Annotated in this window: 55 protein-coding genes and 1 pseudogene (2 of these 56 running past the window's edge); 35 read left to right on the top strand and 21 right to left on the bottom strand. The window is 72.0% G+C overall.

All coding sequences use genetic code 11. The features are described from left to right. Both HCK04_RS13020 and HCK04_RS13015 read left to right on the top strand, forming a co-directional pair. Positions 1–61, top strand: the final stretch of a protein-coding gene (locus HCK04_RS13020; protein WP_205830165.1) for a phosphotransferase. Its footprint begins 1,070 nt before the window's first position; the window shows 61 of its 1,131 coding nt (coding positions 1,071–1,131); the start codon falls outside the window, past its left edge; it ends in the stop codon at positions 59–61. Between the two features lie 500 nt (positions 62–561). Beyond that, positions 562–996, top strand: a complete 435-nt coding sequence (locus HCK04_RS13015) for a hypothetical protein (protein ID WP_142647427.1) — start codon at positions 562–564, stop codon at positions 994–996. A gap of 41 nt (positions 997–1,037) precedes the next feature. On the opposite strand, the gene HCK04_RS13010 is transcribed toward HCK04_RS13015, so the two are convergent. Then, positions 1,038–1,370 (bottom strand): cupin domain-containing protein, encoded by a 333-nt coding sequence (locus tag HCK04_RS13010; protein ID WP_142647426.1) that lies wholly within the window; start codon positions 1,368–1,370, stop codon positions 1,038–1,040. A 258-nt stretch (positions 1,371–1,628) separates the two neighbouring features. Between HCK04_RS13010 and HCK04_RS13005 the strand changes: the two genes are divergently transcribed. From HCK04_RS13005 to HCK04_RS12990, 4 genes are all read left to right on the top strand, one after another. After that, positions 1,629–2,051, top strand: coding sequence for a YjdF family protein (locus HCK04_RS13005; protein ID WP_168065886.1), 423 nt, complete (start codon positions 1,629–1,631; stop codon positions 2,049–2,051). A gap of 115 nt (positions 2,052–2,166) precedes the next feature. Next, on the top strand, positions 2,167–3,156 hold the full coding sequence (gene moaA, locus HCK04_RS13000; protein WP_142647424.1) for a GTP 3',8-cyclase MoaA: 990 nt from the start codon (positions 2,167–2,169) through the stop codon (positions 3,154–3,156). A 21-nt stretch (positions 3,157–3,177) separates the two neighbouring features. Further along, positions 3,178–3,798, top strand: coding sequence for an NTP transferase domain-containing protein (locus HCK04_RS12995; RefSeq protein WP_142647423.1), 621 nt, complete (start codon positions 3,178–3,180; stop codon positions 3,796–3,798). 11 nt (positions 3,799–3,809) lie between these two features. Continuing rightward, positions 3,810–4,082 (top strand): DUF6457 domain-containing protein, encoded by a 273-nt coding sequence (locus HCK04_RS12990; RefSeq protein ID WP_142647422.1) that lies wholly within the window; start codon positions 3,810–3,812, stop codon positions 4,080–4,082. 290 nt (positions 4,083–4,372) lie between these two features. On the opposite strand, the gene HCK04_RS12985 is transcribed toward HCK04_RS12990, so the two are convergent. Next, positions 4,373–4,696: a DUF3099 domain-containing protein gene (locus tag HCK04_RS12985; RefSeq protein ID WP_244312568.1), complete on the bottom strand. Its 324-nt coding sequence runs from the start codon at positions 4,694–4,696 to the stop codon at positions 4,373–4,375. A gap of 85 nt (positions 4,697–4,781) precedes the next feature. Between HCK04_RS12985 and HCK04_RS12980 the strand changes: the two genes are divergently transcribed. From HCK04_RS12980 to HCK04_RS41035, 3 genes are all read left to right on the top strand, one after another. After that, a complete protein-coding gene (locus tag HCK04_RS12980; protein ID WP_142618849.1) occupies positions 4,782–4,997 on the top strand; it encodes a dodecin in 216 nt (71 codons plus the stop codon). A gap of 203 nt (positions 4,998–5,200) precedes the next feature. Beyond that, a complete protein-coding gene (locus HCK04_RS41040; RefSeq protein WP_185948965.1) occupies positions 5,201–5,362 on the top strand; it encodes a hypothetical protein in 162 nt (53 codons plus the stop codon). A 370-nt stretch (positions 5,363–5,732) separates the two neighbouring features. Continuing rightward, entirely contained in the window at positions 5,733–6,032 is a 300-nt protein-coding gene (locus HCK04_RS41035; protein WP_205830163.1) for an alcohol dehydrogenase catalytic domain-containing protein, read from the top strand. A gap of 103 nt (positions 6,033–6,135) precedes the next feature. Here the strand turns inward: HCK04_RS41035 and HCK04_RS42255 are convergent, their stop codons facing one another. Continuing rightward, positions 6,136–6,450: a hypothetical protein gene (locus HCK04_RS42255; RefSeq protein WP_240971352.1), complete on the bottom strand. Its 315-nt coding sequence runs from the start codon at positions 6,448–6,450 to the stop codon at positions 6,136–6,138. A 199-nt stretch (positions 6,451–6,649) separates the two neighbouring features. Here HCK04_RS42255 and HCK04_RS12965 point away from each other — a divergent pair, with 199 nt between their 5' ends. Continuing rightward, the gene (locus HCK04_RS12965) at positions 6,650–7,261 is read left to right on the top strand and encodes a CGNR zinc finger domain-containing protein (RefSeq protein WP_142647421.1); all 612 of its coding nucleotides are present in this window, start codon (positions 6,650–6,652) and stop codon (positions 7,259–7,261) included. A gap of 265 nt (positions 7,262–7,526) precedes the next feature. Here HCK04_RS12965 and HCK04_RS12960 read toward each other — a convergent pair whose 3' ends face one another. Together HCK04_RS12960 and HCK04_RS12955 are read right to left on the bottom strand one after the other, a co-directional pair. Then, positions 7,527–8,909, bottom strand: coding sequence for a metallopeptidase TldD-related protein (locus HCK04_RS12960; protein ID WP_142647420.1), 1,383 nt, complete (start codon positions 8,907–8,909; stop codon positions 7,527–7,529). Continuing rightward, positions 8,906–10,402 (bottom strand): TldD/PmbA family protein, encoded by a 1,497-nt coding sequence (locus HCK04_RS12955; protein ID WP_142647419.1) that lies wholly within the window; start codon positions 10,400–10,402, stop codon positions 8,906–8,908. The genes HCK04_RS12960 and HCK04_RS12955 overlap by 4 nt, the downstream gene beginning before the upstream one ends. Positions 10,403–10,479: 77 nt before the next feature. Between HCK04_RS12955 and fabG the strand changes: the two genes are divergently transcribed. The 3 genes from fabG to HCK04_RS41025 all read left to right on the top strand — a co-directional run bounded on the left by fabG (position 10,480) and on the right by HCK04_RS41025 (position 13,251). Continuing rightward, positions 10,480–11,184: a 3-oxoacyl-[acyl-carrier-protein] reductase gene (gene fabG / locus HCK04_RS12950; RefSeq protein ID WP_142647418.1), complete on the top strand. Its 705-nt coding sequence runs from the start codon at positions 10,480–10,482 to the stop codon at positions 11,182–11,184. 29 nt (positions 11,185–11,213) lie between these two features. After that, positions 11,214–11,978, top strand: a complete 765-nt coding sequence (gene fabI, locus HCK04_RS12945; protein WP_142647417.1) for an enoyl-ACP reductase FabI — start codon at positions 11,214–11,216, stop codon at positions 11,976–11,978. 235 nt (positions 11,979–12,213) lie between these two features. After that, the gene (locus HCK04_RS41025; protein ID WP_205830162.1) at positions 12,214–13,251 is read left to right on the top strand and encodes a helix-turn-helix domain-containing protein; all 1,038 of its coding nucleotides are present in this window, start codon (positions 12,214–12,216) and stop codon (positions 13,249–13,251) included. A 171-nt stretch (positions 13,252–13,422) separates the two neighbouring features. Here the strand turns inward: HCK04_RS41025 and HCK04_RS12935 are convergent, their stop codons facing one another. From HCK04_RS12935 to HCK04_RS12915, 5 genes are all read right to left on the bottom strand, one after another. Beyond that, on the bottom strand, positions 13,423–14,580 hold the full coding sequence (locus HCK04_RS12935) for an LLM class flavin-dependent oxidoreductase (RefSeq protein WP_142647416.1): 1,158 nt from the start codon (positions 14,578–14,580) through the stop codon (positions 13,423–13,425). Positions 14,581–14,591: 11 nt separating this feature from the next. Continuing rightward, positions 14,592–15,143 (bottom strand): NADPH-dependent FMN reductase, encoded by a 552-nt coding sequence (gene ssuE / locus HCK04_RS12930; protein ID WP_142647415.1) that lies wholly within the window; start codon positions 15,141–15,143, stop codon positions 14,592–14,594. A gap of 52 nt (positions 15,144–15,195) precedes the next feature. After that, positions 15,196–16,428, bottom strand: coding sequence for an SfnB family sulfur acquisition oxidoreductase (locus HCK04_RS12925; protein ID WP_142647414.1), 1,233 nt, complete (start codon positions 16,426–16,428; stop codon positions 15,196–15,198). Between the two features lie 3 nt (positions 16,429–16,431). Beyond that, positions 16,432–17,565, bottom strand: coding sequence for a dimethylsulfone monooxygenase SfnG (gene sfnG, locus HCK04_RS12920; protein WP_142647413.1), 1,134 nt, complete (start codon positions 17,563–17,565; stop codon positions 16,432–16,434). Between the two features lie 176 nt (positions 17,566–17,741). Beyond that, on the bottom strand, positions 17,742–18,668 hold the full coding sequence (locus HCK04_RS12915; protein ID WP_142647412.1) for a LysR family transcriptional regulator: 927 nt from the start codon (positions 18,666–18,668) through the stop codon (positions 17,742–17,744). Between the two features lie 149 nt (positions 18,669–18,817). Between HCK04_RS12915 and HCK04_RS44155 the strand changes: the two genes are divergently transcribed. After that, positions 18,818–20,041 (top strand): acyl-CoA dehydrogenase family protein, encoded by a 1,224-nt coding sequence (locus HCK04_RS44155; protein ID WP_221889907.1) that lies wholly within the window; start codon positions 18,818–18,820, stop codon positions 20,039–20,041. Between the two features lie 62 nt (positions 20,042–20,103). On the opposite strand, the gene HCK04_RS12905 is transcribed toward HCK04_RS44155, so the two are convergent. Next, on the bottom strand, positions 20,104–21,159 hold the full coding sequence (locus tag HCK04_RS12905) for a hypothetical protein (protein WP_142647411.1): 1,056 nt from the start codon (positions 21,157–21,159) through the stop codon (positions 20,104–20,106). A 151-nt stretch (positions 21,160–21,310) separates the two neighbouring features. Then, the gene (locus HCK04_RS12900; protein WP_142647410.1) at positions 21,311–22,249 is read right to left on the bottom strand and encodes an aldo/keto reductase; all 939 of its coding nucleotides are present in this window, start codon (positions 22,247–22,249) and stop codon (positions 21,311–21,313) included. Positions 22,250–22,284: 35 nt separating this feature from the next. Between HCK04_RS12900 and HCK04_RS12895 the strand changes: the two genes are divergently transcribed. The 6 genes from HCK04_RS12895 to mshC all read left to right on the top strand — a co-directional run bounded on the left by HCK04_RS12895 (position 22,285) and on the right by mshC (position 27,281). Further along, positions 22,285–23,103: an undecaprenyl-diphosphate phosphatase gene (locus HCK04_RS12895; RefSeq protein ID WP_142647409.1), complete on the top strand. Its 819-nt coding sequence runs from the start codon at positions 22,285–22,287 to the stop codon at positions 23,101–23,103. Further along, entirely contained in the window at positions 23,100–23,801 is a 702-nt protein-coding gene (locus HCK04_RS12890; protein WP_142647408.1) for a histidine phosphatase family protein, read from the top strand. The genes HCK04_RS12895 and HCK04_RS12890 overlap by 4 nt, the downstream gene beginning before the upstream one ends. A gap of 9 nt (positions 23,802–23,810) precedes the next feature. Then, on the top strand, positions 23,811–24,380 hold the full coding sequence (locus HCK04_RS12885; protein WP_142647407.1) for a DUF3090 family protein: 570 nt from the start codon (positions 23,811–23,813) through the stop codon (positions 24,378–24,380). A 58-nt stretch (positions 24,381–24,438) separates the two neighbouring features. After that, the gene (locus HCK04_RS12880) at positions 24,439–25,200 is read left to right on the top strand and encodes an SCO1664 family protein (protein WP_142647406.1); all 762 of its coding nucleotides are present in this window, start codon (positions 24,439–24,441) and stop codon (positions 25,198–25,200) included. 94 nt (positions 25,201–25,294) lie between these two features. Next, on the top strand, positions 25,295–26,059 hold the full coding sequence (locus tag HCK04_RS12875; protein ID WP_260617229.1) for an NRDE family protein: 765 nt from the start codon (positions 25,295–25,297) through the stop codon (positions 26,057–26,059). 10 nt (positions 26,060–26,069) lie between these two features. Then, positions 26,070–27,281, top strand: coding sequence for a cysteine--1-D-myo-inosityl 2-amino-2-deoxy-alpha-D-glucopyranoside ligase (gene mshC / locus HCK04_RS12870; protein WP_142647404.1), 1,212 nt, complete (start codon positions 26,070–26,072; stop codon positions 27,279–27,281). Positions 27,282–27,310: 29 nt separating this feature from the next. On the opposite strand, the pseudogene HCK04_RS43545 reads toward mshC, so the two are convergent. From HCK04_RS43545 to HCK04_RS12855, 3 genes and pseudogenes are all read right to left on the bottom strand, one after another. Then, positions 27,311–27,823, bottom strand: a pseudogene (locus HCK04_RS43545) (snapalysin family zinc-dependent metalloprotease); the annotation flags it as partial. A 22-nt stretch (positions 27,824–27,845) separates the two neighbouring features. Further along, on the bottom strand, positions 27,846–27,986 hold the full coding sequence (locus HCK04_RS12860; RefSeq protein ID WP_168065884.1) for a hypothetical protein: 141 nt from the start codon (positions 27,984–27,986) through the stop codon (positions 27,846–27,848). 16 nt (positions 27,987–28,002) lie between these two features. Beyond that, complete coding sequence (locus HCK04_RS12855; RefSeq protein WP_260617228.1) at positions 28,003–28,635, bottom strand: class E sortase; 633 nt, start codon at positions 28,633–28,635, stop codon at positions 28,003–28,005. Positions 28,636–29,028: 393 nt separating this feature from the next. On the opposite strand from HCK04_RS12855, the gene HCK04_RS12850 reads away from it, so the two are divergent. The 3 genes from HCK04_RS12850 (at position 29,029) to HCK04_RS12840 (ending at position 32,614) form a co-directional block, all read left to right on the top strand. Then, entirely contained in the window at positions 29,029–29,916 is an 888-nt protein-coding gene (locus HCK04_RS12850) for a hypothetical protein (RefSeq protein WP_142647402.1), read from the top strand. Between the two features lie 31 nt (positions 29,917–29,947). Further along, entirely contained in the window at positions 29,948–31,708 is a 1,761-nt protein-coding gene (locus HCK04_RS12845; protein WP_142647401.1) for a DUF4012 domain-containing protein, read from the top strand. Positions 31,709–32,068: 360 nt separating this feature from the next. Continuing rightward, the gene (locus tag HCK04_RS12840; RefSeq protein ID WP_168065882.1) at positions 32,069–32,614 is read left to right on the top strand and encodes a low molecular weight phosphatase family protein; all 546 of its coding nucleotides are present in this window, start codon (positions 32,069–32,071) and stop codon (positions 32,612–32,614) included. Here the strand turns inward: HCK04_RS12840 and HCK04_RS12835 are convergent. The 5 genes from HCK04_RS12835 to HCK04_RS12815 all read right to left on the bottom strand — a co-directional run bounded on the left by HCK04_RS12835 (position 32,592) and on the right by HCK04_RS12815 (position 38,199). Then, positions 32,592–33,974 carry a tyrosine-protein kinase family protein gene (locus HCK04_RS12835; RefSeq protein ID WP_142647399.1) on the bottom strand — a complete coding sequence of 461 codons (1,383 nt, stop codon included), beginning with the start codon at positions 33,972–33,974 and terminating at the stop codon, positions 32,592–32,594. The two genes, HCK04_RS12840 and HCK04_RS12835, sit on opposite strands and share 23 nt — an antisense overlap. A gap of 4 nt (positions 33,975–33,978) precedes the next feature. After that, a complete protein-coding gene (locus HCK04_RS12830; protein ID WP_142647398.1) occupies positions 33,979–35,016 on the bottom strand; it encodes an MraY family glycosyltransferase in 1,038 nt (345 codons plus the stop codon). After that, positions 35,013–36,011, bottom strand: coding sequence for an NAD-dependent epimerase/dehydratase family protein (locus HCK04_RS12825; RefSeq protein ID WP_142647397.1), 999 nt, complete (start codon positions 36,009–36,011; stop codon positions 35,013–35,015). Before HCK04_RS12825 ends, HCK04_RS12830 begins: the two co-directional genes overlap by 4 nt. 89 nt (positions 36,012–36,100) lie before the next feature. Then, positions 36,101–37,057 (bottom strand): NAD-dependent epimerase/dehydratase family protein, encoded by a 957-nt coding sequence (locus tag HCK04_RS12820; RefSeq protein WP_142647396.1) that lies wholly within the window; start codon positions 37,055–37,057, stop codon positions 36,101–36,103. Further along, complete coding sequence (locus HCK04_RS12815) at positions 37,054–38,199, bottom strand: glycosyltransferase (RefSeq protein ID WP_142647395.1); 1,146 nt, start codon at positions 38,197–38,199, stop codon at positions 37,054–37,056. The genes HCK04_RS12820 and HCK04_RS12815 overlap by 4 nt, the downstream gene beginning before the upstream one ends. A 775-nt stretch (positions 38,200–38,974) precedes the next feature. Here HCK04_RS12815 and HCK04_RS12810 point away from each other — a divergent pair. From HCK04_RS12810 to HCK04_RS12775, 8 genes are all read left to right on the top strand, one after another. Continuing rightward, positions 38,975–39,712 carry a class I SAM-dependent methyltransferase gene (locus HCK04_RS12810; RefSeq protein ID WP_168065880.1) on the top strand — a complete coding sequence of 246 codons (738 nt, stop codon included), beginning with the start codon at positions 38,975–38,977 and terminating at the stop codon, positions 39,710–39,712. A 37-nt stretch (positions 39,713–39,749) separates the two neighbouring features. Then, positions 39,750–40,865 (top strand): glycosyltransferase, encoded by a 1,116-nt coding sequence (locus tag HCK04_RS12805; protein WP_168065878.1) that lies wholly within the window; start codon positions 39,750–39,752, stop codon positions 40,863–40,865. Beyond that, a complete protein-coding gene (locus HCK04_RS12800; protein WP_142647392.1) occupies positions 40,862–42,130 on the top strand; it encodes a hypothetical protein in 1,269 nt (422 codons plus the stop codon). Before HCK04_RS12805 ends, HCK04_RS12800 begins: the two co-directional genes overlap by 4 nt. Positions 42,131–42,138: 8 nt before the next feature. Then, positions 42,139–43,278, top strand: coding sequence for a glycosyltransferase (locus HCK04_RS12795; RefSeq protein ID WP_142647391.1), 1,140 nt, complete (start codon positions 42,139–42,141; stop codon positions 43,276–43,278). Continuing rightward, positions 43,275–44,627, top strand: coding sequence for a polysaccharide biosynthesis C-terminal domain-containing protein (locus HCK04_RS12790; RefSeq protein WP_168065876.1), 1,353 nt, complete (start codon positions 43,275–43,277; stop codon positions 44,625–44,627). The genes HCK04_RS12795 and HCK04_RS12790 overlap by 4 nt, the downstream gene beginning before the upstream one ends. Positions 44,628–44,675: 48 nt before the next feature. Next, positions 44,676–45,851 carry a glycosyltransferase family 4 protein gene (locus HCK04_RS12785; protein ID WP_142647389.1) on the top strand — a complete coding sequence of 392 codons (1,176 nt, stop codon included), beginning with the start codon at positions 44,676–44,678 and terminating at the stop codon, positions 45,849–45,851. 301 nt (positions 45,852–46,152) lie between these two features. Further along, positions 46,153–46,947, top strand: a complete 795-nt coding sequence (locus HCK04_RS12780) for a class I SAM-dependent methyltransferase (protein ID WP_142647388.1) — start codon at positions 46,153–46,155, stop codon at positions 46,945–46,947. 188 nt (positions 46,948–47,135) lie between these two features. Beyond that, positions 47,136–48,392, top strand: coding sequence for a nucleotide sugar dehydrogenase (locus HCK04_RS12775; protein WP_142647387.1), 1,257 nt, complete (start codon positions 47,136–47,138; stop codon positions 48,390–48,392). A gap of 87 nt (positions 48,393–48,479) precedes the next feature. On the opposite strand, the gene HCK04_RS12770 is transcribed toward HCK04_RS12775, so the two are convergent. Next, a complete protein-coding gene (locus HCK04_RS12770) occupies positions 48,480–49,292 on the bottom strand; it encodes a peptidoglycan recognition family protein (RefSeq protein WP_240971351.1) in 813 nt (270 codons plus the stop codon). A 458-nt stretch (positions 49,293–49,750) separates the two neighbouring features. Here HCK04_RS12770 and HCK04_RS12765 point away from each other — a divergent pair, with 458 nt between their 5' ends. The 4 genes from HCK04_RS12765 to nirB all read left to right on the top strand — a co-directional run. Continuing rightward, positions 49,751–51,121, top strand: a complete 1,371-nt coding sequence (locus tag HCK04_RS12765; protein ID WP_142647386.1) for an MFS transporter — start codon at positions 49,751–49,753, stop codon at positions 51,119–51,121. Positions 51,122–51,367: 246 nt separating this feature from the next. Continuing rightward, positions 51,368–53,464 (top strand): molybdopterin oxidoreductase family protein, encoded by a 2,097-nt coding sequence (locus HCK04_RS12760; RefSeq protein ID WP_240971371.1) that lies wholly within the window; start codon positions 51,368–51,370, stop codon positions 53,462–53,464. Continuing rightward, positions 53,461–54,870 carry an FAD-dependent oxidoreductase gene (locus HCK04_RS12755; RefSeq protein WP_142647384.1) on the top strand — a complete coding sequence of 470 codons (1,410 nt, stop codon included), beginning with the start codon at positions 53,461–53,463 and terminating at the stop codon, positions 54,868–54,870. The genes HCK04_RS12760 and HCK04_RS12755 overlap by 4 nt, the downstream gene beginning before the upstream one ends. A gap of 14 nt (positions 54,871–54,884) precedes the next feature. After that, a protein-coding gene (gene nirB / locus HCK04_RS12750; protein ID WP_142647383.1) for a nitrite reductase large subunit NirB crosses the window boundary here: on the top strand, positions 54,885–56,206 show its 5' portion. The gene runs 1,132 nt beyond the window's last position; only the first 1,322 of its 2,454 coding nucleotides appear in the window; the start codon lies at positions 54,885–54,887; the stop codon falls past the right edge of the window.

Below are 56,206 nucleotides of genomic sequence, written 5' to 3'. Positions count from 1 at the left end.
CCAGCTCGCCCAGGGCCGGCAGGCCCTGGCCTGGCTGCGGCAACGGACCGGCTGGAGATGACGCCCGCGACCACCCCGTGATCGAACCGCCGTGATCGGACGGGGCGCCCGGCCCGGCCGGCCGGCGCCCGAGGGGCATGAGGGCATGGGGACCCGAGGCGCCGGAGTCTATGGCGCCGGGGTCTATGGCGCTGGGCGTCCGAGGCGCTGGGCGTCCGAGGCGCTGGGGATCCGAGGCGCTGGGCGTCCGAGGCGCTGGGGATCCGAGGCGCTGGGGATCCGAGGCGCTGGGGATCCGAGGCGCGGGGGATCTGAGGCGCGGGGGATCTGAGGCGCGGGGGATCTGAGGCACTGTGCATCTGAGGCGCTGGGCGTACGGGGCGTCGAGGTCGTGGTGAGCGACGGGGTGCGTGATCTCCGCCCGCACGTGACCCTGGATCGGGGACCGGCGGGCGCGCGTGGAACCCTGGGCGAGGGCGGCGGACGTCATGACCGGTGGGACGGCTCACCGGATCCCGGCCCCGCCCCCGCCGGTTTCACATGTGCGAGAGGAGCGCGGCGATGAACTCCGTCTCGGCCGCCGTGGGCGGTGCGGCCACCTTCGTCTGGCTCGGGATGGTGCTGGCGATCTCCTTCATCGAGGCGCCGTTGAAGTTCCGCGCGCCGGGGGTGACGATCCCGATCGGGCTCGGCATCGGCCGGCTCGTGTTCCGGGCGCTCAACGCCGCCGAGGCCGTGCTGGCCATCGTCGTGATCGTGGCGGTCGCCACCGGATCGCCGGGCCCCGTCGTGGTCGCGCTCACGGTGGTCGCCGCCGTCGTCCTGGCGATCCAGATCGCCGTCGTACGCCCGCCGCTCAACCGCAGGTCCGACCGCGTCCTGTCCGGAGAGGACCCGGCGCGGCACAGGTCGACAGCGCACCTCTACTACGTGGCCCTGGAGGTCGTGAAGGTCGTGTCGCTGCTCGCCCTCGGCTGCCTCCTCCAGGCCGCCTAGCCCCGGACCGCAGCCTGGTGAGGGGCGCGCCGCGGGCGTGCTCAGGGGCGTTTGACGACGGTGAGCAGGACCGCGCTGTCCTCCACGGCGTCGAGCGCGTGCCGGGCGTCCGGGATGGTCAGCAGGTCGCCGGAGCGTCCTTCCCAGGAGGCGTCGCCGCTGCTCAGCCGTACATGACCACGCAGCACCAGAAGGGTCGCGTCACCCGGGCTCTCGTGCTCGGCGAGGCCGGTCCCGGCCGTCAGGGCGAGCAGTGTCTGGCGCAGCGCGTGCTCGTGGCCGCCATAAACGGTGTCGGCCGCGCGCCCGCTGGACGCCGTGGCGGCGCGATCGAGGAGTTCCCCGGCACGGGCGTCGAGAGAGATCGGCTCCATGCCCATCAGTCTGCCCCGCGTTCCGCCCGCCGCTCCGGAAAGGTGATGGCCGTGCCGGAGACATGGTCGTTAAGCTGGGTTTCGCACACGAAAACGCGGTCCCGGTCGGTAGCCCGGGCACCCGCCGCTCTCGGTTCCGACCGGTGCCGGCGGTCTTGTATCCGCCTCTCGTGTCCCCCTCGGGGCGCCTCGGAGGATGTCCGGTGTGCCGGAAAGCGGCTTCGCCAAGCCGCCTGTCGGCATACCTGTGGAGGCATCGTGGTGTCCCTGTCCGTCTACTTCGAGAACCCGTTCTGGGTGGGCGTCCTGGAGATCGTCGAAGGTGGCGAGCTTCGCGCGACCCGGTTCGTGCTCGGCTCCGAGCCCACCGACCCCGAGCTGTACGCGTTCCTCATGCGGCACGGAGTCGCCCTGCTCGAACGCGCCGAGGCGGCCCCCGCCGTACCCGTGGAGGAGCGCGGGGACCGGCGGGTCAATCCCAAGCGGGCGGCCAAGCTCGCCGCCCGTGCGGCGGCCCGGGTCACGCGGCGTGGCACGGCGGCCCAGGAGGCGCTGCGGCTCGAAATGGAGAACGCCAAGGGAGCGGCGCGGGTGAACCGGCGTGAGCGGGAGCGCGCGCTGGCCGAGCACCGCCGCGAGGTGGCCCGGAGCAAGCGGATCGAGCGCCGTCGCGACCGCTGATCGCGAGGGATCCGTTCCGTCCCGGAGTGGGGGAATCACGGCGGGGCGGCCGAGGTTGTCGCCATCATGACGGCAGGGCTTAGGCTTGAGGCTCTCTGGGGTTGGAGGTCCTCACGTGCTGGTTGACTCGTTCGGCCGGGTCGCGACCGATCTGAGGGTGTCGCTGACCGACCGGTGCAACCTGCGATGCTCCTATTGCATGCCGCCCGAGGGCCTCGACTGGCTGCCCAAGCCCGAGCTGCTCACCGGCGAGGAGATCGTCCGCCTGGTGACGATCGGCGTGGAGCGGCTCGGCATCCGGGAGGTCCGCTTCACCGGTGGCGAGCCGCTGCTGCGGCGGGAGCTGCCCGAGATCGTGGCCGCGACCGCCGCGCTGCGCCCGCGTCCCCAGGTGTCGCTGACGACCAACGGCATCGGCCTGGCCCGCCTGGCGGAGCCGCTCGCCCAGGCCGGTCTCGACCGCGTCAACGTCTCGCTGGACACGCTGGACCGCGACGTGTTCGTACGGCTGGCGCACCGGGACCGGCTCCGCGACGTGCTGGACGGGCTCGCCGCGGCCACGGCGGCGGGACTCACGCCGGTCAAGGTCAACGCGGTGCTGATGCGCGGCGTCAACGAGCACGAGGCCGCTCCGCTGCTGCGCTACTGCATCGACCAGGGATATGAACTGCGCTTCATCGAGCAGATGCCGCTCGACGCCCAGCACGGCTGGCGCCGCGACGACATGATCACGGCCGACGAGATCCTCGGGCTGCTGAAGGACTCCTTCGACCTCACCGAAGACGACCCGCGCGAGCGGGGCAGCGCGCCCGCCGAGCTGTTCCTGGTGAACGGCGGCCCGCACCGGGTGGGCGTGATCGGCTCGGTCACCCGGCCGTTCTGCGGCGCCTGCGACCGCGTCCGGATCACCGCCGACGGCCAGGTCCGCAACTGCCTGTTCGCCACCGAGGAATCAGACCTGCGTACGGCCCTGCGCTCGGGCGCCACGGACGAGGAACTGACGGCGCGGTGGGTCGCGGCGGTGCGGGGGAAGCGGGCCGGGCACGGCATCGACGACCCCGCGTTCCTCCAGCCGGCCCGCCCGATGTCGGCCATCGGCGGCTGACGGGCCGGCAAGAGAGCACCCGTGCGTCCCCGTTCCGGAACCGGCGACGGCGAGGCCGCCTGCCCGCCGCCGTACGACGCCGTGATCCTGGCGGGCGGCCGGGCCGAGCGGCTCGGCGGGGCGGACAAGCCGGGCGCGCTCGTCGGCGGGCTGCCCCTCGTCGAACGGGTGGCCGCGGCGGTCCGCGACGCCCGCGCGGTGGTCGTGGTGGGCCCGACCAGGGACATGCCGGGTGTGCTGTTCACCCGTGAGGACCCGCCGGGCGTCGGGCCGGTGCCGGCGCTGCGCGCCGGGCTCGCCGTGGTGACGTCCCCGCTGGTCGTGCTGCTCGCCGCCGACCTGCCGTTCGTCGTCGCCGGGCACGTCGGGGCGCTCCTCGCGGCCGTGCCCGGCGACGGCGCGGGCGCGGTGCTCGTGGACGACGAGGGGCGTGAGCAGTGGCTCACCGGCGCGTGGCGGACGGCCGCTCTGCGGGACGCGCTCGGCGCGTACGCGGGGCGGTCGCTGCGCGGGGTGCTCGGCCCGCTGGGGCCGGTGCCCGTGCGCCCGCCGGTGGCGCCCGGGGAGATCCCGCCGTGGTTCGATTGCGACACCGACGACGATCTGCGCGCCGCCCGCGAGCGGGCCGGAGAGCGCGGGTGAGGGGAGTGCGCGTGAACGTGCTGGAGGAATGGACGGCCCTGGTCTGCCGTGAGCTGGGCATCGATCCCGCGCGGGTGGACCGGACCGCGGTGCTCGACCTGACCAGGGATGTGGCGCACGGAGTGGCGCGGCCCGCCGCCCCGCTGACCGCCTACCTGATGGGGCTGGCGCAGGGGGCGGGCTCCGCGCCGCCGGATGTGGTGGAGCGGCTGTCCCGGATGGCGAAGGACTGGGCGGACGTGAACGCGGAGCGGAAGGAGACCACCGACACCCCCGGCTCCTGACGCCGGCTTCCACGGCCCCGGCGCGCCGCGTGGAGGGGAAGGGCGGGCGCCGGGGGCCGTTCGGCGGAAGGGCCGTCCCCGCCGGGGACGACCGCGACGGCCGGTCCGTGAGGCCCGTACGAATTCTTCGGAAAAGGGCGACGCCGGGTGGTTACGGGGGCAAACCACCCGGCGTCGCTTCATCGGCGTTCCGACGGGGGCCCGGAACGCCGGCACCAGCGCTCCGACGGGGGACCAGAGCGCTTGGCTAAACTGTACACCTCCAACCCATGGGTTGCGTCAAGACTTTGTCACGACCCGATCTCGCGTCGATGGCGTGGTATCTCGTTTTGGTTAGACGAGGTCAAGTCAGGGGGCGGAGGAGGCTCGTGACCTCTCTGATTGGCCCCGATAACGGCAAGGTATGGCAAAAGAACGGCCCCCGCGACGAACAGGGCCTTGACGGGCCAGGGGGCGGGTACCGCCACGGCCAGAATGAGGCACACGAGGCGGATGCCCATCTTGATGAGGTAGCTGATTTCCCGCTTGCGCACGTCGTCGGTCAGCGACGGCTGGGCGTCCGTCACCTGGTGAACGACCGGGCGGTCTTTTCGCAACCTGCGCCATGGATTCACGATTTCCACGGTAGACCCCGAGGGGGGCGGGGGCGACGCCCGCACGGCGATACGATCATGTGAGACGCACAGCCAGGAGGACGTGATGTCGGACCGCACCTATCGGGTGACCGAGATAGTGGGCACCTCGGCCGAGAGCGTCGAGCAGGCCATCCGCAACGGCGTCAGGCGGGCCGCCCAGACGCTTCGGCATCTTGACTGGTTCGAGGTGACCGAAGTGCGCGGGCACATCGTGGACGGCGAGGTGGCCCATTTCCAGGTCGGCATGAAGGTCGGCTTCCGCCTGGAGGACGCCGAATAAGGGCCCGAGGACGCCGGGCAAGACCGGCGTCCATGCTCGGCCCCCTGCTGAGGGGGAGGGGTCCGCGCGGTGCCGTCCGGGAGCGGGATCTCGCCGGAGGTCTCGCCCTTGCCGGCGCGGACGATGACGTTCCCTTCGCGTGCCGGGAGTGGGACGCCGCCGGCGCCTGCCGGACCCGAACATGACGGATGCGGCGTCCATGCGTGCCTCGTCGATCAGGATCGCGGCAAGCACTGGCCACCGATGTGGCCGGCGGCGACATCGACCATGCGGTCACCCGCAAGCTCCTGCGCCCGGCCACGGCCGCCTCGACGCCGCCGATGAAGTGGGAGCGCCTCGGGGTCTTCGGGCATCGACCGGTGTGACACCACGGCCACGATCGCCGCCGGATTTCGGCGTACCAGGTCGGCGTGCGCCCGGCGAACGCCCCGTGCTCAAGGCCGAAGCGAGCCTGATCGAAGTGGCCCGTGTCCGGCGCGTCCCGCCCCGGGCGCGGCGGCATCCCGGCTCGCGGCCGGCTCCCGGAGAGACATGGCCGTCAAGATGTCACATATGTTGATCTCGGCCGCACTCGAAGCCCTGCTGGGCTGTCCATTCTGGACGTACGGCGACGCCGACGTGATGGCAGGGCTCGACTCTGCCAATAGACAGACATAGGCAAACTTATTAAGCTTCTTTCGCATCATGAGCCGTCGGTCATCCGGCCGATCGGAGGGCCGAGGTGAGGAACAAGCCATGCGCGCGATTGAGTACGACCGGTTCGGGGGCTACGACGTACTGGAGCTCCGGGAAAGGCCCCTGCCGGTGCCTGCCGGGGGGCAGGTGCTCGTCAGGATGTCGGTGGCCGGGGTCAACCCGCTGGACGAGACGGTGCGTGCGGGAAAACTCGCACCCGCCCTGCACAAGCCGCTGCCGATCCGGCCGGGCGGCTTCGGCGTGGGACGGGTCGAAGACCCCGGCGCCTCGGGACTGGCCGCGGGGATGAGGTCATCGACCTCACCCGCGAGTCGCTGCGCGAAGGGGTCGCGCGGCTGACCGACGGCAAGGGCGTGGACGTCGTGCTGGACGGCGTCGGAGGTTCGGTCACCGGGGAGGCACTCGGCTCGTTGGCCGTGGGCGGCACCCTCGTCAGCATCGGTTACGCGGCCGGAATGCGTGCCGAGATCAACGTGACCGACCTGATCTGGAAGAACGCCCACATCCACGGATTCCGCTTCGCCCTGTTCACCCCCGAGCAGGTCAACGCCGCCAACGCGGCCTGCTCGACCTGGTCGCGCAGGGCGAGCTCCACCCGAAGGTGGCGCAGGTCCTCCCGCTGGAGAAGGCCGCCGAGGCGCAGCGCCTCCTCGCCGAGAGCGGCCCCTTCGGCCGCATCCTGCTCGCTTTGTGACCCAGCGCGCCGCACCAGGGCGAGGCCGTGCCGGGGCGACGCCGCACCAGGGTGAGGCCGCACCAGGGTGAGGTCGCGCCGGGGTGAGGTCGCGCCAGGGCGAGGCCGTGACAGGGTGGCACGGGGTCGTATGCCACAGCACCAAGGGAGGACCTGACGGGCCCGCCGGTAGTGCGGACACGTTCGTTAAGATCCGCGGACACACCATGTCGGTGCTACGTGACGCCAGGGGATGTCCGGTCCCCGGAGAAAGGACGACGCCATGACGTGGCCGGCCACCGAGCGCTACGCCTTGGAACCTGCTCCCGGCGGTCTCGCGTTCGTCCAGGACCTGCTCAACACCTCGCCCGCCGGCAGGCCGCGCCATGCCGACTGGTTCGACGACCCCGCCACCGCGCGGACGTGGTTGAGCGAGGCGCTCGCCCAGTGGAGCACCGCTACCGGCCGGCCCGCTCCTGCCGTGGACCTCGCCGATCGTGACTGCGAGGCGCTGCGGGATCTGCGATGGGCTCTGCGCAGGCTTCTCTCCGATCAGGGCGACGGCGCCGAGGCCGTGTCCGCGCAGGTCCTGGCCGCCCTTCCCACCTTGTCCGTCTCGATGCAGGTCGACGAGCACGGCACCGTCGTCGCGGAACCTTCGGGCACCGGATGGCGGAAGGTCGCATCGCTCGTGCTGATCGAATGCCTCCAGGCCCAGCAGACCGACCAGTGGCGGCGGCTGAAGGTATGCCGCAACGAGCGCTGCGATTGTGCGTTCTACGACCGTTCACGCAACAACAGCGGCGTCTGGCATGACGTACGGGTCTGCGGCAACGCCGCGAACCTGCGCGCCTACCGAGCCCGCAAGCGGGAACAGGCCGTCTCCGGCGAGTGACCCCCGCGCCATCCTCTGCGCCATCGGCGGCCGAGCAACGGGGCGCCCGCCGCGGCCGCCATCCCGAGCACCACCCCCGCGCCCGACCACCGCCCCCACTCGTGCGCCTCGGACGACGCCGCGGATCACCGTCGGCAGGGCGCTGCCGCGGCCCTGCCGATCGGCACTTCGGCGGGTTCTCTCTCGTACGTTCTCGCAGGGCCGCCTGTCGTTCGGCGAGCGTACAGGGCCCGAGCGCCTTCGAAAGGTACGGCCGGCCGCCGCCCTAGCTGGCCTGGCTGACCGTCGACATGTTGAAGTCGGGCACCCGGACCGGTGGCATGACGGCGCGGGTGAACCAGTCGTTCCACTCGCGCGGCAGCGTCTGCTCGCTCGGGCCCACCTCGCTGAGGCGGCCGAGCAGGTCGACCGGCGACTCGTTGAAGCGGAAGTTGTTGACCTCGCCCACGACCTCGCCGTTCTCGACCAGGTAGACGCCGTCCCTGGTCAGGCCGGTCAGCAGCAGCGACTGCGGATCGACCTCGCGGATGTACCACAGGCAGGTCAGCAGCAGGCCCCGCTCGGTCGAGGCGATCATCTGCTCCAGCGAGCGCCCGTCCTCCGGTCCCGTCATGATCAGGTTGTCGATCTGCGGGGTGGCGGCGAGCCCGGTCAGCTCGGCGGAGTGCCGGGTCTGCACGAGGTTGGCCAGCGTGCCGTCGCTGATCCACTCCGTGCGGCCCAGGGGCAGGCCGTTGTCGAACACCGACTGCTCCCGGCCTGAGGAGTGCGCGACGACGAAAGGCGCGCACTCGACGCCGGCCCGCGCCGGATCGCTGTACAGCGACACCGGCAGCGTCGAGAGCCGCTCGCCCACGCGGGTGCCGCCGCCGGGCTTGGAGAACACCGTGCGGCCGTCGGCGGCGTCGCGTGCGCCGGCCGACCAGTACAGGTAGATCATCAGGTCGGAGACCGCCGTCGGCGGCAGGAGCGTCTCGTAGCGGCCCGGCTCCAGACTGATCCGCCGCTTGGCCCAGTCGAGCCGCCGGGTGAGCGTCTCGTCGAGGGCGGCCACGTCCACGTCGGAGAAGTCGCGGGTGGCCACGCCCGTCCACGCCGAGCGCGTCATGTCCGCGGACTTGGCGTTCAGTTCGAGCCGCCCGGTGGGCTGGTCGTGACGCAGCCGCAGGCCGGTGGACGAGCCCACGAACGTCGAGGTCATGCTGTGCTCGGCGAAGCCGTACAGCCTGCGTCCGGAGGCGTCGGCGGCGGCGAACGCCTCGCCGAGCGCGGGGGCGAACCCCCCGAAAACGTCGATGGAGGTCGGCTCCACCGGGCGCTCCCAGCCCTCTCCGGCGACGCCCTCCACGAGGGGCCGGGCGTCCTCGGACGGCTGGGCCTCCCGCGCGGCGCGGTCCGCCGCGGCCACCACGTCCGCGAGCTGGTCGGCCCGTACGGCGGAGCGCGAGACGACCCCCACCCCGGCGCCCACGACGGAGATCACGGTGAGCCGGGACGAGCGCGCGACCCCGTTGGTCGTCAGCGTGTTGCCGGCGAAGCGCAGGTTGGCGGTGGAGCCCTCGTCCACGATGACGACGCAGGCGTCGGCCTCGCTCAGAGCGAGCGCCCGCTCCACCGTCTCCTGCGGTGTGGTCACCCGGTCGCTCACTTGCTGCCACCCTCCTGGACGGTGTTGAGGATCCGTACGCCGCGGAACAGGGCCGCGGGGGCGCCGTGGCTGACCGGCGCGACCTGGCCAGGCTGGCCCTTGCCGCAGTTGAAGGCGCCGCCGAGCACGTACGTCTCCGGGCCGCCGACGGCCTCCATGGAGCGCCAGAAGTCGGTCGTGGTCGCCTGGTAGGCCACGTCGCGCAGCTGCCCGGCGAGGCGGCCGTTCTCGATCTTGTAGAAGCGCTGCCCGGTGAATTGAAAATTGTAGCGCTGCATGTCGATCGACCAGCTCTTGTCGCCGACGATGTAGATCCCGCGCGCGACCCGGGAGATCAGCTCGTCGGTGGACGGGCCGTCCGCGGCGGGCTGGAGCGACACGTTGGCCATCCGCTGGATCGGCACATGCCCGGGGGAATCGGCGAACGCGCAGCCGTTCGACCTCCCGAGGCCCTTCAGCAGTGCCATCCGCCGGTCGAGCTGGTAGCCCACCAGCGTGCCCTCGCGGACGATGTCGAACGACTGACCGGCCACGCCCTCGTCGTCCCAGCCCACGGTGGCCAGGCCGTGCTCGACCGTGCGGTCGCCCGTGACGTTCATCACCGGCGAGCCGTAGTGGAGGCTGCCGAGCTGGTCGAAGGTGGCGAAGGAGGTGCCCGCGTAGGCCGCCTCGTAGCCGAGCGCCCGGTCGAGCTCGGTCGCGTGGCCGATCGACTCGTGGATGGTCAGCCACAGGTTCGACGGGTCGATCACCAGGTCGTACGTGCCGGCCTCGACCGAGGGCGCCTTGAGCTTCTCGTCCAGCAGGTCGGGGATCTCGGCCAGCTCGGCGGGGAAGTCCCAGCCGGTGCCGGTCAGGTATTCGTACCCCCGGCCGGCCGGGGGAGCGAGCGTGCGCATGTCGTCGAACCTGTCGCCGTCGGCCCGCATCGCCGTCAGGACCGGGTGCAGCCGCACGCGCTGCTGCGTGGTGACCGTGCCGGCCGTGTCGGCGTAGAACTTCTGCTCCTTGACCTGCATGAGCGAGGCCGAGACGTGGTCGACCCTGCCGAGCAGGCCGGACGACCACTCGGCCAGCAGCGCCGCCTTGTCCGGCAACGGCACGTCGAACGGGTCGATCTCGTAGGACGACACCCAGGTCACGTCGTCGTACACCGGCTCGGGGGCGAGCTCCACCGGCTCACGGTTGATGGGCGCGCTGACCGCCGCCACCCGCACGGCCTCCTCGGCGGCCCGGGCCGCCGCCTCCGGGGTCAGCTCGATCCCGGACGCGAAGCCCCATGTGCCATCCTTGATCACCCGTACGGCGAAGCCGAGGTCGTCGGCGTCCGAGGAGCCTTCGAGCCGGGCGTCGAACAGGCGCAGCGTCTCGGCGCGTACGCGTTCGAGCCGGAACGAGGCGTGCTCGGCTCCCAGGTCACGGGCGCGCTGCAGGGCCGCGTCCGCCAGCCGCCGCAGCGGCAGGACGAGAAAGTCGGGGTCGATCTGGCGCATGTCCACGATCCTAACCCTGTGATCTTGTGCCCTGCGGACAAGTGGACTACCCCCAAGTAGCCGATACGGTCGGTCGCATGGTTCGCTCTGTTCTCGTCACCGGCGGAAATCGCGGCATCGGCCTCGCGATCGCCCGTGAGCTGTCCGCCGCGGGAGACGCCGTCGCCGTCACCTACCGTTCCGGCGAGCCCCCGGAGGGGCTGTTCGGAGTTCGCTGCGATGTGACGAGCTCCGCCGACGTCGACGCCGCCTTCGAGAAGGCCGAGGCCGAGCACGGCCCCGTCGAGGTCGTCGTCGCCAACGCGGGGATCACCAAGGACACGCTGCTGCCGATGATGAAGGAGGAGACCTTCACCGACGTCATCGACACGAACCTGACCGGCGCCTACCGCGTCGCCAAGCGCGCCGTGCGGCCCATGCTGCGCATGCGGCGCGGGCGCATCATCCTGATCTCCTCCGTCGTCGGCCTGTCCGGCTCGGCCGGCCAGACCAACTACGCCGCCTCCAAGGCCGGCCTGGTCGGCTTCGGCCGGTCGCTGGCCCGCGAGCTCGGCTCGCGCGGCATCACGGTCAACGTGGTCGCGCCCGGGTTCGTGCAGACCGACATGACCGCGGTGCTCGACGAGGCGCAGCAGGAGCAGATCCGCAAGAGCATCCCGCTCGGGCGGCAGGCGCAGGCCGAGGAGATCGCCCGGGTCGTCAGGTTCCTGGCGAGCGACGACGCCTCCTACATCACCGGGGCGGTCATCCCCGTCGACGGCGGCCTCGGCATGGGCCACTGAGCCCGACACCCGACTGACTGGAGCTGGACATGGGTTTGCTGGACGGGAAGCGACTGCTGGTCACCGGCGTCCTCACCGACGCGTCGATCGCCTTCAACGTGGCCAAGCTGGCCCAGGAGGAGGGCGCCCAGGTCGTGCTGACCGGCTTCGGCCGCCTCAGCCTGGTCGAGCGCATCGCCAAGCGGCTGCCCGAGCCGCCGCCGGTGATCGAGCTGGACGTCCAGAACAACGAGCACCTCGACACGCTCGCCGACCGCGTCGGCGCGCACCTCGACGGGCTGGACGGGGTCGTCCACTCGATCGGGTTCGCCCCGCAGACCTGCCTGGGCGGCAACTTCCTCAACACCTCCTGGGAGGACGTCGCCACGGCGGTCCACGTCTCGACGTACTCGTTCAAGTCGCTCGCCGTCGCGTGCCTGCCGCTGATGAAGGAGGGCGGCGCGATCGTCGGCCTCGACTTCGACGCCACCAAGGCGTGGCCGGTCTACGACTGGATGGGCGTGGCCAAGGCCGGGCTGGAGTCGTGCTCCCGCTATCTCGCCCGTGACCTGGGCAAGCACGGCATCCGGGTCAACCTCGTCGCCGCCGGTCCGCTGCGCACGATGGCGGCCAAGAGCATCCCCGGGTTCAAGGAGTTCGAGGACTCCTGGCCGGAGCGCGCGCCGCTCGGCTGGGACCTGGCCGACACCGCCCCCGCCGCCAAGGCGTGCGTCGCGCTGATGTCCGACTGGTTCCCCGCCACCACCGGCGAGATCGTCCACGTCGACGGCGGCGTGCACGCGATGGGCGCCTGACGGCACCCCCTCTCGCGACATCCCGCCTTCATCGTCAGGCGGGCGTACGGGCCGCGGCAGGCGAATCTTGCCGCGGCCCGTTCCTGCGCTTAGCATCTGGGCGTGTCTGACGCTCGCGGTTCTCCGCGGTGAGCAGGAGCCGTCAGACGCGAGCGTGGTGCCCGGGCCTCCCCGTCCCCGTACGCCCCGGACGGCGTCGCCCGTGGCGACGTGGCCGTCGAACTCGGTGGGGACCATGGGACGACCGGAGCGCGATCTCGATCCCGGGGAAGGGCCCGTGCAGGCGTTCGCCGTCGCGTTACGGCGGCTGCGCGAGGAGGCCGGGTCGCCCACCTACCGGGCCCTCGCGGAGAGGGCGCACTATTCGCCCACCGTGCTGTCGCGGGCCGCGGGCGGCCGGGTCTTCCCGAGCCTTGAGGTCACCCTCGCGTTCGTACGCGCCTGCGGGGGTGACGAGGACGCGTGGGCGCGGCGCTGGCACGAGGTCGGCGCGGAGATCTCGGGGCGGAGGGCGGAACGCCCGGCACCTGCCCCGGCAGCCGGGGATGGCCCGGCTCCCGGCGTGGTAGAGGTCGTCTCGCCGCCCGAGGCCGACGGCGTCAGCGGCGTCGCTCGTGCCGGTGGTGCCGGTGGTGCCGGTCATGGCGGCGGGCAGGGTGACGGTCATGCCGGCGGGCACGGCAGCGCGCACGACGGCGGCCCCGATGCCGGGCCGGAGGCCGGGCGCGGTGGCCTCGCAGGATGCGCGCGGCGGCGCGGGCGGCTGCTCGCGCTTGCCGGCGTCCTGGTGGTCGCCGGTGTGGTGGCGCTGGGCGCCGCCGGGGGCGGCGTGCGGCTCGCGCCCGGCTGGATCGCGCGTAACCAGCACGTCACCGACCATGCGGGGGACGTGAGCCGGGCCGAGAACATGGACGGCGACGACCCCCGGGCCCGTGGATGCGCGGACGTCCTCGAGACGATCGAGACGCTCGACGCCGTTCCGCTGAACCTGCCCGACGGCACCCGGTTCGGGACGCTACGGCTGCGGCGTGGTCCCGAGTGCGACACGGCGTGGGCGTCGGCGTACTTCGACAATCCCCGTCTCTACACCGTGTGGCTGGCCGCGCATCGTCCTGCGGACAACGCCCAGGTGCGCTCCCGATGGGCGAACAACACCCCGCCGGGCGCCTACGGCGACATGCTCTCCCTCGCACGGGGATGCGTGTGGGTGGAGGGATGGGTGGTCAGCGAGCAGGGAGAGGGCCCCCACGCGAAGACCCGCTGCGCGCGCTGATCCCGCACGGACCCGCTCACCGGGCCGGTGCGCGCCGATCTCGCGGCCTCGCGTCCGCCTTCCTCGCCGCGCGCCGATCCCGAGCGAGGCCCGCTCGGCCCGGCGCCGTGGGCGCCCGCTCCCGGGCGGTGCCGGGGCGCGCAGGCGGTGCCCGGGAGCCCGCGTCGCCCGTCACCGGGACGCGGCGCCGGCGAAGGGGATGGCGGCCGGGACCTGGTCGCCGGGCGCGTCCACCGGGTGCCGCCACAGCCCCCTGCGGTGCAGCAGGGGCAGGACGCCCTCGCCGAACCAGTAGGCCTCCTCCAGGTGCGGGTGACCGGACAGCACGAACTCGTCGATGCCAAGAGCGTGATACTCCTCGATCCGCTCGGCCACCTCGACGTGGCTGCCGACGAGGGCCGTGCCCGCGCCGCCGCGGACGAGCCCCACACCCGCCCACAGGTTCGGGGAGACCTCCAGCGCGTCCGTGCGGCCCCCGTGCAGCGCCCGCATCCGCCGCTGCCCCTCCGATCCGCTGCGCGCGAGACCGGCCTGCACCGACGCGATGACCGCCGGGTCGAGCGCGGACAGCAGCCGCTCGGCCTCCGCCCACGCCTGCGCCGAGGTGTCCCGGCTGATGACGTGCAGCCGGATGCCGAAGCGCACCTCGCGGCCGGCCGCGGCGGCCTCCCTGCGGATCCAGGCGAGCTTCCCGGCGACCTGCGCGGGCGGTTCGCCCCAGGTCAGGTAGACGTCGCTGTGCCGCGCCGCCACTTTGCCCGCGGCCGGGGACGACCCGCCGAAATACACGGTGGGCACCGGGGACGGCACCCGGCTCAGCGCGGCGTCCACAACGCTGATGTGCCTGCCCTCCAGGGTGACCCGTTCCCCGCGCCACAGGGCGCGTACGACCGTGAGGAACTCGTCGGTGCGCTCGTAGCGCTCGTCCTTGGTGAGGTGGTCGCCATAGGCGCGCTGCTCGTGGTCCTCGCCGCCGGTGACGACGTTGACCAGCAGGCGTCCGGCCGAGTGGCGCTGGAACGTGGCGGCCATCTGCGCGGCGAGCGTCGGCGACAGCAGCCCCGGACGGAAGGCGACCAGGAACTTCAGCCGCTCGGAGCCCGCGACCAGCATCGCGGTGGTCAGCCAGGCGTCCTCGCACCAGGCCCCGGCGGGGGTGAGCGCGCCCTCGAAGCCGAGCTGCTCGGCGGCGCGCACGATCTGCCCCAGGTACGCCAGGGACGCCGGCCGGTCTCCTCCGGCCGTGGTGATGTCCGTGCCGTGCCCGCCGCCGACGAGGTGGCGGCTGTCGCCGTACGTGGGCAGGAACCAGTGGAACGTCAGTGTCATCGATGGTCTCCTCAGGACGCGGCCAGCAGCGGGCGGCGTGCGGCCACGGCCGCCGCGAAGGCGTCGACCACGCGGTAGAGCGGGGCGGCGTGATCCGGGTCGAGGCCGGCCTCGTCGCCGCGGATCGTGATGTGCCGGTCGAGGACGAACCATCCCGGCACGACGTGGTCGGCCCCGAGCGAGGTCAGGACCGGGCGCAGCGCGTAGTCGATGGCCAGCACGTGGGCGGGGCTGCCGCCGGTGACGATCGGCAGCACGACCTTGCCCGCGAACGCGAACTGCGGCAGCAGGTCGAGCAACGTCTTCAGCAGCCCGCTGTAGGCGGCCTTGTACACGGGTGAGGCGACCAGGACGCCGTCCGCCTCGCCGACGAGGCCGACGACCTCGGCGATCCGGGGGTGGCCCGTGTCGGCGGACAGGAGCGCCTCCGCCGGCAGGTCGCGTACGTGCACGGTGCGGACCTCGTGGCCGCCGAGGCGCAGCCGCTCGGCGAGGTGGGCGCTCAGGGCCGCGGTGCGCGAGACGGCCGAAGGGCTGCCCGACAGCACGACGATGGTGGACATGGCGGAACCTCCGTCAGAGGGGACCGGGTTCGGGATGGGACGGATTCCGGGATCAGATGAGGCCGTGACGCGGGGGAGGGGTGCGGTTCAGCGCGTAGCGGCCGATGTGCTGGATCTTCCAGCGCACCGGGTCGTGCAGGGTGTGGGTGCGGGCGTTGCGCCAGTGCCGGTGCAGGTTCAGTGAGTCGAGCGCCGACCTGGTGCCCGACACCTCGAAGAGTGCGTCGGTGACCTGCACGGCGGCCGGGTCGGCGAACGCCTTCGCCGTGGCGACGGCGATGGAGGCCGCCGCCGCGGTCTCGTCGTCGAGGTGTTCGCGCGCCCGGTCGACCGCCCGCCCCGCCTCGCCCAGCAGCGCCTCGGCGGCGCGTACGGAGACCTCCAGCTCTCCGAAGCGCTGGATCGTCAGGGGGTCGTCGGCGGCGTGGTCGAGACCGCTCTCGAACCAGGGCCTGCTGCGGGTGCGGACGAACTCGGCGGCCTCGGTGAGCGCGGCGCGGGCGATGCCGACGTCGATCGCGGCGTGCAGCAGCTGCGCGTGGGCGCCGTGCAGTTGCGGCCCGGTGAAGGTCAGGTGGTGGGGGACCACGCGGTCGGCCGGCACCCGCACGCCCTCCAGCCGGACCGTGCCGCTGGCGGTGGTGCGCTGGCCCATGCCCTCCCAGTCGTCCACGACCGTGAGGCCCGGCGCGCCCGCCGGCACGTACGCGACGACGAGCCGGTCGGCGGGGTCCTTCGCCAGCACGGTGATCCAGTCGGCGAACAGGGCCCCGGTCGAGTAGTGCTTCACGCCGTCGAGGACGTAGCCGCCCTCCTCGTCGGGACGCAGCCGGGTGCGGTAGTCCTGCACGTGCCGGGTGCCCGCCTCCGACTGGGCGTTGCCGAACCGCCTGCCCGCGAGGACCTCGGCGAAGAAGAACTCCCGCTGCGCCGCGGACCCCTGCTGCCGCAGCACGTTGACGTACACGAAGTGGCTCTGCGGGATCTGGGCGATGTTGGGGTCGGCGGCGGCGAGCAGGCGGACGACCTCCGCCAGCGTGGCGCTGCGTACGTCGGCGCCGCCGTGCTCACGGGGGACGGTGATGCCGAGCAGGCCGCTGGCCGACAGCTCGGCCAGCTCGGCGTGCGGGAGCTCGCGGCGGGCGTCACGTCCGGCGGCGCCCTTCGCGAACCGCCCGGCGAGCTCGGCGGCGACCGCGAGGGCCTCCTCGTCGCCGGTGACGACATGAGCGGTCCCCGGTGTGCGCGGCGATGCCTGGGCAGGCGTGCGAGTGAGATCGGTCATGGATCACGCCCGGGCCGGTTCCACGGGGAACGCGCCCTTCGCATCGAGCTCGCCTTCCAGCTCGCGGATGATGGGCAGCACGTGGCGGCCGAAATACTCGACCTCCTCGTGGTAGTGCAGGAAGCCGAGCAGGAGCAGGTCGACACCGCGCTTCTTGTACTCGATCGCCCGGTGCGCGATCTGCTCCGGCGTGCCGATGAGCCGGGTGCGGAAGCCGTCGTTGTACTGCACCAGGTCCTCGAACGAGGAGTCGGCCCACATGCCCCGTCCGTCCTGCGTGGACCGGCCGGCCTGGCGTACCGCGTCGCGGAACCCGTGGACCGCCTCGACGTCGGCCTTGGCCACGATCTCGCGCAGCGTCTCGCGTGCCTCCGCCTCGGTGTCCCTGGCGATGAGGAAGCCGTTCAGGCCGAAGCGCACCCGGCGGCCGTGGGCCCGCGCGGCCGCGCCGACCTCCTCGATCTGCTCGGTGACGCCGTCGAAGTCCTTGCCGTTGCTGAAGTACCAGTCGGAGACCCGGCCCGCCATGGCGCGCGCCGCGGTGGAGTTGCCGCCCTGGAAGATCTCGGGGTGCGGGCGGTCCGGCCCGGAGAGCGGCTTGGGCTGCAGGTCGTATCCGTGCAGGCGGTAGAAGTCGCCCTGGAAATGCGCGCTGTCCTCGGTCCAGCTCGCCCGCAGGACGCGGATGAACTCCTCCGCCCGGCGGTAGCGCTCGTCGTGTTCCAGCCACGGCTCGCCCAGAGCGGTGAACTCGCCCTTGAACCAGCCGCTCACCACGTTGACGGCGGCCCGGCCGCCCGAGAGGTGGTCGGCGGTGCTGAGCAGCTTGGCCAGCACCGCCGGGTGCCACAGGCCCGGGTGCACGGCGGCGATCACCTTCAGCCGCTGGGTGGCGAGCAGCAGCGCCAGGCTGAAGCTCGTCGACTCCTGCTGGTAGGCGGCGCCGTAGCTGGCCATGTAGCGCACCTGGGACAGCGCGTACTCGAAGCCGTTGTTCTCCGCGAGCACCGCCAGCTTCCGGTTGTAGTCGTAGCTCCAGTCGGTGCGCTGCTCGATCGTGCTGGTGACGAGCCCGCCGCTGACGTTGGGCACCCAGTAGGCGAACCGCAGCGGCTCGGGACTGACGTTCGCGGACACGAAGGACCCCTTTCAGTCATTTCCTACTTGAACAATCGGGATCGTACGTCGGGCGTGTCCGGGAGTTCCACACGCGATCGGCGGGGGAGTGATAGGGCCGCCCTGTCACCCTGCCCCCGGCCGTTGTGTCGCTGTCGTTGTCTCGCTTGTCGTCGTGTCGCTGTCGTCGTGTGCTGTCACCCGGTGGCGCGCGCCCGGGCGTCGGTGCGGCACTCCCGTGCCCGGTCCACGAGGAACCGGTGCAGGTCGCGGGCCACCCGGGGGCCGGAGGTGGATCGCTGCGACTGGATCACCAGGAGGACCTCCGCCACGCGGTGCGCCAGCGGCCGGTAGGTGATCGCGCCGCTGCGCAGGAGGGGGTCGCCGGCCACGCTGAACTCGGGCAGCACCGTGGCGCCGAGCCCCTCGGCGACCATGAGCTTGCCCATCTCGGCGCCGTCGGTCGAATACGAGAACGACGGCGCCCGCCCGTCGAGCAGGCGGTGCACCAGGCGGTGCATGACGTAGCCGGAGCGCATCACGATCAGGGGCTCGCGGAGCAGGTCGGCGACCTCGACCGCGGCCAGCGCGGCCAGCGGGCTGTCCGGCCGCACGCACACGACCGGTCGGCCGCGCAGCAACTCGGTCGTGGCGAGGTCGGGCGGCAGATCGTCGCCGGTCAGGTAGTTCACCAGCCCGAGATCGAAGCTCCCCTCCCGGATGCGCCGGTGGATCTCCGCCTGCTGCGCGCCGACGACCTCGACCTGGGTCGCCGGATGCGCCTCCCGGAACGCGCGTACGGCGGGGATCAGCAGCGGGACCGTGGCCGCGTTGACCGTGCCCAGCCTGACCATGCGGGCCATGCGGTGCTGCTCGTCGGCCGCGCTGCGCAGCCGGTCCACCGCCTCGATCACGCCGTTGATGTACGGCAGCAGCTCGCGGCCCTTGTCGCTGATCGTGGCGCCGGACCTGCGCCGCTCGAGGAGGTCGACGCCGAGCTCCCGCTCCAGGTTGCGCACGGTCTCGCTCAGCGCCGGCTGGGACAGGTGCAGGTGGTCGGCCGCCCGGCGCAGCGAGCCGAGACGGGTCACCGCGCGGATGTATTCGAGCTGCTCGATGCGCATCGTCGTCCACCTCGTCCAAGGGGTTCGCCGGTGTTCAAGGGCGACCCTACCGGCCGTTCGGCAATTTTCCCACTTAACAAGTAGAGAATGTTGCCTAACCTGGTGGGCGACGGCAGGCGCGACGCGCCGCACACGAGAGGAGACGACACGTGACCATCGCTCACGCCGGTCGTACGGACTGGACGGACGGCCCGGCACCGCGCACTCCGGACGAGTGGATCGCGCGCGCCGGAGAAGTGGCGGCCGCTCTCGCGGCCGACGCCGCGGAGCGCGACAGGGCCGCGAAGACCCCGTACGCGGAGATCGGGCTGCTCAAGGACTCCGGCCTGGTAACGCTGCTCGGACCCACGGCGCACGGCGGCGCGGCACAGGACTGGCCCACCGCCTATCGCGTCGTCCGCGAGGTGGCCGCGGCCGACGGCTCCATCGGCCAGCTTCTCGGCTACCACTACCTCTGGAACTGGGCGGCCCGCCTGGTGGGCACCCGCGAGCAGTGGGAGCGGATCGAGGCCGAGGCCGCCCGCCACCGCTGGTTCTTCGGCGGGGCCGTCAACCCCCGTGACCGCGACATCGTCGTACGCGACGAGGGTGACACGCTCACCTTCGACGGGCGCAAGACCTTCTCCACCGGCAGCAAGGTCTCCGACGTCACCGTGCTGGAGGGCGTGCTGGAGGGGACGGACAAGCACGTCTTCGCCATCGTCCCCTCCGGCTCCGAGGGGCTGACCTTCCACGACGACTGGGACAACATCGGCCAGCGGCTCACCGAGAGCGGCAGCGTCACGGTCTCCGGCGTACGCGTGCCCTGGCGCGACGCCCTCGGTTACGTGGACAAGGAGTTCCGGCCGCGCGTCTACGCGACCCTCAACGTGCCGACCATCCAGCTCGTGTTCGTGAACTTCTACCTCGGCATCGCCAGGGGAGCGCTGGAGACCGCGCTGGCGTACACGCGGGAGCACACCCGCCCGTGGCTGCACGGCGGGTATGAGCGCGCGGTCGACGAGCCGTACGTCATCGACCTCTACGGCGACCTCACCGCCAAGCTGTGGGCGGCCGAGGCGCTGGCCGACGAGGTCGCCCGGGAGGGGCTGTGGTTCCACCTCAACCCGGACGAGGTCACCCCGCGGCTGCGCGGCGAGCACGAGGTGCGGGTGGCCGCGGCCAAGGCGCGCGCCACCGACGTGGCCCTGGAGGTCACCTCGCGTGTCTTCGAGGCCACGGGGGCCCGCTCGACCGCGTCCCGATACGGGCTCGACCGGTTCTGGCGCAACGTACGCACCCACACCCTGCACGACCCGGTGGCGTACAAGCGCCGTGAGGTAGGCGTCCACCGGCTGCGTGACGAGATTCCCGAGCCCACCTGGTATTCCTGACGGAGCCGCGTCCGGCCTCCTCCCGGGCGCGGGTGAGGAGGCCGGGCACGCCCGGGGCGTCCTCAGGCGAGCCGGTGGCGCCCGGCCTTCCCGGGCAGCCGCAGGCCGCCCTCGAACGGGATCGATTCGGCCGGCTCCTGCTGTCCGGCGCGGGCCCGCCGAGCCGAGACCACGCGGGTGGCCAGCAGCGCCGAGAGCAGCAGAACCGCGGTGAGGGCCGTTCCCGCCGCGTCGTAGGACCGCTGGGCCCGCGTGGACGCGCCCGCGGGGCCGCCGTGCAGTTCGGGCAGTTCGGGCATCTTCTGCCCGGGCCAGAGGAGGGGGATCACGCCGTCCTCGTCCGGGTCCACCTTCCCCGCGTGGCCCGCCTTCGGGTCGTCCTCGAGCGCCGCGACGAGACGCGGCCGGTAGGGCTCGGGAGAAAGGGTGCCCTCGGGTGTCATGGACGCCTTGGGCCGGGTCGCCTTGTTGCCGGCCGTCCCCGCCTTCCCGGAGCTCCGCGCGCCCTCGTCGTCCTCGTCGGACGCGCAGTCATCGCCGGCGACCAGGGGCAGGCAGGTGCCCTGGACGGCGCTGGTGAGCCCGTCGGTGATCTTCTGGATGGCCGGGGAGGGGCTGCTCGTGGCTCCGCCGCCCGTCAGCGTCTCGGCCGCTCCGCTCACGGCTTTGGCCGCTCCGCTGACGGCCTCCGTCACCCCGCCCACGGGGCCCGTCGCGTCGCCCGAGGCGTCCGAGCCTCCGGTCGCCGCGCTCGCCCCGCCGCTCGCGCTGTCCGCCGCCCCGGTGAGCGTCCGGCCGGCCTTGTCGACCGCCTTCCCGACATCGTTCACCGCCGTGCCCGCGGCTCCGGTGGTCGTTTTCAACGTGTCGTCCACGGCCTTCGTGACCGGTTTCGTCGCGCCGCCGGTGGCCTTGTCCGCGATGTCGGTGACGCCGTCGGCCAGCTGGCTCACGCCGTCCACCAGGGAGCAGACGCCGCCGGTGAGGCCCGAGACCAGGCCGCCGTCGCTGGTGCAGTCGAAGGCCTGTGCCGGAGATGCGGCGAGAGGGAGCCCTCCGGCCAGGGTGATCGCGAGAGCCCCGGCGGAGATCGCGGAGGCTTTGCCTACGATCCCCATGTGTCCCCTTCCGCAGTGCTCTGGTCCATCCCCCGACATACCCGCCACTCTTCGCCGGAGCGCGGGGTTATGCAGTAGAAAGTTGCAGTTCGGTATCGATGTGTGATACGTGAGGACGATTCTCGTTCTCCTCACGCGCCCGGCGCGGCGCTCAAGGGTCGGAGACGTCGTCCAGAGCCTCGCGGATCTCCCACGGCAGTGTCAGCTTCTCGGCCTGCAACACGCCGAGAAGCTGCGCGTGGGTGCGCGCGCCGACGATCGCCGACGACACGCCCGGGCGGTCGCGCACCCAGGCGAGCGCCACGGCGAGCGGCGACACGCCGAGCCCCTCGGCCGCCGTCGTCACCGACTCCACGATGCTGCGGGACCGTTCGTCCAGGTAGGGCCGGACGAACTCGGAGAAGTGCGGGGTGGCGGCGCGGGAGTCCGCGGGGATGCCGGTGCGGTACTTCCCGGTCAGCACGCCGCGTCCCAGCGGCGACCCGGCGAGGATCCCGGCACCCACGTGCCCGGCGGCCGGCAGCACCTCCTCCTCGGCGTCCCTGGCCAGCAGGGAGTACTCCACCTGCGCCGCGACGATCGGGGCCCGCGAGTCGCCGCACCGCTGCCACGTGGCGGCGGCCGCGAGCTGCCAGCCCGTGTAGTTGCACACGCCCGCGTAGGCCGTACGCCCGGTGGAGACCGCGTAGTCGACGGCGGCGAGCGTCTCCTCCAGCGGCACCCTGGGGTCGAACGCGTGGAGCTGCCACAGGTCGACCTCCTCCAGGCCGAGCCGGGTCAGGGAGGCGTCGAGCGCGCGGATGAGGTGACGGCGCGATGCGTCGTGCCCGCCGCCGGGCGTGAGCACGGCCTTGGTGGCGATGACCAGCTCGGAGCGCGGCACCACGTCGCGGATGAGCCGCCCGATCAGACGCTCGGCGTCGCCGCCCCCGTAGACGTCGGCGGTGTCGATCAGCGTGCCGCCGGCCTCGGCGAAGGCGGTGAGCTGGGCCGTCGCCTCCTCGGCGGAGGTGTCGCGGGCCCAGGTCATCGTGCCGAGCCCGATCCTGGACACCGACAGACCGCTGCGCCCGACTAGTCGCTGGTCCATGGTGCGGACAGACTAGCCGATAGGCTGTCCGCACCATGGACGTACTACAGGCGATCGTGCTCGGGCTCGTGCAGGGTCTCACCGAGTTCCTGCCCATCTCCAGCTCGGCCCACCTGCTGATCGTGCCCAAGCTGGCCGGATGGGGCGACCCCGGCGCGGCGTTCACCGCGGTGATCCAGCTCGGCACCATGCTCGCGGTGCTCATCTACTTCTGGCGCGACATCGTCCGTATCACGTGGACCTGGCTGCGCAGCCTCTGGACGCCGGAGCTGCGCGGCGACCTCGACGCGCGCATGGGGTGGTACATCGGCCTGGGCACGATCCCGATCGGCGTCGCCGGCCTGCTGTTCAAGGACGCGATCGAGGGCCCGGCCCGCAACCTGTGGCTGAACGCGGTCATGCTCATCGTCTTCGGCCTGCTGCTGCTCGTGGCCGACCAGATGGGCCGCAAGAAGAGAGAGGTCGCCGACCTCAACATGCGCGACGGCCTGATCGTCGGCGCCTGGCAGATGCTGCCGCTGATCCCCGGCGCCTCCCGCTCGGGCTCCACAATGACCGGCGCGATGTTCCTCGGATACACGCGCGAGGCGGCCGCCCGCTACTCCTTCCTGCTGTCGATCCCGGCGGTGATCCTCTCGGGGCTGTTCGAGCTGCGCCACGTCGGCGACGGCGGCGGCCCCCCGGTCGCGCCCACCCTGATCGCGACGGTCGTGTCGTTCGTCGTCGGGTACGCCTCGATCGCCTGGCTGCTGCGCTACGTGGCGCGCCACTCGACCATCATCTTCGTCGTCTATCGCGTCTTCGCCGGGACGTTCCTCCTCACGCTGCTGGCCCTGGGAGTGGTGCAGTCATGACGACCGTCCTGCTCGTACGGCACGGCCTCACCGCGATGACCGGCCCCGTGCTGGCCGGCTGGACCCCGGGCGTCCATCTCGACGAACGCGGCCGGGAGCAGGCGCGCGCCGTCGCGGAACGGCTCGCGCCCCTGGAGCTGGACGCCATCGTGTCCAGCCCGCTGGAGCGGTGCCAGGAGACCGCCGCCGCCATCGCGGCGGGCCGCCCCGTGTCGGTGCAGACCGATGAAAGGTTCGGCGAGTGCGGCTACGGCGACTGGACCGGCAGGCCGCTGAAGGAGCTCGCCGAGGAGCCGCTGTGGCGGGTGGTGCAGGCCCATCCCAGCGCGGCCGTCTTCCCCGGCGGCGAGGCCCTGGCGGACGTGCAGAGCCGGGCCGTGCGGGCCGTACGCGACTGGAACGAGCGGCTCGGCGAGAAGGCCACCTATCTCATCTGCAGCCACGGTGACGTGATCAAGGCGATCGTGGCCGACGCCCTGGGCATGCACCTGGACCAGTTCCAGCGGATCACGGCCGACCCCGCGTCCGTCACGGTGATCCGCTACACCCCCTTGCGTCCCTTCCTGCTCAGGGCCAACGACGTGGGCGGGGGAGTGGCCAACCTGGTGCCCCCGCCGGAGGTGTCGGAGGACGAAGACGGGGGAGAAACCATCACCGGAAGCGATGCCGCCGTCGGCGGCGGACCCGGGACCACATAAGGTCGGGCTATGCCGGTCTTCGACTACGATCCGCCTGACAGGTTCGTGGCCGGTGCCGTGGGGCAACCGGGCGCGCGAGCCTTCTTCCTGCAAGCCAGAGGCCAGGGCAGGATCACCACGGTTGCGCTGGAGAAGTTCCAGGTCGCCGTGCTGGCCGATCGCCTCGACGAGCTGCTCGACGAGGTGCTGCGGCGCAGTGGCGGGCGCGCGCCGGTCCCGGCCATGGCCCCCGCGGAGCTGGCCGACGAGGGCCCTCTCGACCTGCCGATCGACGAGGACTTCCGGGTGGGCACGATGGCGCTCGCCTGGGATCCCGAGACCGCCCAGGTGATCATCGAGGCGCAGGAGGCCACCGAGGGCGACGAGGAGGACGAGGAGCCCCCGCTGGACGACCGGCCCGAGCCCGCCGTCCTCCGGGTGCGGATCAGCGCCGCCGCCGCCCGCGCGTTCAGCCGCAGGGCGCTCGAGGTGGTCGCCGCGGGCCGCCCGCCGTGCCCGCTGTGCGGCAGGCCGCTCGACCCCGAGGGCCACATCTGCGTCCGCCTCAACGGCCACCACCCCGGAGGACTGTCGGCATGAGAGGCGCGGCGGTGAACGGGTGGAAGGGCGGCCTCGCGCCGCGCGGGCGAGGAACCGGATGACGGCCGAGGGCGAGGCGAGCATCAGCGACGTGGACGGGCCGGGGCTGGACGACGCGGCGGCGCTGAGCCTGCTGCGGGAGGGCACCTTAGAAGTGGCAGGACGACTCGTCGAGGCCACGAACATGACGCTCTACTGCTCCATCAGGAACGGCGAGCACACGGCGGCGTGCGTGTACAAGCCGGTGCGCGGGGAGCGCCCCCTGTGGGACTTTCCCGACGGCACGCTCGCGGCCCGGGAGGTGGCCGCCTACGAGGTGGCCGCCGCCACCGGATGGCGCATCGTGCCGCCGACCGTCTATCGGGACGGCCCCTTCGGCCCGGGGATGGTGCAGCTGTGGATCGACGCCGATCCCGAGACCGATCTGATGGCTTTGATGCGCAGCCGCAACCCCGCCCTGCGCCGCATGGCCGTGTTCGACGCCGTGGTGAACAACGCCGACCGCAAGGGCGGCCACCTGCTGCCGCTGCCCGACGGGCACGTGTACGGGGTCGATCACGGGGTGTGCTTCGCGGTGGAGGACAAGCTGCGCACCGTGCTGTGGCAGTGGCGCGGCAAGGCGCTCCCGCGCGAGGCGGTCAACGTGCTGGTGCGGCTGGAACACGAGATCGAGCGGGGGCGTCTCGGCCGGCGCCTGCGCGAGCTGCTGACCCAGGCCGAGGTGGAGGCCACGTGGGAGCGGGTCAAGAGGCTGCTCGCCACGGGGGTCCACCCCCACCCGTCCGAAGACTGGCCGGCGATACCGTGGCCCCCGATTTGATCGACTCGGTCAGGCTTGCGCAAAACGTGCGAATTGTGCACTCTGCAGGGGTCTCTACCGATATTGGAGGGAACACGCATTGTGTACGGTCATCGTGAGCGTCGAGCCGGAGGCGGACGCGCCGGTGCTCCTGGCGGGAGTGCGTGACGAGTTCGTCACGCGGCCGTGGATGTCACCGGACCGGCACTGGCCCGCGTACCCCGGCCTGGTCGGGGGCCGCGACCTGCAGGCGGGCGGCACCTGGCTGGCCGCCGACCCCGAAAACCGGCGCGTGGCCGCGCTGCTCAACGGCGACGGCGTCGCGGCCTCGGAGGGCAGGCGTCACTCGCGCGGCGAGCTGCCGCTGCTCGCCGCGGCGGCGGGAGAGTTCCCGCCGCTCAATTTATCGTGGTACGACCCATTTCATCTGCTTCTCGGCGGGCTCGACGGTGTACGGCTGTGGAGCTGGGACGGCAGGTCCCTTGCCGAGGAGAAGCTGCCCGCGGGCGTGCACATGATCGTTAACGCCGGCTGGGATCGCGAGGAGAGCGAGCCGCGCACCGCGTGGTTCCGGCCCCGCTTCGCCAGGGCCGCCCGGCCCGGGTGGACCACGGGAGGCTCGACCGAGCGGTTCTGGGGGGAGTGGCTCGACCCCGCCTCGGGCGCGGGGATGCCCTGGGACGATCCCCGCGCGCTGGTCATGCGCCGGCGGCTGCCGGACGGGCGGGTCTTCGCCAGCCTCTCGATCACGCTGGTCGCCGTGGCGGAGGAGGGGCTTCGCTACGACTTCTGCCCCCAGCCGGACGACCCCGCCACCTGGCACGAAGTGGACACCTCGTGGGGCGCACCGGCTGACCGGGTCCGCCGGCGGCGCGGATAGGCTTCACACCATGCGATCGTGGTCTGCTCCGAATGTCCCAAGGCTGCCCGGTTCGGGCCTCATGCTCCGTCTGTACGACACGGCCGCCCGGGAGGTGCGGGAGACTACCCCCTCCGGCGAGGCCAGGCTCTACGTCTGCGGCATCACGCCGTACGACGCCACCCACCTGGGCCACGCCAACACCTACCTCGCCTTCGACCTGGTCAACCGGGTGTGGCGGGACGCCGGCCACGACGTGCACTACACCCAGAACGCCACCGACGTGGACGACCCCCTGCTGGAGCGGGCCGAGGCGACCGGCACCGACTGGCGCTCCCTCGGCGAGCGTGAGATCGAGCTGTTCCGCTCCGACATGGAGGCGCTGCGCATCCTGCCGCCCCGCGAGTACGTCGGGGTGACCGAGACCGTGGGGGAGATCGCCGAACTGGTCACCCGGCTGGCCGAGCGGGGCGCCACGTACGAGATCGACGGGGACGTCTACTTCTCGGTCGCGTCCGCGCCCAAGTTCGGCGCGGTCTCGGGCTACTCCGAGGAGACCATGCTCGAGCTGTTCGGCGAGCGCGGGGGCGACCCCGGCAGGGAGGGCAAGCGCCACCCGCTCGACTGGCTGCTGTGGCGGGCGGAACGGCCCGGAGAGCCGTCCTGGGATTCGCCGCTCGGCCGCGGCAGGCCCGGCTGGCACATCGAGTGCACCGCCATCGCCCTGCGCAACCTGGGCAGCGGCTTCGACGTCGCCGGCGGCGGCTCGGACCTGATCTTCCCCCACCACGAGATGGGCGCCTGTGAGGGCCACGTGGCCACCGGCGAGTGGCCGTTCGCCCGGGCGTACGTCCACGCGGGCATGGTCGGCCTGGACGGCGAGAAGATGTCGAAGTCCAGGGGCAACCTCGTGTTCGTCTCCAGGCTGCGGCAGGCCGCCGACCCCATGGCCATCCGGCTGGCCCTGCTGGCGCACCACTACCGTTCGGACTGGGAGTGGACGCCGGACCAGCTCACCGCGGCCGAGGAGAGGCTGGCGCGGTGGCGGGCGGCGGTGGCGCGCCCGGCGGGCCCCGAGGGCGGCCCTGTGCTGGCGGCGGTGCGCGAGCGCCTCGCCGACGATCTCGACGCCCCCGGTGCGCTCGCGGTGATCGACGCCTGGGCGGCGCAGGAGGGCGACGACGCCTCGTCTCCGGCGCTGGTGCGCGACGTCGCCGACGCGCTCCTCGGCGTCGCCCTCTGAGCGGAGCCGGCGAAGTTCGCGTCGGCGGTGTGGCGCTCCGCGGCGCTCGGGGCGGAGTTGGCACAGCTCACCGGGGCGCTGTGACCGGACATCAGGTCGGCGCACAGGCCGGTGCGCCGGTCGGGCAGGCCGAGGATGTGGCCGATCTCATGGGTGGCGATGCGCAGGGGAGAGTAGCCCCCGGCGGTCGCCTCCCTGCCCAGCCAGATCGTGCCCCGGCCCAGCCCGGTGGCGCTCGTACGCGGCCAGCCGTCGTCCGCGCGCACCACGAAGTCGGCGGGCGTGCCCGCGACCAGCCGGACGTTGGCGACGCTCGCGTTCCACACCCGCGCGGCCTGGTCCATCACCGTGCGGAACTCGGCGGCGCGGCTCGCGTCGTACCGCAGCACGCGTACGGCGTTCGCCGCCGGGTCACCCGCGGGCAGGGCTGCCCGGGCCGGTGACGCGGTGACCGGTGACGCGGTGACCGGTGACACGGTGACCAGCACGGCCGGTCCCAGGAGCAGGGCCGAGACGGCCCGGAGGAACCGCGAGGCGGGCATCGGGGACATGAGGGCGGCCTCGCTAGCCGAGCGGCACCCGCGGCGCCAGCCAGGGGAACACGACGTACCACAGCGCGGCCACGGCCGCGCAGGTCAGCAGCAGCACGACGGCCAGCCGGAGCGCGGTGCCGCCGGGCAGCCGCCGCCAGAGGAACCTGTACACGCCGGATCTCCCTCGGTCAGTCGCGGCGTTCCTCGCGGCGGACGAGCACGCCCTGGACGATCAGGCGCTGCGCCGCGGAGAACTTGGGGTGGCAGGTGGTCATGGTCATGACCGCGGTGGTGGGCCGCTTCCCGGGATGGCCGGGGACGGGATCGACGACGTCGACCTCGCCGGGGTCCACGATCTCCTTACGCGTCACCTCGTAGGTGTAGCGGGCGTCCCGCGCGTCCACCACGATGTCGTCGCCGCGCCGCAACTGGTCGATCCGGTTGAACGGCGCGGCGTAGGTGGTGCGGTGGCCGGAGAGCACGAAGTTGCCCACCTGGCCGGGCATCGCCGAGCCGGGGTAGTGACCGGGGCCCTTGCGCAGCTCCGCCGGGCCGACGCCCTCGACGACGGCGAACCGGTAGTCGGCGCCCAGACGTGGGATGCGCAGCAGCGCCAGCGCGTCGCCGAGCCGCACCGGACCCTCGCCCGGACGCGCCTGCCCGTCGTGCCTGGCGAAGACCTCGCCGAGCTGTCGCTGCAGCACGCTCTGCTCCCGCTCGGTCTCCGCTCCGGTGCCCCACAGCAGATATGCGTAGAACAGCAGCAGGACCAGCCCTACCGGCAGGCACAGCTCGCCGATGACCCGCGTGACCGTTTTCACGGCTCCGTCGTCTGCTCCGCGCACGGACCGAGTATCGCCTCCGGACATCTCCCGCCGGAGACCGCGCGAGGGGCGTTGGCGAATTCTTTGGCTCGCCGGACACCGGGGCATGAGCGCGGCGCGTGTCCCGCCCCGAAATCGCGGGACCGGGCCCGTACGGTTGACTCATATGCCCGATCACCTGCGGCGACACGGGCGGGGTCAACGAAGCGAAAACCTGGACGATCCTTCGGTAAGCACCGTGTGCCGCTATGGGGCGGACCTTGGCCAGGCGCATATAACAGTCGAGCAGCGAAATATCGCTGGCAATCCGGGCAAATGCTCAAAGAATTGAGCGGCCGTTATCGGGAGTCCAAAGTGGCGCGAAAAACTACAGTACCTATTCTTCTGGCGGTGACGGTCGCGGGCGGCCTGACGCTCGGCGGTGCCGGCGTGGCCGCCGCACAGACCTACGCGGCGGCGCCGAAGGTCGCCATGCAGCCGTACCCGCCCGCCCCCTTCGAACCGTTCGCCCTGGTGTTCCTGGGCGATTTCTCGGATGACCCCTTCGATGCCCTGGCCGGTCTCTCACGGGAAGGCCGGCTGCTCGGTCCCGTGGGCGGCGGTGGCGGTGCCGGCGGCGGGGACCGCGACGACGGCAGGGGCGGTCGCGGTGGCGACGGTTGGGGCGACCCCGGCGCGGACGGCGTCAACAAGGCTGACAAGGCCGACAAGGCCGACAAGGTCGTCGAACCGGCCACGACCACCGTCGTCCCGGCCGCGGACGTGCAGGGCGTGGAGCCGGAGACTGTGAACACCACCAACTGCCCCAACGGCAACTGCGGGCCGACGTGGTGGGGCACCGGACCGCAGTGGAACAACACCGGACCCGGCGCCTGGACCAGCAACGACACGCAGAACAACGACGGTGCCCAGCCCATCATCGGGCCGGGCGGCCCGGGTAGCGACAGTGGGGCACTCCCGGTCCAGAACGCCGTCCAGACCAGCGAGAGGTCGCCGGAGGACGTCGCCGAGCTCCCCGACGAGGACTTCTCCGAGGAGGAGTCGGAGGAGGAGCCCGAGGAGAGCGCGGACGAGGAGTCCTACGACGAGGACATGCCCATGGGCATGGACTCCGAGCAGATGGGCGGCGGCGGCCCCGCACCGGCTGCGGCCGGCCCGCAGCTGCCGTTCACGGGCGCGCCGATGGGGATCGCCGCGGCTGGCGCGGGCCTGCTGGCCGTCGCGCTCGGCTGCACCATGCTCTCCGCACGGCGCCGCCGGTCCACCGACGCCAAGTAGACAGGTGTCGAGCAGACCGGTGCCTAAGAGGATGAGGCGCAGGCTGGTCGTCGTCGGCCTGCCGTCGCTGGCCCTCGGCCTCGTGCTGGCCGGGGGCTGGTCCGCGCATCTCGGGCTGAGCGTGCGCGACCACCTTGAGGCGGCGCGGGACGCTCTGCTCCGGCTGCGCACCGCCCGCCTCGGGTCGCCGGGCGATTCGCTGAGCAGGACGCTCGCGGACGCCCGGCGGCACGCGGCGGAGGCGCGACGGCTGACAGGCGGCCCCGGCTGGGCCCTGCTCACGCATCTGCCTCTGGTGGGGGACGCGGCGACGACGGTCCGCGGACTGGCGGGGGCGGCCGACGAGTTCACCGACGTGCTGGCCGAGGTCCAGCGGGTGGCCGCCCCGCTCATGACGGGGGGCGGCGCTCTCGCCGGGAACGACCAGAGCCGGATGCTCGCGACTCTCGACGCGCTGGCGCCGGTCCTCGACCGCGCCGCCGTACGCATCGCGGCGGCGCGGTCGGAGCTGGCGCGCACCCCGGCCGAAACCGGCCTGGAGGCCGTGGACCGGGCGCGCGACACGATGGTGCGGGAGACCGCAAGGATCCAGGGCTTTGCGGGCGCGGCGGCGAACGTCGCGGCGCTCGCACCGCCCATGCTCGGCCGCGACGGCCCGAGGCGCTACTTCCTGGCGTTCCAGACCAACGCCGAGGCACGCGGGACGGGCGGCCTGGTCGGCGCGTACGGCATCCTCCGCGCCGACCGGGGCAGGATCGCGATCGAGCGGCTGTCGGCCAACAACGGCCTCGCGAACAGTAGTAAGCCCGTGGTCGACCACGGGGTGCGCTTCCGTGCGCGCTACGGGCCCGGTGCGGCCAAGATGCTGTCGGTGTCCAACCTGTCGCCGCACTTCCCGTACGCCGCGACCACCTGGGCCGGGCTGTGGCAGCGGCAGACGGGCAAGCCGGTGGACGGCGCCATCGCCACCGATCCGGTCGGCCTGGCCCGGATGCTGGAGATCACCGGGCCGGTGCGGCTGCCGGGAGGCGAGACCGTCACCGCCGCCAACGTCGTCGACCTCACCGAGCGGGTGGCGTACGAGCGCTATTCCGACCCGGTCGAACGCAAGAAATACCTGATCAGGCTCGCGGGCGCCGTGAGTGAGGCGCTGATCAGGGCGAATCCCGAGCCCACCCGGCTGGTGCCGGTCCTGGCCGGCCTCGCGACCGACCGCAGGGTCCAGATCTGGACCAGCAGGAAGGACGAGGAGGCGCGGCTCGAGGCGACCCCCCTCGGCGGTGTGCTGCCCGAGCGGCCGGGGCCGTACGCGGCGCTCGTCGTCAACAACTCGGCCGGGACCAAGCTCGACTACTACCTGCGCCGGTCGATCACCTACGAGCTGGGGCCCTGCCGCCCCGACGGGATGCGCCAGGCGAAGGTGCACATCAGCCTCGCCAACGACGTGCCGCACGGGCACCTGCCCAGCTATGTCACCGACCGGCTCGACTCCCCGCGCCGGTCCCACGTCCCCGGATCGAACCGGCTGTGGGTGTCGCTGTACGGCGCCATCGGCGCGCAGGCCACCGAGATGCGGGTGGACGGCCGGCCTTCCGGGTTCTACACGGAGTATGAGCGGTCGCACCCGATCTTCTCGACGGTGCTGGAGTTCGCCCCCCGGCAGACGAGGACGATGGACCTCGACCTGCTCGAACCCTACTCCGCCGCCCCGCCGATGGTCCCGGCGCAGCCGCTCGTCCGGCCGCAGGAGGCCGTGATCCGGCGCAACGACCAGGGTTGCCCAGTGCACTGACGAGGCGCGGGCCGCACGCCGCGGCCCGCGCCTTCCGCCGCCGAGACCGGTGTCGCGGGCGGAGGCCGATGCCCCTGACCGGAGAGCTGCGGCCATACCGGGGACCGGTGACGGGCCGGAGATCTGGGACGAGGCCGGAGATCGTAAAAAGCGGCGTGCCGTCCGCGGCGGCCCGTCCGTCGGGTCCTAGCCTCCCGCTCCATGGAGCGTACGCGTGACTGTGACTCTGCCCGCGACCATTTCCGGGGCGGTGCGGGGGACCGTGCTGCCGCTCACAACCCTGCGCGGGAGCCCGATCGCGACTTTGTCCACGGCTCTCATGACCCTGCCGGTCCCGGGGCCGGCTTCCGCATCCTGTTCGTGTGCACGGGGAACATCTGCCGGTCCCCGCTGGCCGAGCGGCTGACGCGGGCGGCTCTCGGACCGGGCTCGCCGATCACCGTGTCCAGCGCGGGCACCCATGCCTTGCCGGGGCGCTCGATGGACGAGGGCGCTCGTAGGGAGCTGATCCGGCTCGGTGGCGATTCGGAGGGCTTCGCCTCGCGCCCTCTCACCTCGGAGACGGTGGTCGCCGCCGACCTCGTGCTGACGGCCTCGTCCGAGCACCGTTCCCACGCTGTGGCGCTGCATCCTCGGGCGGCGGCGCGCACGTTCACCATCGCGGAGTTCGGCGCGCTGGCCCGGGCGGTTCCCGCTGACGAGGTTCTCCGCCACGCCGACCCTGTGCGGCGGGCGCACGCGCTGGTCGCTGAGGCGAGGGCGCTGCGCGGGCTGGTCCGGGTGGAGCAGCCCGACATCGCCGATCCCTACCGGGGCTCCCGCAGAGCCTACCGGGCGGCGGCCCGACGCATCGTCGAGTCACTCGCCGCCCCGGTGGCGCTGTTCACACGGGCAGCGGCGACCTGACGTCCGCCTCCGGCTGCTCCGCCGGCTGGTAGCCGTACCCGTAGCCGTAATGATCGCCCTGCTTGGCCGGTGCGAAGTTGAGCACGGCGCCGACGAGGCGGGCGTTGACCGACGACAGCAGCTCCTCGGCGCGCGTCACCTGTTCGCGCCGGGTCTTGCCGTGGCGCACGACGAGCAGCGTGCCGTCGCAGATCGCGGCGAGCGCCGCGGCGTCGGTGACGGGGAGTAGCGGCGGCGCGTCGATTATCACCATGTCGTACTCCTGCGTGAGCTGGGTCAGCACCGCGCGCATGCCCTGCGAGCCGAGCAGCTCGCTGGGGTTCGGCGGGACGCGTCCGCTCGGCAGCACCGACAGGCTGGGCCGGCCCCAGGTCTGGATGACGTCGGGCAGGCGGGCCTTGTCGATGAGGACGTCCGTGAGACCGGTGCCGCCCTCGATGCCGAGATAGCCGGGGACACTGGGGCGGCGCAGGTCGCCGTCGACCAGGATCACCCGCCAGCCCGCCTGCGCCATCGCGATCGCCAGGTTGGCCGACGTTGACGACTTGCCCTCGTTGGGCAGGCAACTGGTGACGACGAGTGACTTCGGCTTCCGGTCCACACCGATGAACTGCAGGTTGGTTCGCAGCGAACGGAACGACTCCGACCGTGAGGAGCGACCGGCTCCGCCGATGATCAGGGGGTGCCTGCGGGCATCGCGCTCGTATCCGACCACCGCGAGGAGCGAGGTCCCGGCGACCCTCTGCAGCACCTCGGCCGTCTTGATGGTCGTGTCCAGGCGGTCGCGCATGACGAGCCCGCCGACGGCCGCGAACAGCGAGATGAGCACGCCGAGCGCCAGGTTGACCGCCGGCCGGGGAGCGATGGGCTCCTCGGGGACATCCGCCTTGTCCACGACGGTGACCCGGACGGTAGGCGGGCTCTTGGGCGTGGGCCGCTCGATCTGGTCGATCATCGAGGTGAACACGGCGCCCAGTGAGTCGGCCCGTGCAGCGGCGCGACGGGGGTCGGAGTCGGCGACGGTAGCCCGCAGCAGAGACGTGCTGGGGATGGCCTCGGCGGTGACGTTCTCCTGGAGGTCCGCGACCTCCGCGGCACCGACGACCCTCCCGATCACCCGTCGGCTGGTCAGCAGGGCGGCGTAGGACTGGACCCGTTGCTGCGACAGTTCCCCCGCCTGCAGGGCGGTGGACAGGTTCTCTTCCCGGTAGTTCGCCGAGACCAGCATGGATATCGACGCGAGGTACCTCGGCGGCGTCTTCGCGGTCACGACGAGGGCGGCGCTCACTCCGACGATCAGCGAGACCAGCAGAAGCGGCCAGTATCTGCGCACCAGACGCGCGTAGTAGAGAAGTTCCATTCCTTCATCGCCTAACAGGAAGAGAGGGCTGCGGGCGGGCGGCCGGGTAGACCGGAATCCGTTGCGGCAGGAGGACGGCGAGGCAGGCGACGGCCGCTGCCCCGATCGCTGCGCCGAGCGGCGGGATCCAGCCCAGGACCAGAGCCAGGTAGGCCGTGCCGGCTGCGGCGGCGCCCGCGGCGAGCGTGACCGCCGTGAGTCTGGTCCCAAGGCCGAGCCTGCGCAGCCGGTGAGAAAGATGGTCGGTGCCCCCGCACAGCAGTGGGCGTCCTGCGCGCCATCGCGACAGCAGCACGACTCCCGTGTCGACGGTCGAGACGAAGGTCGGCAGGAGCAGGCTCGCTATCGCGGCGCCGGGGCCGCCGGCGGGGGCGGCGGTGCCGGCGAGCAGTGCCGCGCTGCAGGCGAGGACGAATCCGATGAACAGCGAACCGGCGTCCCCCATGAAGATCCGCGCCGGCGCCCAGTTGTACAGCAGGAACCCGAGGGCGGCGGGTGACAGAGTGACCAGGACCAGCCCGATCAGTGGCTGTCCCGACACGAAGGCGGCCGCCGCCAGGCATGTCGCGCTGACCGCGGTCACGCCGCCGAGAACGCCGTCCATGTTGTCGAGCAGGTTGAAGGAGTTGGTGACGACGACGATCCACAGCAGCGTGATCAGGACGTCCAGCGGCCCGCCGGTGACTGGCGCGACGATGCCGCACAGCACCGCCACGCCGGCCGCCAGGGCTTCGACGGCCAGCCGGGTGAGTTGAGGGAGCGGGATCAGATCGTCGATGAGCCCCAGCAGGGTCATCGCCACGGCACCCACAAGGATGCCGGCCGCTGGTCCCTCGAAAGCGCCGAGCGCGATCGCAGGGACGACCGTGCCCAGAGTGATCGCGACCCCGCCCAGGTACGGGGTGGGGTGCAGATGGGACTTGTGGCCGCTGGGCCGGTCGGTGATCCCCCACCTCAGGGCGAGGCGGCGCAGCAGGAAGGTCGCTGCGGCGCTGAGCACGATGCCGGCGCAGCCGGCAGCAAGGATGGCCGAGGCGTTCACCGATGCGGGCTCGCCAGTTCGGCGCGGGCTTCCGCGATGGTGTCCAGCAGGATGTCGTCGAGCGACCGGCGCGGTGTCCAGCCGGTGAGCTCCCGCAGCCTCGTCGTGTCCGGCACCCGGCGGGCCATGTCCTCGAACCCTGGCCCGTACGCGTCGGCGTACGGCACGAGGTCGACGCCGGACGTGCTCCCGGCCAGCTCGGTGATGAGCTTGGCGAGCTCCAGGATGCTCACCTCCTCGCTGGAGCCGATGTTGAAGGTCTGGCCGACCGCGGCGTCGCAGTCCAGGAGCAGCACCAGGGCGCGCACGACGTCCTCGACATGCGCGAAGCAGCGCGTCTGGGTGCCGTCGCCGTGCACGGTGAGCGGCAGACCGTTGATCGCCTGCCTGACCAGTTGCGGGATGACCATCCCGTACGCCGGGCTCTGCCGGGGACCCACCGTGTTGAACAACCGGACCACGATCGTCTGCAGCCCGCGCTCGCGGTGGTAGGCGTTGGCCAGGATCTCGTCGACGGCCTTCGCCGTGCTGTAGGCCCAGCGGACGACGTCGGGGCTGCCCAGGATGCGGTCGGCCGTCTCGGCGAGCGGCCCGGCGGAGTTCTTGCCGTAGATCTCGCTCGTGCTGGCCACCAGGACCTTGCGCCGGTATCGGTGTGCCGCCTCGATGACGATCTCCGAACCGCGGATGTTGGTCGTCAGCGACCTCAGGGGGTGTTCGACGATCAGCTTCACCCCGACGGCGGCGGCGAGGTGGACCACGACGTCACATTCGTGCACAAGCTCGTCCACCACGAGTTCGTCCAGGACCGAGCCTTGGACCACCCGCAACCGCGGCTCGGCGGCATGGCGTGCGAGGTTGGCCGGACGCCCTGTCGACATGTTGTCCAAAATGATCACGGAGTCGCCGCGGGCGAGCAACGCGTCGGTCAGGTGAGACCCGACGAAGCCGCTTCCGCCCGTTATCAGATACGTGTTCCCGCTTGACTTGGTCACGACTTCTCCCAGCAGGTGGCGATTGGCAGGATCGTTAGTTAGGTGCGTGCGTGCGGAAGGGCCCGGGCACAGGTCGCCCGGACCCCTGTTCAGCGGGGGTCGATGTCCAGGTTCTTTTCGAACCAGGTCATCGTCAGGCGGAGACCCTCGTCCAGCGGGACGGGCCGCACCCCCGGGAAGCGTTCGAGCAGCAGGCGGGACGACGCCTGCGACTCCCGGATGTCACCGGCGCGGGCGGGCAGGAACTCCGTCTCGACCGGCCGTCCGAGGACGGTCTCCAGAGTGTGTTTGAGGCTTATCAGGGACACACGGGTGCCGAAGGCGAGGTTCACCGGCGTCGAGCTCGTCACCCGGCGCACGGCGGCGTCGGCGAGGACGCTCGCCACCGAGCCCACGTAGGTGAAGTCGCGCGCCTGCTGCCCGTCGCCGTAAATGGGCAGCGGCCGGCCGCGCAGGGCGGCGTCCATGAACGCCGGGATCACCGCGGCGTACGCGTGCCCGGCGGGCTGCAGGGGCCCGTACACGTTGAAGAAGCGGAACGGCAGCACAGGCAGCCCGTAGCTGCCGGCGTACGCGAGGGCGTAGGCCTCGGTGGCGAGTTTGCTGGCGCCGTACGGGCTCAGCGGGCGCGTCGGCAGGTCCTCGTGCTTGTACGGCTCAGGGCAGTCCCCGTACACCGAGGACGAGGAGGCGAGGATGACGTGTGGCATCGCACCGGGTCCGGCGGCGCGGCAGGCCTCCAGCACCTGCAGGGTCCCCGTGGCGTTCACCATGTGCGAGGCGACGGGGTCCTTCACCGACCGGGGCACCGAGGGCCGGGCGGCGAGGTGGACGACGTGCGTGGCCTCGCGGGTGAGGCCGGCCACCAGCTCCTTGTCGAGGATGCTGCCGATCACCAGGTCGACTCCGAGCCCGGCGACGTTCGCGCGGTCCCCGCTGCTCAGGTCGTCCAGGACGGTGACGCTCTCGACCTCCGGCCGGGTGATCAGCGTACGGCAGAGGTTGGCGCCGATGAACCCGGCGCCTCCAGTGACGAGGACTCTCATATACGGCTCCCTTCGGTCTTCAGCGGAACGGGGCACAGCGACCGGTAGAGCCGCTCCGTGTCGGCCACCAGACGTTCGACCGCGAAGGAGTCCGTCGTCCAGCGGCGGGCGGCCTCGCCCATGCGGTGGGCGAGACCCGGGTCCGACAGCAGCCGCAAGGTGTGCGCGGCGAGTTCGCCGGCATCCGGGGCGGCGAGCAGGCCGGTGACGCCGTGCCGGACGACCTCGTGGACGCTGCCCACCCGGGTCGACACGACAGGGACGCCTGCCATGCCGGCCTCGATGAGACTCAGCGGGGTCCCCTCGTTGTCGGAGGTCAGAACGACGACGTCGGCCGCGGCATAGACGGTCTCGACGTCCGGCCGCCACCCCAGCAGGTGGAAGGAGCCCGGCATTCGGGCAGCGCCCCGCTCTACCTCCTCTGTCAGTTCGCCGCCGCCGCAGACGACGAAGCGGCAGGCGGGCAGCCGTCCGAGCAGCGATTCCGCCACGGCGAGGAAGCGGTCGGGACGCTTCACGCGGGTGAGCCTGCCGACGAAGGCGACGACGGGCGCGTCCCCGGGCAGGCCGAGGGCGGCGCGGGCGGCCTCCCGGTCCGGGACCGAGCCCAGCCGCACTCCCGGAGGGATCACGATGTACTGCTCCGGCCTGCCGATCCCGGCGGCGAGCAGGTCGTCGCGGACCTTCTCTCCCACTGTCACCAGACGGTCGGAGACGGAGGCCAGACGCCGTTCCGCCCACACGTAGAGCCGGCGCTTGGCGGGCGAGAAGTAGCCGCTCAGCAGGTGACCGTGGAACACGTGCACCCGGGCGGCGCCGACGCGGGCAAGGCGGACGGCCGTGCGGCCGAGCGCGCCCGCCTTGGCCGTCCGCGTGTGCACGATGTGCGGCCGGAACTCGCGCATCTCGGCGGCCAGGCGCAGCAGGGCGCGGTAGTCGTCGGCCGGTCGGACGGAGCGGCCGAGTCCGGGGATCCGGCGTACCCGCAGCTCGGCGTCCCGGAGCAGAAGGTGGTCGCCTTCGGCGCCGTCGACGTGTCCGGTGTAGAGACGGTGGTCGAACTCGTCGGCGTTCAGCCGTTCGTGCAGTCCGAGAATCTGGGTCGCCGGCCCGCCGATATTCATGCGCGCGATGATTTCCATTACGCGGATCCGGCCGTCCGGTCTCGGCGTCGGTCTCACCAGGGGCTCCTCGTGATGGGCCTGTTCACGTCGCAGAAGCTAACCCGCCAATCGGGCTTCTCCGCGGCACCGTCACGGTCCCGGCGAAGCCTTTTCGCATTCCCTACCGGCACATGGTCCGGATGGTGTCCCGGGTCGTCGGGCGCGATTCAGTGAAATGTAAAAAGCCGACTTCGATTCGGCCTTCCGCCGCACCACCGTGAAATCGCTCGACAGGGACGCGCTTTCCGGCCGCACGCCGGGGTGGTCGGCCCGCCCCCGCCGGGGCGACCGCCCGACCGTACAAAGGAGTGGCAAGATCTTGGCCGCGCCCCGGAGTCGGAATCGCCAGCGGGCGGGGATGGTTGTGAGGCTTGGACCAGGCCCGAGACGACGCCTTCGCGGCACGCCGGAACGGCCACCGTCGAAGCGCCGCGACGACCGGGCCCGGCGGCTGTGCGCCCGCTCGGACCCCGATGACGTGCTCGGGGCCGGCGCGCCCTGCCGCTGGGGCCACGAGAGCCTCTGCGATCCCCCGGCGCTTCCGGACGGCCGCGCCGGTCGAGCGGTGGGTGCCGGCCGAGGGTCCCGATCTCGGCGCTGCGCCGGCCGTAATTCCGCCGGCGCGCCTGCCGTTTCCTTTTACGAAATATTCCCGTGGCGCTCCCGAGGCGCGTATGAAACGACGCCATATCCTTCGGGCATGAATATTCGCGTCGTCGCCAGGAATGCCGTCCGCCCTTCTTATCTACCGGTGATGACGCAGAAAATATGGGTGCGCCTGAGCCACGGGCACAACCGTGAGAGGAAAGCCGCCCGAGCGTGGGCGGCGCGGCACGCGGAGGACATGAACGCCTGGGGGAGCGCCGTCGATCCCGTCCTGTGGCGAGAGGGCCTGGATTGGGCTGCCGCTTTCGCCGACTTCGCACGGCCGCGTCTCGACAGGCTCGCCGCCGCGGGCGTGAACCTGGGCGGGGGCGGCGGGGTCGAACTTCTGTACCTGCTGACCAGGCTCATCCGCCCCGCCCTGGCCCTGGAGACCGGAGTGGCGGCCGGTTGGTCCACCAGCGCGATCCTCGCGGCGATGCGCGCCAACGAGAGCGGCCTCCTGCTGTCGAGCGACTTCCCCTTCTTCCGCCTCGCCGATCCCGAGCGGTACATCGGATACGTCGTCCCCGACGACCTGAAGCGCAGATGGACGCTGCGCACCAAGGGCGACCGGCGCAATCTTGAGGAGTTCCTGCTCCCGGACACCCGGGTCGACCTCGTGCACTACGACTCCGACAAGACGAGGAACGGACGAGAGTTCTTCCTGCGGCGCGTGCGTCCGCACCTGACCAACAGGCATGTCATCGTCATGGACGACATCCAGGACAACCTGGTCTTCCGGGAGTACGCGGAGAGGCAGCGGGCCTTCCGAGTCTTCGAGTACGAGGGCAAGTACATCGGCGTGGCGGGGGCCGGGCTGCCGGCCTTGGAGCGCAGGCGCCCCTAGCAGTCCGATGGAACGCCTTCCCAGGGAGCCAAGCGCGATGCGCGGTGTCAATGTCTGTGAAGTAATAAAAACGCTCGATGTCGGGGGAGCCGAGGTGCTCCTCGTCGAGCGCCTGCTGGCCGCCTCGCGCCGGCAGGCGGGCCGTCCGGCCAATCGGTACACCGTGGTGTGCCTGAGCGCTTCCACCGAGGAACTGACCGGTAGGCTCCGCGCGGCGGGGATCGATGTCGTCGACCTGTCGTCCTGCCCCCGGCTGCTGCGTCCGGCGCGCCTCGTGCGGGAAGTCAGGCGCCTGCGTCCGGATGTGGTCAACCTGCACTCCCCACTGCCCGCGGCGCTGCTGCGCCCGGCGTCCCGGCTGTGGCACCCGCGGCCGATCCTGGTCTCGACCGTCCACAACGTGCGATACCGAACGGTGACGATGGCGCTGGACCGGGCGACCGCCTGGCTGGACAGCCGTACGGTGGCGGTCTCGCCCCAGGTGGCGCGTGCGCGGACCGGCAGGCGCGGGCGCGGTCTGTCCACCTGCGTCCACGGTGTCCGGGTGGCGGGGCAGCGCCAGTGGGCCGAGCGGGCCGCGGCCACGAGGCGCGAGTGGTCGGTTCCGGACGATGCCCTTCTCATAGTGAACGTCGCCAACTTCCACCCGCAGAAGAACCACCGGCTGCTCGTCGAGGCCGCTGCCAAGGTCGTCGCGGCCGAGCCGCGGGCGCTGTTCCTCCTCGCCGGGTCCGGGCCGCTGCGCGACGCGACGGCCGAGCATGTGTCCCGTCTCGGGCTGGACCGGGTGCGCGTCGTCGGGCACGTGCCGGAGGCGGGCAGGCTGATCGCCGCTGCCGACCTCCTGGTGCTCAGTTCCTCTTACGAGGGCCTGCCGGTCGTCGTCATGGAGGCGCTGGCGGCGGGGGTGCCGGTGGTGTCGACCGCCGTCGGCGGCGTGTCCGACCTGATCGAGACCGGAAAGAACGGCGTGCTCACCGTGCCCGGCAGCGCGGACGCTCTGGCCGGGGGCATCCTTCAGGCGTTGCGGCCGGACATGCGGGCCCGGCTGCGGGCGGGCGCCAGGGAGAGCGCGGGGCAGGTGGACATCGCCCGCGCGGCCGAGTGGTTCGACAAGCTCTACGGTGAGGTCTGCACGGGGACCAACGGGTGACCGCGGTGGAGTACATCATCGTCATCGCCGCCGCGGTGCTGCTCGTCGTGATGGTGCATACCGGTCTGGCGGCGCCGGTGGCGCGGCGTGCGCTGCCCGTGCTGCTCGCGGCCTTCGCCGTCCGGCTGGTCGTGCACGTCCTGGTCATCCGGTCCGACGGCCTTGATTACGGCGGCGACAACCTCGGCTACGAGCTGCGCGCCCTCGAGATCGTCGAGCTGTGGAGACGCGAGGGCCTCCATTTCGTCGGCCCCGGCGAGCTCGGCTCGGTCCAGTCCGTGGCCGTGCCGTGCAACATCTTCGCGTTCGTGATGTACCTGTGCGGCGGACGGGCACCGCTCGCCTGCACCGCCGTCGTGGCGCTGCTCGCCTGCCTGCTGTGCGTCGTCGTCTACCGGTTCGCGCGCCTCGTGGGCGCCGACGAGCGGGCGGCGTTCCGGCTGCTCGTCATCACGGCGTTCCTGCCGGGGTTCCTGCTGCACACCTCCGACATGTTCAAGGACGGCTTCAACGCATTCCTCGTGGTGGCCTGCCTCGGGATCGCCGCCTCGAACCTGCAGCGTTTCGCGGTGCGCAAGGTGCTGACCCTCGGGCCGCTGCTGTGGGCCCTGTGGAATGTGCGCCCCTACATGGTGTTCATGTGCATGCTGCCGCTGCTGGTCGGCGTCTCCCGGATCAGGCGGGCGCTGTCCCCCCGGAGCCTGGTCGTCGTCGCCGTTCTGATGCTGCCGCTCCTCGTCGTGCTTCAGGGCGTCGACCAGGGGGGACCGTTCGCCGTCGTGCAGGACCAGCTCGACCGCGGGCAGTCGGAGCACGTACGGCTGGCGAACGCGGAGGGCGGGTCCGGCGTCGTCTTCGACGACGGTGGGAACGCCTGGAATGCCCTGGGGCCGAAGCTCCTCTACACGCTGTTGTCCCCGTTCCCGTGGATGGGCGGAAGCGTGGCCCTGCAACTCGGAAAGGTGGACACACTCCTGTGGTACTGGCTGCTCTACCATGCCTTCCTGGGCGCGCGCAGGCTGTGGCGGTACGACCGGAGATTGCTGCTGATCCTCCTGCTTTTCGTCGTCCCCGGCTCCATCGCGTACGCCACGACCATGGCCAACGTCGGCCTCATCTTCCGGCAGCGCATACCGATCGTCATGGTCACGAGCCTGCTCTCGGCCATCTCCTGGTCCAGGACCGGGCCGTACGGCCGCTCCGCCGCGGACCCGCCCGCGCCACGCGCCGCGGGCCCCGCTGACCCACTCGTACGCCGAAGCTGAGGTCGTCGATGGCATCTAGAGATGAAGGCAAGATCCGCCGGGTCGCGCTCCTCATCGGGCATCTGGGTCTCGGCGGCGCGCAACGGCAGTTGTGCCTGCTGGCCGAACGGCTGCGGGACAGAGGCATCGAGGTGCACGTCCTCGTCCTCTCCCGGGGCGGCCAGCACGAGGAGGACCTGCGCGCCACCGGCATCGACGTCCACCACCTCGGCTTCTCCCGCGGCTCCCGCGGTCCGGCGCTGCTGGTCAGGAACCTCGTGGCGTTCGCACGGATGGTCGCGCTGCTGAAAGAGCTGCGGCCGCAGGTGCTGCACGGCTTCCTGTGGGAGTGCTACCTCCTGGGGACCCCCGCCGCCCGGCTGGCACAGGTCCCGGTGATCGTCACCGCCCGGCGCACGCAGGGCTACCTGCGACCGAAGAAACCGTGGACCTCCGCCGCCGAGCGCATGGTGAACGCGATGAGCGACCACGTCGTCGCCAACTCGGCGGCCATCGCCGACGGCACCCGTGCCGTCGAGGGCGTGCCGGCTCACAAGGTGAGCGTGATATACAACGGGCTGCCGCCCTCGGCGTTCCACCTGGCCGAGCCCGAGCCCGTCGACACAGCGCTGCCCGTGGTGGTGTGCGTGGCTCGTCTCAGCGAGAACAAGGGGCAGCGGTTCCTCATCGAGGCGGCCGCCCTGCTCGCCCGGCGCAACCGGCCCTGCACCTTCCTGCTCGTCGGCGACGGCCCCGAGCGCGAACGACTGCGGGCGCAGGCGGACGCCGCGGGTGTGGACGTGCGCTTCCTCGGCTTCCGTCAGGACACCGACGGCTTGCTGGCCCGCGCCGACGTGGTGGTGCTCCCGTCGACGGCGGAGGGCCTGAGCAACGCCGTCATGGAGGCCATGGCGGCGGGCCGGCCGGTCGTCGCCACCGCCGTGGGGGGCACGCCGGAGCTGCTCGAGGACCGTGGCGTCCTCGTGGCCCCCTCGTCGCCGCAGGCTCTGGCCGACGCGATCGGCCGCCTTCTCGATGATCCCGTGCTCGCCGCCTCGGTCGGTGCGGCGGCCCGGGCCTGGGCATGGCAGAACCTCGACGTGGAGACCGTCACGGACGCGCACCTCGACCTGTACCAACGGCTGCTGGCGGCACGATGCGCGAGGTGACGCGGGCCGCGGACGTGGGCAGGCCGCCTCCCACGGCCGGTGGGGCGGACGTGAACGCGGATGTGAAGAACCTCCTGCGGACGATGGCGAGCCAGGCGGTCCCGCTGGCCTTGGCCGCGGTGGCGGGCGTGTTCCTCGCCCGCTGCCTGCAGCCCGAGGGGCGGGGCGTCTACGCGACCGTCACCACGACCGCGGGGATCGCGACCGTGCTGGGCCACCTGTCGGTCGGGAGGTCGCAGATAGCGCTGTGGCCACTCCTGGAGCGTCGCCGGCCCATGGCGGGCAACGCCGCGATCCTCGGCCTGGCGCTGGGCCTGACGTCCGCAGCGGCCACGCTCGGCGTGGTCACCGTGCTGTCCCTGGCTCCCAGTCCGGCCCTCATGGTCATGGCGCTGCTCGCTGTGCCGTTCGCGGTCGCCGTGGTCAACCTCAAGGGGATCGCGCTCCTGGAGGGCCGCGTCGGCCTCGCCAACAGGTCCGTCGTGACTGCCGCCGTGGTGCAGTACGTCCCGATACTGGTCATGGCCGTGACCGGGACCGTCACCCTGACCGCCGTGGTCGTGTGCTGGACCGTCTCCACCATCCTGCCCTTCGCGTTGTTCGTACGGCCACTCGGCCTCCCCACACCCGGCGATGCGGCGCTCGCCCGCAGGCAACTCGCGCTGTCCGGCCGCTATCACCTCGGGACGATGGCGCTTCACCTGCTGCTGACCGTCGACGTGCTGCTCCTGGGCGCTCTCGTGACTCCGGCGGAGGTCGGCCTGTACACGGTCGCCACCTCGTTGCTGTCGCTGTCCCGGGTGCCCACCGACGCGCTGGCCCAGATCACGCTGTCGCGCCAGGCGGTCAGGGACGAGGCGGACGCGCGGCACGTGACGGCACGGACGATCCGCCTCACCCTGCTGCTCTCCTGCGCCGCGGTCGGCGCGCTGGCGTGCGCCTCGCCACTGCTGGTCCCGCTCGTGTACGGCCCGGCCTTCGCGGCGAGCGTCACACCGCTGCTCGCCCTCGCGCCCGGCGCTGTCGCCTGGTCGCTGCTGCGGCCCCTGGAGCAGTACCTGGTGCGGCTGGGGCGTCCGATGAGGATGACCGCCATCGCCGCTGGCGCCCTCGCGTCGAACCTCGCCCTGAACGCCGTGCTGATCCCGCTGTGGGGGGCTCGCGGGGCCGCGTTCGCCTCCACCCTGAGCTACGGCGCGATGGTGGCGGTCGAGGTCGGCTGGTTCGCCCGGGCGGCCGGCCTCGGCGCCGCGGACCTGCTACCCCGGTTCGGGGACGCGCGCCGGGTGGTCTCGGCCCTGCGTGGCAGGCGGTGTGGGAACGCGTCGGCGGCCACCTCCCGCTCCTGAACGGCGGGGCGGAGGCACTTCGCATGAACCGATCGAGAAGAGGTCCACGTGCGTATTCTGCACATCGGATATCGGCTGCCTCCCGAGCCGGGAGGCAAGGAACGCCACATCGAGTGCCTCGTCAGGGAGGAGCTCGCCCTCGGACACGAGGTGCTGGTCGCCAGGCGGCTTGGCGACGTCCCCGCGGGCGCGCTGGAGGTGCCCCTGCCGCGGACCCTGACGGCTCGCGTGGTCGCGCGCAGGTCCGACCCCCTTGCCTTCGCCCTGGAGTGCGCCCGCGCGCTGCCGCGTCTCGGCCGGGTCGACGTCGTCAACCTGCACGGCGACCATCGGGAGGCGCTCGCGGTCGGCCCGGCCGCCGCACGGCTGGGCATCCCCCTGGTGCTCACCGCGCACGGTGCTCTGACGACGCGCCACAGGATGGTCATGCGATGGGCCTTCCGCCGCGTCGGCGGGTTCGTCGCCCTGGGCACGCGCCCGGCCGCCGACCTGCGTCGGGCCGGAGTCCCGGCGCGGGCGATCCGTACGCTGTCGAGCGGCCTGGACCTTCCGCTGCTGGACGCGATTCGCTCCCGGACCGCGGTGGAACCCGGCCTGATAGTCAGCGTGGGCTCTCTCCTGCCCGTGAAGAACCACGCCCTGACGATCGCGGCGTTCCGGCGGCTCAGCGCCATCCGGCCGGGGCTGCGCCTGGTCATCGCCGGCGAAGGGCCGGAACGGGACCGGCTCGAAAGGCTCGCCCAGGCCGGGCCGGGAGTGGAGCTCGCGGGCCACCTGCCCCGTGACGAGGTCGCCTCGCTGGTGAGCAGGGCACAGGTCTTCGTTCTGGCCTCGCGCAGGCTGCCCGCCATCGGAGAGGGTGTGCCCACGGCCGCTCTCGAGGCCCTCGCGCTCGGCACTCCCGCGCTCCTGTCTTCCGAGGCCACACTCGACCCGGTGGTCACGGACCATGGCGCCTATCGTGTCTTCCGCAGCGGTTCGGTGGACGACCTGACCGCCCACCTGCGGGTGATCCTGGACGATGACGCCGTACGGGCCGGGATGGCCGAGCGCGGGCGGCGGGCGACCGCGCACCTCGGTTGGCCGGACGTGGCCGCCCGAATCGTCGGCTGGTACGAGGAGGTCGGCCGCCGGGCCGGCCTGCCGTCCGGGCGCCGGAGTGTCGCACGTGCCGACGGGGACGGCGGCGGCGTACGCGCGGTGGAAGCCGGTGCACGCCGGTGAGGCCGCCGGGCCGGTGGGTCGCGCGGTGGGTCGCGCGGTGAGACGGGCGGTGAGACGGGTGCTGAGACGGGCGGGCAGTCGTTCGATGCGCCCCGGGATCGACGTGGTGGTACACGAAGCAGCCTGAACGGAGCGCCCGCGGCTGCCGCTCTCATTCCGGCACCCGCCTTGATCGCGTGAACTGCGCGCCTGCGTGCAATTCACGGGACGCCGCACTAGGTTCGTGTGCCATCAAGTCCGTCGCGGGGAGACGGGGAAAGACTCCGACCGGAGCACTTGGTGAAGAAATTGGGGGGCCTGAATGCCGGTAAGAATCACCTCCGACGACTGGACATCCGAGCGGGTAAAAGCATTCTGGGATCACTGTTATCGGCAGAACAATCGGGCGCTGACCTTCTCTGAACGAGTGGGCAGGGGAGTCGCGCGTTACCTCCGGGTCAACGGCCTGCTGCAGGGAGAGGTGCTCGACTACGGATGCGGGCCCGGTGCGCTCGCCGCGCAGCTGATCCGAGCGGGCTGCCAGTGCTGGGGATGTGACTGGTCCGAGGCCTCGGTCGAGGCGGCGAACAGGCTGCTCTCGGGCAGGAGAGGCTGGCATGGGGCGAGCCTCGCCGGAGACTCCCGCTCTGCTTACTTCAATCGCAAATTCGACCTCGTCACCTGCCTGGAGACGGTCGAGCATATTCCCGAGCACGAGGAAGAAGATTTCTTCGCCAATCTGCGGGACGCCGTGAAAGTAGGTGGGTCAATATTCTTGACCACCCCCAACGAGGAAGACCTGACTCTCGATCACAAGAACGTCTACTGCCCGTTCTGTGATTCTGTCTACCACCAGCGGCAGCACGTCCGATCGTTCGACAAGAACACTCTCGCGACGACGATCGAACGTCATGGATTTGTCGTCCGCTGGGTGACCGCACTGGATTTCAACTCGTATCAGGTGCCGGCCTGGCCGGGCATAGGAGACGTGAACCTGCGCTATCTCGCACGAGTCGCGGCTCGCATGCCCTTCAGCCCGATCACCGCTGTCCACCGCCGGTCACGCGGTAAGTTGCCGCACCTGTGCGCGGTCGCGACCAGGGTGCCGGCACTCTGACGACCGTGCAGTCGCCGGTACGCGGCGCGGGCGAGTCCGCGACGACCAATGTGGTGTGCCGGGCGAGGTCGATGACATTCGCGGTGGGGCCGAGCGGAGCAACCTCGACCTCACCGCCGCATCCAGGTGCTCGTGGACGTCACGGCTGAGGACGGCACATCGTGAAAGACAAGGGACGGGGGTCCTTGATGGAGAAACTGGTTGTGGTCGGGCAGGGTTACGTGGGCCTGCCACTGGCCATGCGGGCGGTACACGCCGGATTCGACGTGGTGGGCGTCGAGGTGGACGAGTGGCGGGTCAAGCGTCTCAACGCCGCCCAGTCGTACGTCGAGGACATCGGCGACGACGCGCTCGCGGCGGCGCATGCGACGGGTCGTTACCGGGCCAGCGCGGACTACGCGGATGCCGAGGGCTTCGACGTGTGCGTGATCACTGTGCCGACGCCGTTGACCGACGGCGTGCCCGATTTGAGCCACATCGCGGCGGCCGGCCGGTCGCTCGCCCCTTATCTGCGGCCGGGCGCGACCGTGGTGCTGGAGTCGACCACCTATCCGGGGACGACGGAGGAGTACCTGCGCCCGATTCTGGAGGAGGGATCGGGCCTGCGCGCCCCCGGCGACTTCCACCTCGGCTACAGCCCCGAGCGGATCGACCCCGGCAACACGCAGTGGCGGCTGGAGAACACGCCGAAGGTCGTCTCCGGTCTCGACGACGCCGCCCTCGCAAGGGTCCGCGCCTTCTACGAGGCCGTCGTCGAGCGGGTCGTCCCCGTGTCCTCGCCACAGGTGGCCGAGCTGTGCAAGCTTCTGGAGAACACCTTCAGGCACGTGAACATCGCCCTGGTCAACGAGCTTTCCATCTTCGCCAGGCAGCTCGGGATCGACGTATGGGAGGCCATCGACGCCGCCTCGACCAAGCCGTTCGGCTACATGAGCTTCACCCCCGGGCCGGGCGTGGGCGGGCACTGCCTGCCGATCGACCCGTCATACCTGTCCTGGAAGGTCAAGCGCAGCCTGGGGCACAACTTCCGGTTCGTGGAGTTGGCCAACGACGTCAACGACCACATGCCCGCGCACGTCGCCGACCGGCTGGTGCTGGCGCTGAACGACCGGCGTAAGGCCCTGAACGGCAGCCGGGTGCTCCTGCTCGGCCTGTCGTACAAGAAGAACACGGGCGACTGCCGGGAGTCCCCGGCGATCGAGGTGGCCAGGCACCTGCGCAAGCTGGGCGCGGACGTGCGCGCGGCCGATCCGCACGTCGACCTCGCCCTCGTGCCCGAGGGGGTGGCGATCGCCGAGGCGTCGCCGCGGGAGATCGCGGCGGCGGACGCGGTCGTGGTCCTCACCGACCACGACTGTTTCGACTACGAACTCGTCCAGCGCGAGAGCGCCTTCGTGTTCGACACGCGCAACCGCTGCCGGGGGCCGAACGTCGAGCGCCTCTGACCCGGCCGTACGGCACGGGCGGCTCCCCTCCGGAGGGGAGCCGCCCGTGCCGTTTCCGTGGGGCCTTGTCAGTAGGCCAGGTCGTGGTCAGTAGGCCAGGTCGTGCGGGCCCAGGGCGGGACCGTGCTCCAGCGGCAGGTCGCCGACGAGCACGGCGTCCAGCGCCTGATCGCCGGGCAGCGCGAGCCGCGGAGGCGGGGGCCCGTCCCGCCCCCCGCGCTCGCCCAGGCGGCGCGCGACGCCGTCCCGCAGCCGGGGCAGGTACGCGTAGAGGCGGTCGCCCGGGCAGGCGGTCCGGTTGAGGTCGCGGTGGCCGATGATGGCCTCGTGCGGGTCGAGCTCGTAGACGTCGCACAGCCAGGCCAGCAGCGCGGTGAGCGCGGACAGCTGGCGGGCCGGGGGCAGGGTGGAGGTGTAGGTCCCCTCGGTCTCGATGCCCAGCGTGTGGTCGTTGTGGTCGGCCGCCTGCGCGCCCATCACGTGCTTGCCGGCCTCGACGGCCGGCAGCGAGCGGTTGCGGCCCTCCATGATGTATCCGCCCCGGCTGACGGTGAACTGCTCGCCGATGTCCTCCCAGCCGTTGTGCTTCATGTGGTAGCGCTGGATGGTCCGGGACAGCCGGAAGGCCGCGTCGAGGTCGGTCGCGTCCGTGTTCGCCGTCGCCGTGTGGTGGACGACGAGACGGTCGGGCGCGCGGTCGAGCACCTCGGCCTTGCTCCTGGGCGGATCGGCCTTCCAGTCCGACCGGGTGTAGACGCGCGGCGGACGCGGGCCGCCCCCGGCCCAGACCGGCGTTGCCGCCGCGACGAGCCCGCTCTGCGCGGTCAGCATCGCCGCCGGCAGGCACGCCGACCAAAGGAGCCCCGTCGAAAGAAACGCGCGGCGCGAGACCGCAGACATCCGTCCTCCCCGAGTGCGCGGGGCCCTCGGGGGGCCCTCGTACGGCGGGAGGCGGCATCGATATCCCCTTTCCCCGCCGCGGATATTCCTGCGAGCGAAAACCGGTCACATGTCAACCGAAATGTCCGTGCCATGCCGCGGCGGAAAACGCCGCAGTCCGGTCACGGAATGGCACGACCGCGATCGCGGAAATATCCCGAAATGCCCTGCGCGCGGGTCGCGGGCGTGCTGACCATGCGTGATGGCGGCGAGTGGGACGGAGGTCACATGGACGTAACGCGGTCCTATCGGGAGAGGAGTCCGTGTTAACCGGATGTTGCGTCCGTTATGCGTGTGGATTGCATGTTTCGCGGGTGCGACACATGTAACGGCCGCACGGTCACCCATGGTCAAAGTGCGTAACGCGCTCTTCCTAGTTTCGGTTACCGGCCCCAGGCGACAAGGACGCAGGAGGAGCGATGACGGCGACGCAGGCGGCGCGCACGGCCCCGGAGGAAAATCGGAAGGGCCGCTGGATCGGTGACTGGCGACCGGACGATCCGGTGTTCTGGGAGAGCACCGGCAAGAAGGTGGCCCGGCGGAACCTGGTGTTCTCGATCCTGGCCGAGCACCTGGGCTTCACACTGTGGACCGTCTGGAGCATCGTCGCGGTCAAGCTCGGCGCCTACAAGTTCTCCACCGACCAGCTCTTCTGGATCGTCTCGCTGCCCAACCTGGTCGGCTCCACGCTGCGCATCCCCTACACCTTCGCGCCCGCGCGGTTCGGCGGCCGCAACTGGACGGTGGTCAGCGCGCTGCTGCTGCTGGTGCCCGCCGTCCTGCTCGCGGTGGCGGTGAACGACCCGGGCACGCCCTACTGGGCCTTCCTGGTGATCGCGGCGACGGCCGGGCTCGGCGGCGGCAACTTCGCCTCCAGCATGGCCAACATCACCTACTTCTACCCGCAGAGCCGGCAGGGCGCCGCCCTCGGCCTGAACGCCGCCGGCGGCAACGTCGGCGTCAGCTCCGTGCAGCTGCTGATGCCGCTGGTCATCGCCGGGTTCGGGCTGGCCGCGGCCGGGTTGTTCTGGGTGCCGTTCATCCTCGCCGCGGCCGTCGGCGCGTACTTCTGCATGGACAACCTCACCTCGGCCAAGGCCGAGCCGAGGGAGATGGTCAAGGCGGCCGGCCGGGCGCAGACCTGGATCATGTCGGTCCTCTACATCGGCACGTTCGGCTCGTTCATCGGCTACTCGACCGCGTTCCCGCTGCTCATCAAGTCGCAGTTCCCCGAGCACACCGCGCTCACCTCGCTGGCGTTCCTCGGCCCGCTGGTCGGGTCGCTCATCCGGCCGGTCGGCGGCTGGCTGTCGGACCGCCTCGGCGGCGCCGCGGTGACGTTCTGGAACTTCGCCGCGATGGCCGTCTCGGTCCTGCTCGTCTGGCAGGCCATGTCCGTGCACAGCTTCCCGCTGTTCTTCGCGGCCTTCATGCTGCTGATCGGCACGGCCGGGGTCGGCAACGGCTCCACCTACCGGATGATCCCGGCGATCTTCCGGGCGAAGGCGGTGGCAGGCGTCGAGCCCGGCACCCCCGCGTACGAGGAGGCGCTGGCGACCGGCAAGCGCGACGCCTCGGCGGCCATCGGGTTCATCTCCGCGATCGGCGCGTACGGCGGGTTCTTCATCAACCGCGGGTTCGGCAGCTCCATCTCCGCGACCGGCGGTGCGGGGGCCGCGCTCGCGGCCTTCGCCGCCTTCTACATCCTCTGCTTCGGGCTGACCTGGTTCTGCTACATGCGCACTCTCGGCGCGAAGACGGCGCCGAGCCTCGCGGCGGCCCGGGTCTGAGCCCGGCCACACGCACCCACTCGCGGGCGCCGGTCACGGCGCCCGCCTTTTCCGGACCGACGCCTCACAAGCGGCGACAGCACAAGTGAGCTTTCGAGACGACGGGGTCTCTCACACGCCGCGCTCGCCGGAGTTAGCGCGGTTGGCGCCTTGTAGCACAGCGGTAACAGAAGGGACCCAGCGGTGAAACCGCCTGTCAGCACCATCGGATCCATGCCGATCTCACTGCACGCTCCCGGACCTGTGATGTCACAGGCCACCGCGGGCACGACCGTGGGCTCGGCCACCCACTGCCCCTACTGCGCCCTCCAGTGCGGCATGTACGTCGCGAAAGGAGAGATCACCCCGCGAGAGGACATCCCGGCCAACGCCGGCGGCCTGTGCCAGAAGGGCTGGACGGCGGCGGAGCTGCTGACCTCGCCCGAACGGCTCACCACCCCGCTGCTGCACGGCAGCCCGGTGAGCTGGGACGAGGCGCTCGACTACGTCGCCGAGCGGATCGAGGCCATCAGGGCCGCGCACGGGCCGGACGCCGTGGCGGTGTTCGGCGGCGGCGGGCTGACCAACGAGAAGGCCTACCAGCTCGGCAAGTTCGCCAGGGTCGCGCTGCGGACCAGCCAGATCGACTACAACGGCAGGTTCTGCATGTCGTCGGCGGCCAGCGCGGTCAACCGGGCCTTCGGCATGGACCGGGGACTGCCGTTCCCGATCACCGACATCGCCCGCGCCGGCGCCGTGCTGTTCGCCGGGGGCAACGTCGCCGAGACCATGCCTCCCTTCGTACGCCACCTGAGCGCCATGCGGTCCGGCGGCGGCAGGCTCGTCGTCGTCGACCCGCGCGTCACCCAGACCGCCAAGATGGCCGACCTGCACCTGCAGGTCACCCCCGGCACCGACCTCGCGCTCGCGCTCGGCCTGCTGCACATCGCGATCGCCGACGGGTACGCCGACCTGGACTACCTGGCCGCCCGCACGACCGGCTTCGAGGAGGTGCGCACCTCCGTGTCGGCCTGGTGGCCCGAGCGGGTGGAGCGCGTCACCGGCGTCCCGGTCGCGCGGATGCGCGAGGCCGTACGGATCCTCGGCGAGGCCGAGCGCGCGATGGTGCTGACCGGCCGGGGCGCCGAGCAGCACGCCAAGGGCACCGACACCGTCACCGCGTTCGTCAACCTGGCGCTCACACTCGGGCTGCCCGGCCGTGAGGGCTCCGGCTACGGCTGCGTGACCGGCCAGGGCAACGGCCAGGGCGGCAGGGAGCACGGCCAGAAGGCCGACCAGCTCCCCGGCTACCGCAAGATCGACGACCCGGCGGCGCGGGCGCACGTCGCCGCCGTGTGGGGGATCGACCCCGACGACCTGCCCGGTCCCGGCCGGTCGGCGTACGAGCTGTTCGACGCGCTCGGCACACCGGAGGGCCCGAAGGCGCTGCTGCTGTTCGGCTCCAACCCCGTCGTCTCCGCGCCGCGCGCCGGGCACGTCGCCGGGCGGCTGGACGCGCTCGACCTGCTCGTGGTCTCCGACTTCGTGCTGTCGGAGACGGCGGCCATGGCCCACGTCGTGCTGCCCACGACCCAGTGGGCCGAGGAGGCGGGCACGATGACCAACCTGGAGGGCCGGGTGCTGCTGCGCCGCCAGGCCGCCGCGCCCCCTCCGGGCGCCCGCAGCGACCTGGAGATCCTGCGGGGCCTCGCCGAGCGGCTCGGCTGCGGCGAGAAGTTCCCCGCCGACCCGCGCACGGTCTTCGACGAGCTGCGCCGGGCCTCCGCCGGAGGCGTCGCCGACTACTCCGGCATCACCTACGAGCGCATCGCGGCCGAGACCGGCGTGTTCTGGCCCTGCCCCGGCACCGGGGACGACAGCGCCGGCCCGCACCCCGGAACCCCGCGGCCCTTCCTCGACCGCTTCGCGACCCCCGACGGCCGGGCCCGCCTGGTGCCGGTGGAGCACCGCCCGCCCGCCGAGGACGTGGACGAGGAGTTCCCGCTCTACCTCACGTCGGGCCGGGTGCTCGCCCACTATCAGTCGGGGGCGCAGACACGCCGCATCCGCCCGCTGACGCAGGCGTCGCCCGAGGTGTTCGTGGAGCTGCACCCGGACCTCGCCGAGCGGCTGGGAGTCGCCCCCGGCGACCGCGTCCGGGTGCGCAGCCGCCGAGGCGCCGCCGAGGGCGTGGCCCGGGTGAACACCTCGATCCGGCCGGACACGTTGTTCATGCCGTTCCACTGGGAGGGCGTCAACCTGCTCACCAACCCGGCGCTCGACCCGATGTCGCGCATGCCGGAGTTCAAGGTCTGCGCCGCCGCCATCGAGCGGTGCGCCGAAGACGGGGAGCGTGTCGCGTGAGGCTCGTCGTGGTGGGGAACGGGATGGCGGGCTCGCGCCTGGTGAGCGAGGTCCGCGCCCGGGACAAGAACGTGAAGATCACGGTGTTCGGCGCCGAGGCGTGGCAGCCGTACAACCGGGTGCTGCTGTCGAACGTGGTGGCCGGCACGTCGAGCCCGGACCAGGTCCGGCTGCTCGACTCCCGCTGGTACGCCGACCACGGCGTGACCGCCCGCCTCGGCGTCCCGGTCACCGCCATCGACCGGGACTGTCAGACGGTGATCGCCGCCGACGGGACGCGCGAGCCGTACGACGTGCTCGTGCTCGCCACCGGCAGCGAGCCGATCGTGCCGCCGATCCCCGGCGTGGAGCGGGCGACGGCATTCCGCACGCTGGACGACTGCGAGCGGATCAGGGAGGCCGCCGAGAGCGCCCGCAGCGCGGTCGTGGTCGGCGGCGGGCTGCTCGGCATCGAGGCCGCGCGGGGCCTGGCGGGGCGGGGCGTCCCGGTGACGCTGCTGCACCTCGCCGGTCACCTGATGGAGCGCCAGCTCGACGAGGAGGCCGGGCTGATCCTGCGCGAGACGCTCGGCGCGCTCGGCGTCGCCATCCGCACGGGCGTCACCGTGAGCGCGATCCGCGAGCGGCACGTCGGACTGGCCGGCGGCGAGCTGATCGACGCCGACCTGGTCGTGCTGGCCTGCGGGGTGCGCCCGGTCGTCGGGCTCGCCCGCGACGCGGGGCTTGAGGTCGAGCGCGGCGTCGTCGTGGACGACGAGCTGCGCACCGACGACCCGTCGATCTTCGCGATCGGGGAGTGCGCCCAGCACGCGGGCCTCGTCTACGGGCTGGTCGCCCCCGGGTGGGAGCAGGCGTCGGTCGTGGCCGACCTCGTGACCGGCGCCGACAAGGGCGCACGCTACCGGGGCTCGCGGCTGGTCACCCGGCTCAAGGCCAGGAGCGTGGAGCTCGCGGCGATGGGGGAGACCCAGCTGACGGAGGACGAGGCGGAGATCGTCCGCTTCTCCCACCGGCACAAGGGCACCTACCGCAAGCTCGTCATCCGCGACGGCCGGCTGGTCGGCGCGATCCTGCTGGGCGAGACCTCCGCGGTGGGCACCCTGACCCAGCTCTTCGACCGGGGAGGCCCCCTGCCCGGCGACCGCACCGGGCTGCTGTTCCCCGACCTCGCGGGCATGGGCGGCGCGGCGGTGGCCGACAGCCCCACCCGGATGCCCGACTCCGCGCGGGTCTGCCAGTGCAACAACGTGACGAAGGGCCAGATCAGAGCGTGCTGGGAGTCCGGCGCGCGGAACGTGGAGGCCGTGGCCGCCGCGACGAGGGCCACCACCGGCTGCGGCAGTTGCCGCGACGCGGTCGAGGGCATCGTCGGCTGGCTGTGTGAGCAGGAAGGTGTGAGCGCATGAAGGACCGTAAGGGCATGAGACTCGTCGTTGTCGGTCACGGCCCGACGGCACACCGCCTGATCGAGACGCTCGCCGGCCGGGGCTTCGACGGCACGGTGACCGTTTTCGGGGAGGAGCCCCGCCCGGCCTACGACAGGGTGGCGCTCACCTCCTACCTCAGCGGCAAGAGCGTCGAAGACCTCACCTATCCGGTGCCGGACGGCGTCACGGTCAGGACCGGCGTCCGCGTCACCGCGATCGACCGTGCGAACCGCACCGTCACCACCGACGCCGGCGACAGCGAGCCGTACGACGTGCTGGTGCTGGCCACCGGGTCGGCGCCGTTCGTGCCGCCGGTGCCGGGCCGGGACCTGCCGGGCTGCTTCGTCTACCGGACGATCGACGACCTGGACGCCATCAGGGACGCGTCGCGCGACGCCCGCGCGGGCGTCGTCATCGGCGGCGGCCTGCTCGGCCTGGAGGCGGCCGACGCCCTGCGCGGGCTCGGCCTCGACACCCACGTCATCGAGATGAGCGGCTGGCTCATGCCCCGCCAGGTGGACGAGGGCGGCGGCTCGGTGCTGCGCGGGCACATCGAGGGGCTCGGGCTGACCATCCACACGGGCGCGGGCGTGAGGTCGATCGAGGCGGGCCCGGACGGCCGGGTCGCGTCGCTCGTGAAGCCCGACGGCGAGGCGATCGAGGCGCAGGTCGTGGTCTTCTCGGCCGGCATCCGGCCGCGCGACGAGCTCGCCCGCGCCTGCGGCCTGGAGGTCGGCGAGCGCGGCGGCATCGTGGTCGACGAGGGCATGCGCACCTCCGACGAGCACATCTACGCGATCGGCGAGTGCGCCCTGGCCGGAGGCATGATCTACGGCCTCGTCGGGCCCTGCAACACCCAGGCGGAGGTGGCCGCCGAACGGATCCTCGACGGGCAGGCCGCCTTCACCGGCGCCGACATGTCCACCAAGCTCAAGCTGCTCGGCGTGGAGGTGGCCCAGTTCGGCGCCATGTCGGGCGCGCTCGACGTCACCTACATGGACCCCGTCGGGGGCGTCTACAAGCGGCTGTTCATCAGCGACGACGCCAAGACCCTGCTCGGCGGCATCTGCGTCGGCGACGCCGCCCCCTACAACGCGCTGCGGCCGTTCGTCGGCAAGCCGCTGCCCGGCGCGCCGAGCGACCTGCTGTTCGCCGGCGCGGGCAAGGCGTCGGTCGACCTGCCCGACGACGCGCAGGTCTGCTCCTGCAACAACGTCACCAAGGGGAGGATCTGCGAGGCCATCGCCGACAAGGGCCTCACCGACGTCCAGGGCATCAAGGACTGCACCCGCGCCGGCACCACCTGCGGAAGCTG

Source organism: Microbispora sp. CL1-1, from assembly GCF_012034195.1.
GTDB lineage: Bacteria > Actinomycetota > Actinomycetes > Streptosporangiales > Streptosporangiaceae > Microbispora.
Note: the sequence above shows the minus strand (reverse complement) of the source record. Positions and strands in the feature narration are given on the sequence as shown.

Bases quoted from the DNA above. Each gene is read 5' to 3' on its own strand.
- HCK04_RS13010 (WP_142647426.1), bottom strand. From the start codon at position 1,370: ATGGAGCCGATCTCTCTCGACGCCCGTGCCGGGGAACTCCTCGATCGC.
- HCK04_RS12905 (WP_142647411.1), bottom strand. From the start codon at position 21,159: ATGGGGATCGTAGGCAAAGCCTCCGCGATCTCCGCCGGGGCTCTCGCG.
- HCK04_RS12845 (WP_142647401.1), top strand. From the start codon at position 29,948: ATGAGGCGCAGGCTGGTCGTCGTCGGCCTGCCGTCGCTGGCCCTCGGC.
- HCK04_RS12915 (WP_142647412.1), bottom strand. From the start codon at position 18,668: ATGCGCATCGAGCAGCTCGAATACATCCGCGCGGTGACCCGTCTCGGC.
- HCK04_RS12925 (WP_142647414.1), bottom strand. From the start codon at position 16,428: ATGACCGATCTCACTCGCACGCCTGCCCAGGCATCGCCGCGCACACCG.
- HCK04_RS12890 (WP_142647408.1), top strand. From the start codon at position 23,100: ATGACGACCGTCCTGCTCGTACGGCACGGCCTCACCGCGATGACCGGC.
- HCK04_RS41035 (WP_205830163.1), top strand. From the start codon at position 5,733: ATGCGCGCGATTGAGTACGACCGGTTCGGGGGCTACGACGTACTGGAG.
- fabG (WP_142647418.1), top strand. From the start codon at position 10,480: ATGGTTCGCTCTGTTCTCGTCACCGGCGGAAATCGCGGCATCGGCCTC.
- HCK04_RS12885 (WP_142647407.1), top strand. From the start codon at position 23,811: ATGCCGGTCTTCGACTACGATCCGCCTGACAGGTTCGTGGCCGGTGCC.
- HCK04_RS12820 (WP_142647396.1), bottom strand. From the start codon at position 37,057: ATGAGAGTCCTCGTCACTGGAGGCGCCGGGTTCATCGGCGCCAACCTC.
- HCK04_RS12780 (WP_142647388.1), top strand. From the start codon at position 46,153: ATGCCGGTAAGAATCACCTCCGACGACTGGACATCCGAGCGGGTAAAA.
- HCK04_RS12955 (WP_142647419.1), bottom strand. From the start codon at position 10,402: ATGCGCCAGATCGACCCCGACTTTCTCGTCCTGCCGCTGCGGCGGCTG.
- HCK04_RS12795 (WP_142647391.1), top strand. From the start codon at position 42,139: ATGGCATCTAGAGATGAAGGCAAGATCCGCCGGGTCGCGCTCCTCATC.
- fabI (WP_142647417.1), top strand. From the start codon at position 11,214: ATGGGTTTGCTGGACGGGAAGCGACTGCTGGTCACCGGCGTCCTCACC.
- HCK04_RS12935 (WP_142647416.1), bottom strand. From the start codon at position 14,580: ATGACACTGACGTTCCACTGGTTCCTGCCCACGTACGGCGACAGCCGC.
- HCK04_RS12760 (WP_240971371.1), top strand. From the start codon at position 51,368: ATGTCACAGGCCACCGCGGGCACGACCGTGGGCTCGGCCACCCACTGC.
- HCK04_RS41025 (WP_205830162.1), top strand. From the start codon at position 12,214: ATGGGACGACCGGAGCGCGATCTCGATCCCGGGGAAGGGCCCGTGCAG.
- HCK04_RS12965 (WP_142647421.1), top strand. From the start codon at position 6,650: ATGACGTGGCCGGCCACCGAGCGCTACGCCTTGGAACCTGCTCCCGGC.
- HCK04_RS12770 (WP_240971351.1), bottom strand. From the start codon at position 49,292: ATGTCTGCGGTCTCGCGCCGCGCGTTTCTTTCGACGGGGCTCCTTTGG.
- HCK04_RS12900 (WP_142647410.1), bottom strand. From the start codon at position 22,249: ATGGACCAGCGACTAGTCGGGCGCAGCGGTCTGTCGGTGTCCAGGATC.
- HCK04_RS12815 (WP_142647395.1), bottom strand. From the start codon at position 38,199: ATGGAAATCATCGCGCGCATGAATATCGGCGGGCCGGCGACCCAGATT.
- HCK04_RS12980 (WP_142618849.1), top strand. From the start codon at position 4,782: ATGTCGGACCGCACCTATCGGGTGACCGAGATAGTGGGCACCTCGGCC.
- HCK04_RS12835 (WP_142647399.1), bottom strand. From the start codon at position 33,974: ATGGAACTTCTCTACTACGCGCGTCTGGTGCGCAGATACTGGCCGCTT.
- ssuE (WP_142647415.1), bottom strand. From the start codon at position 15,143: ATGTCCACCATCGTCGTGCTGTCGGGCAGCCCTTCGGCCGTCTCGCGC.
- HCK04_RS13015 (WP_142647427.1), top strand. From the start codon at position 562: ATGAACTCCGTCTCGGCCGCCGTGGGCGGTGCGGCCACCTTCGTCTGG.
- mshC (WP_142647404.1), top strand. From the start codon at position 26,070: ATGCGATCGTGGTCTGCTCCGAATGTCCCAAGGCTGCCCGGTTCGGGC.
- HCK04_RS12765 (WP_142647386.1), top strand. From the start codon at position 49,751: ATGACGGCGACGCAGGCGGCGCGCACGGCCCCGGAGGAAAATCGGAAG.
- HCK04_RS12895 (WP_142647409.1), top strand. From the start codon at position 22,285: ATGGACGTACTACAGGCGATCGTGCTCGGGCTCGTGCAGGGTCTCACC.
- HCK04_RS12880 (WP_142647406.1), top strand. From the start codon at position 24,439: ATGACGGCCGAGGGCGAGGCGAGCATCAGCGACGTGGACGGGCCGGGG.
- HCK04_RS12775 (WP_142647387.1), top strand. From the start codon at position 47,136: ATGGAGAAACTGGTTGTGGTCGGGCAGGGTTACGTGGGCCTGCCACTG.
- HCK04_RS12810 (WP_168065880.1), top strand. From the start codon at position 38,975: ATGACGCAGAAAATATGGGTGCGCCTGAGCCACGGGCACAACCGTGAG.
- HCK04_RS12805 (WP_168065878.1), top strand. From the start codon at position 39,750: ATGCGCGGTGTCAATGTCTGTGAAGTAATAAAAACGCTCGATGTCGGG.